The 57,671-nt window shown below is 44.7% G+C and carries 43 protein-coding genes and 1 pseudogene (1 of these 44 running past the window's edge); 20 read left to right on the top strand and 24 right to left on the bottom strand.

Translation table 11 applies throughout. The annotated features are described in order from the left end of the window. The 7 genes and pseudogenes from DWW23_RS04300 to DWW23_RS04270 form a co-directional block, all read right to left on the bottom strand. On the bottom strand, positions 1-18 hold the beginning of the coding sequence (locus tag DWW23_RS04300) for a RagB/SusD family nutrient uptake outer membrane protein (protein WP_122352057.1). Its footprint begins 1,614 nt before the window's first position; 18 of the gene's 1,632 nt are visible here — the first part of the coding sequence; its start codon is at positions 16-18; its stop codon lies off the left edge, out of view. A 12-nt stretch (positions 19-30) separates the two neighbouring features. After that, entirely contained in the window at positions 31-3,048 is a 3,018-nt protein-coding gene (locus DWW23_RS04295; RefSeq protein ID WP_122352056.1) for a TonB-dependent receptor, read from the bottom strand. A 57-nt stretch (positions 3,049-3,105) separates the two neighbouring features. Beyond that, positions 3,106-5,316, bottom strand: a complete 2,211-nt coding sequence (locus tag DWW23_RS04290; RefSeq protein WP_122352055.1) for a glycoside hydrolase family 97 protein — start codon at positions 5,314-5,316, stop codon at positions 3,106-3,108. A gap of 24 nt (positions 5,317-5,340) precedes the next feature. After that, complete coding sequence (locus tag DWW23_RS04285) at positions 5,341-7,185, bottom strand: glycoside hydrolase family 13 protein (RefSeq protein ID WP_122352054.1); 1,845 nt, start codon at positions 7,183-7,185, stop codon at positions 5,341-5,343. A gap of 531 nt (positions 7,186-7,716) precedes the next feature. Next, on the bottom strand, positions 7,717-8,364 hold the full coding sequence (locus DWW23_RS04280) for a flavodoxin (protein ID WP_122352053.1): 648 nt from the start codon (positions 8,362-8,364) through the stop codon (positions 7,717-7,719). A gap of 19 nt (positions 8,365-8,383) precedes the next feature. Then, on the bottom strand, positions 8,384-8,869 hold the full coding sequence (locus tag DWW23_RS04275; protein WP_122352052.1) for a cupin domain-containing protein: 486 nt from the start codon (positions 8,867-8,869) through the stop codon (positions 8,384-8,386). 9 nt (positions 8,870-8,878) lie between these two features. After that, positions 8,879-10,545: pseudogene (locus DWW23_RS04270) on the bottom strand (alpha/beta fold hydrolase). Positions 10,546-10,732: 187 nt separating this feature from the next. Here DWW23_RS04270 and DWW23_RS04265 point away from each other — a divergent pair. The 6 genes from DWW23_RS04265 to DWW23_RS04240 all read left to right on the top strand — a co-directional run bounded on the left by DWW23_RS04265 (position 10,733) and on the right by DWW23_RS04240 (position 18,213). Beyond that, a complete protein-coding gene (locus DWW23_RS04265) occupies positions 10,733-11,644 on the top strand; it encodes an AraC family transcriptional regulator (RefSeq protein WP_122352051.1) in 912 nt (303 codons plus the stop codon). Continuing rightward, complete coding sequence (locus tag DWW23_RS04260; RefSeq protein WP_122352050.1) at positions 11,641-13,233, top strand: DUF6377 domain-containing protein; 1,593 nt, start codon at positions 11,641-11,643, stop codon at positions 13,231-13,233. The genes DWW23_RS04265 and DWW23_RS04260 overlap by 4 nt, the downstream gene beginning before the upstream one ends. Before the next feature lie 61 nt (positions 13,234-13,294). Continuing rightward, positions 13,295-15,439, top strand: a complete 2,145-nt coding sequence (dnaG, locus tag DWW23_RS04255; protein WP_122352049.1) for a DNA primase — start codon at positions 13,295-13,297, stop codon at positions 15,437-15,439. A 14-nt stretch (positions 15,440-15,453) separates the two neighbouring features. After that, positions 15,454-16,380, top strand: coding sequence for an ABC transporter ATP-binding protein (locus DWW23_RS04250; protein ID WP_122352048.1), 927 nt, complete (start codon positions 15,454-15,456; stop codon positions 16,378-16,380). Then, positions 16,377-17,687, top strand: coding sequence for an ABC transporter permease (locus DWW23_RS04245; RefSeq protein ID WP_122352047.1), 1,311 nt, complete (start codon positions 16,377-16,379; stop codon positions 17,685-17,687). Before DWW23_RS04250 ends, DWW23_RS04245 begins: the two co-directional genes overlap by 4 nt. A gap of 1 nt (position 17,688) precedes the next feature. Further along, positions 17,689-18,213, top strand: coding sequence for a histidine phosphatase family protein (locus DWW23_RS04240; RefSeq protein WP_122352046.1), 525 nt, complete (start codon positions 17,689-17,691; stop codon positions 18,211-18,213). 18 nt (positions 18,214-18,231) lie between these two features. Here the strand turns inward: DWW23_RS04240 and DWW23_RS04235 are convergent, their stop codons facing one another. The 6 genes from DWW23_RS04235 to DWW23_RS04210 all read right to left on the bottom strand — a co-directional run bounded on the left by DWW23_RS04235 (position 18,232) and on the right by DWW23_RS04210 (position 24,214). After that, positions 18,232-18,645: a PaaI family thioesterase gene (locus tag DWW23_RS04235; protein ID WP_075558412.1), complete on the bottom strand. Its 414-nt coding sequence runs from the start codon at positions 18,643-18,645 to the stop codon at positions 18,232-18,234. Between the two features lie 28 nt (positions 18,646-18,673). Further along, positions 18,674-19,240: a xanthine phosphoribosyltransferase gene (gene xpt / locus DWW23_RS04230; protein ID WP_122352045.1), complete on the bottom strand. Its 567-nt coding sequence runs from the start codon at positions 19,238-19,240 to the stop codon at positions 18,674-18,676. 6 nt (positions 19,241-19,246) lie between these two features. Next, positions 19,247-20,626, bottom strand: a complete 1,380-nt coding sequence (locus DWW23_RS04225; protein WP_122352044.1) for a nucleobase:cation symporter-2 family protein — start codon at positions 20,624-20,626, stop codon at positions 19,247-19,249. A gap of 27 nt (positions 20,627-20,653) precedes the next feature. Further along, the gene (locus DWW23_RS04220; RefSeq protein WP_187576647.1) at positions 20,654-22,483 is read right to left on the bottom strand and encodes an endonuclease/exonuclease/phosphatase family protein; all 1,830 of its coding nucleotides are present in this window, start codon (positions 22,481-22,483) and stop codon (positions 20,654-20,656) included. A gap of 54 nt (positions 22,484-22,537) precedes the next feature. Beyond that, positions 22,538-23,566, bottom strand: coding sequence for a low specificity L-threonine aldolase (locus tag DWW23_RS04215; RefSeq protein WP_122352042.1), 1,029 nt, complete (start codon positions 23,564-23,566; stop codon positions 22,538-22,540). A gap of 138 nt (positions 23,567-23,704) precedes the next feature. After that, positions 23,705-24,214, bottom strand: a complete 510-nt coding sequence (locus tag DWW23_RS04210) for an RNA polymerase sigma factor (RefSeq protein WP_028728578.1) — start codon at positions 24,212-24,214, stop codon at positions 23,705-23,707. A gap of 266 nt (positions 24,215-24,480) precedes the next feature. Here DWW23_RS04210 and DWW23_RS04205 point away from each other — a divergent pair, with 266 nt between their 5' ends. Further along, positions 24,481-25,863, top strand: coding sequence for a nodulation protein NfeD (locus DWW23_RS04205; RefSeq protein ID WP_122352347.1), 1,383 nt, complete (start codon positions 24,481-24,483; stop codon positions 25,861-25,863). Here DWW23_RS04205 and DWW23_RS04200 read toward each other — a convergent pair. After that, positions 25,858-26,514 (bottom strand): helix-turn-helix domain-containing protein, encoded by a 657-nt coding sequence (locus DWW23_RS04200; protein ID WP_122352041.1) that lies wholly within the window; start codon positions 26,512-26,514, stop codon positions 25,858-25,860. The genes DWW23_RS04205 and DWW23_RS04200 overlap by 6 nt on opposite strands. A gap of 70 nt (positions 26,515-26,584) precedes the next feature. Between DWW23_RS04200 and DWW23_RS04195 the strand changes: the two genes are divergently transcribed. Both DWW23_RS04195 and kdsB read left to right on the top strand, forming a co-directional pair. Further along, positions 26,585-28,846 carry a cation:proton antiporter gene (locus DWW23_RS04195; protein WP_122352040.1) on the top strand — a complete coding sequence of 754 codons (2,262 nt, stop codon included), beginning with the start codon at positions 26,585-26,587 and terminating at the stop codon, positions 28,844-28,846. A 26-nt stretch (positions 28,847-28,872) separates the two neighbouring features. Next, positions 28,873-29,622, top strand: coding sequence for a 3-deoxy-manno-octulosonate cytidylyltransferase (kdsB, locus tag DWW23_RS04190; RefSeq protein WP_122352039.1), 750 nt, complete (start codon positions 28,873-28,875; stop codon positions 29,620-29,622). Here the strand turns inward: kdsB and DWW23_RS04185 are convergent. The 3 genes from DWW23_RS04185 to DWW23_RS04175 all read right to left on the bottom strand — a co-directional run bounded on the left by DWW23_RS04185 (position 29,612) and on the right by DWW23_RS04175 (position 34,234). After that, positions 29,612-30,445: a DUF6057 family protein gene (locus DWW23_RS04185; RefSeq protein WP_122352038.1), complete on the bottom strand. Its 834-nt coding sequence runs from the start codon at positions 30,443-30,445 to the stop codon at positions 29,612-29,614. The genes kdsB and DWW23_RS04185 overlap by 11 nt on opposite strands. 274 nt (positions 30,446-30,719) lie before the next feature. Next, complete coding sequence (gene yidC, locus DWW23_RS04180) at positions 30,720-32,618, bottom strand: membrane protein insertase YidC (protein WP_122352037.1); 1,899 nt, start codon at positions 32,616-32,618, stop codon at positions 30,720-30,722. Between the two features lie 11 nt (positions 32,619-32,629). Then, positions 32,630-34,234 carry a CTP synthase gene (locus DWW23_RS04175; RefSeq protein WP_122352036.1) on the bottom strand — a complete coding sequence of 535 codons (1,605 nt, stop codon included), beginning with the start codon at positions 34,232-34,234 and terminating at the stop codon, positions 32,630-32,632. 537 nt (positions 34,235-34,771) lie between these two features. On the opposite strand from DWW23_RS04175, the gene DWW23_RS04170 reads away from it, so the two are divergent. The 11 genes from DWW23_RS04170 (at position 34,772) to DWW23_RS04120 (ending at position 46,057) form a co-directional block, all read left to right on the top strand. Further along, positions 34,772-36,331: a DUF3078 domain-containing protein gene (locus tag DWW23_RS04170; protein WP_122352035.1), complete on the top strand. Its 1,560-nt coding sequence runs from the start codon at positions 34,772-34,774 to the stop codon at positions 36,329-36,331. Positions 36,332-36,432: 101 nt separating this feature from the next. Further along, positions 36,433-36,852: a SoxR reducing system RseC family protein gene (locus DWW23_RS04165; protein ID WP_122352034.1), complete on the top strand. Its 420-nt coding sequence runs from the start codon at positions 36,433-36,435 to the stop codon at positions 36,850-36,852. Positions 36,853-36,861: 9 nt separating this feature from the next. Continuing rightward, positions 36,862-37,854 carry a Fe-S cluster domain-containing protein gene (locus tag DWW23_RS04160; protein WP_122352033.1) on the top strand — a complete coding sequence of 331 codons (993 nt, stop codon included), beginning with the start codon at positions 36,862-36,864 and terminating at the stop codon, positions 37,852-37,854. Positions 37,855-37,866: 12 nt separating this feature from the next. Next, on the top strand, positions 37,867-39,198 hold the full coding sequence (gene rsxC, locus DWW23_RS04155) for an electron transport complex subunit RsxC (protein WP_122352032.1): 1,332 nt from the start codon (positions 37,867-37,869) through the stop codon (positions 39,196-39,198). Between the two features lie 12 nt (positions 39,199-39,210). Beyond that, the gene (locus tag DWW23_RS04150; RefSeq protein ID WP_122352031.1) at positions 39,211-40,170 is read left to right on the top strand and encodes an RnfABCDGE type electron transport complex subunit D; all 960 of its coding nucleotides are present in this window, start codon (positions 39,211-39,213) and stop codon (positions 40,168-40,170) included. 2 nt (positions 40,171-40,172) lie between these two features. Then, on the top strand, positions 40,173-40,805 hold the full coding sequence (locus DWW23_RS04145; protein ID WP_122352030.1) for an RnfABCDGE type electron transport complex subunit G: 633 nt from the start codon (positions 40,173-40,175) through the stop codon (positions 40,803-40,805). Next, positions 40,798-41,382 (top strand): RnfABCDGE type electron transport complex subunit E, encoded by a 585-nt coding sequence (locus DWW23_RS04140; RefSeq protein ID WP_122352029.1) that lies wholly within the window; start codon positions 40,798-40,800, stop codon positions 41,380-41,382. The genes DWW23_RS04145 and DWW23_RS04140 overlap by 8 nt, the downstream gene beginning before the upstream one ends. Positions 41,383-41,399: 17 nt before the next feature. Then, positions 41,400-41,972: an electron transport complex subunit RsxA gene (gene rsxA / locus DWW23_RS04135; protein WP_007657600.1), complete on the top strand. Its 573-nt coding sequence runs from the start codon at positions 41,400-41,402 to the stop codon at positions 41,970-41,972. A 22-nt stretch (positions 41,973-41,994) separates the two neighbouring features. After that, a complete protein-coding gene (gene galE / locus DWW23_RS04130) occupies positions 41,995-43,035 on the top strand; it encodes a UDP-glucose 4-epimerase GalE (protein WP_122352028.1) in 1,041 nt (346 codons plus the stop codon). Between the two features lie 414 nt (positions 43,036-43,449). Beyond that, positions 43,450-43,674, top strand: a complete 225-nt coding sequence (locus DWW23_RS26670; RefSeq protein WP_229801170.1) for an Hpt domain-containing protein — start codon at positions 43,450-43,452, stop codon at positions 43,672-43,674. A 25-nt stretch (positions 43,675-43,699) separates the two neighbouring features. Beyond that, positions 43,700-46,057: a hybrid sensor histidine kinase/response regulator gene (locus DWW23_RS04120; protein ID WP_122352026.1), complete on the top strand. Its 2,358-nt coding sequence runs from the start codon at positions 43,700-43,702 to the stop codon at positions 46,055-46,057. A 7-nt stretch (positions 46,058-46,064) separates the two neighbouring features. On the opposite strand, the gene DWW23_RS04115 is transcribed toward DWW23_RS04120, so the two are convergent. The 7 genes from DWW23_RS04115 to DWW23_RS04085 all read right to left on the bottom strand — a co-directional run bounded on the left by DWW23_RS04115 (position 46,065) and on the right by DWW23_RS04085 (position 57,214). Beyond that, complete coding sequence (locus DWW23_RS04115) at positions 46,065-46,694, bottom strand: HAD family phosphatase (RefSeq protein WP_122352025.1); 630 nt, start codon at positions 46,692-46,694, stop codon at positions 46,065-46,067. A gap of 54 nt (positions 46,695-46,748) precedes the next feature. Then, a complete protein-coding gene (locus tag DWW23_RS04110) occupies positions 46,749-47,399 on the bottom strand; it encodes an NAD(P)-dependent oxidoreductase (RefSeq protein WP_122352024.1) in 651 nt (216 codons plus the stop codon). A 68-nt stretch (positions 47,400-47,467) separates the two neighbouring features. Further along, positions 47,468-48,286, bottom strand: coding sequence for a peptidylprolyl isomerase (locus tag DWW23_RS04105; protein WP_122352023.1), 819 nt, complete (start codon positions 48,284-48,286; stop codon positions 47,468-47,470). A 35-nt stretch (positions 48,287-48,321) separates the two neighbouring features. Further along, entirely contained in the window at positions 48,322-50,157 is a 1,836-nt protein-coding gene (locus DWW23_RS04100) for a U32 family peptidase (RefSeq protein ID WP_122352022.1), read from the bottom strand. A gap of 285 nt (positions 50,158-50,442) precedes the next feature. Then, positions 50,443-51,375: a homoserine O-succinyltransferase gene (gene metA, locus DWW23_RS04095; RefSeq protein ID WP_122352021.1), complete on the bottom strand. Its 933-nt coding sequence runs from the start codon at positions 51,373-51,375 to the stop codon at positions 50,443-50,445. Between the two features lie 149 nt (positions 51,376-51,524). Further along, complete coding sequence (locus tag DWW23_RS04090) at positions 51,525-56,051, bottom strand: multidrug efflux RND transporter permease subunit (protein WP_122352020.1); 4,527 nt, start codon at positions 56,049-56,051, stop codon at positions 51,525-51,527. Further along, positions 56,048-57,214 carry an efflux RND transporter periplasmic adaptor subunit gene (locus DWW23_RS04085; RefSeq protein ID WP_122352019.1) on the bottom strand — a complete coding sequence of 389 codons (1,167 nt, stop codon included), beginning with the start codon at positions 57,212-57,214 and terminating at the stop codon, positions 56,048-56,050. Before DWW23_RS04085 ends, DWW23_RS04090 begins: the two co-directional genes overlap by 4 nt. Positions 57,215-57,671: the final 457 nt, after the last annotated feature.

The raw sequence follows: 57,671 nt of genomic DNA, 5'->3' as shown, positions 1-57,671 counted from the left end.
ATATTTTTTCAGTTTCATGATCTATACAATTTAGAAATTAATGTTAACTCCGAATAAAACAGTAATCGGACGCGGATACACATTGTTATCCATACCGTCATTTACTTCCGGGTCCAGTCCGTCATATTTAGTGATGACGATCGGGTTCTGAACCGTAGCATAAAAACGGGCATTACAGCCTGTGGCAAGGAACTTATTTACATTATACCCTAATGTGATATTGTCGATCTTCAGATACGAAGCATTCTGGATATAGTAATCAGATAAACGCTGGCGAGTCTGGAAACCGGTCTTCAACGCCGATGTAGGCTTATTGCTCAATGCATTATTACCAAACACTTCATTTACACCGAGAGCAGCATTGGCAGCTGTCGCATTAAAGTTATAATTCCCCAGGCTGATACGTCCGTTAAATCCAAGATCCCAGTTTTTATAACTGAATTTGGAATTGAAACCCATCATTACATCGGCTACCGGATTTTTGTAACGATACAAATCATTGTCGTTCACTACACCGTCGCCGTTACGGTCTACATATTCCCCTTCTATCGGGTTACCGTCTTTGTCATACACCTGCTGAAATACATAGAAGGAACCGGGAGCATATCCCACACTGTGAATTTTCAGACGCAGACCACCGTCACCACCGGTCGATTCAAAACGTTTACCCGGAGAATCCGAATTGTCGTTGTAAGTCAGTTCAGTGATCTTTGTTTTGTTATAAGCGATATTGAATCCCAGATCCCAGTTGAAATCTTTTCCTACCACCGGGCGAGTGTTGATAGAAAACTCAAAACCTTTATTCTCCAACGAACCGATATTCGAAACGACATATTCGGCGAAGTCGGTACCGGCAGGAACATTTACTTCCGCATTGATCAGGTCTTTGGTCTTACGGATATACCCATCTACAGAACCGCTGATCCGGTTGTTCAGAAAACTATAATCGACACCCACATTATACGTTGTCGTTGTTTCCCATTTCAGGTTCGGATTAGCCGCTGTCGGAGCTATCACATTCACCCAGGTCACATTCCCGGCTGCATCATAGATAGGATACATGGCACCGCCTTTCCCTTCCCGATAAAAAGAAAGATACGGATAATCCCCCTGGTTGATATCCTGTTGTCCGGTAACACCCCAACCCAGACGTAACTTCAGTTCATCCAGACTGTTGAAATCTTTCAGGAAAGATTCTTCATTCAGCTTCCAGCCTAACGCCAATGAAGGGAAAAGTCCCCAACGCTTATTTTTTGCAAAACGGGAAGAAGCGTCGTCGCGTAAGGTAAAAGTCAACAGATACTTGTCCATCAACGAGTAATTCATACGACCGTAGAAAGAGGCCAATACATATTTCGTATCTGTTTCCTTATATTCATTGCTTACCGTTGTATTCTGGCCGAATGTTTCCGGACGGCGTGACAGATAATAAGTCACTTTATCCGTTTTCGTACGATAACTCTGGTAAGAATATCCAGCCATTACATCGAAATGGCTGGATATGGATTCAAAGTCCTTTGAATATTGGCCATACAGATCAAATATCTTATTGTTGTGCGAATTATTATAGATATTACGGCTTCCGGTCGCATCATCGTCCGGCTGATAAGAACCGGGAGCATTCGGGTCTACATACTTCTTACCTTCCACGGAAGTATAGTCGATCCCCATATTCATGTTGACACGAAGTTCGGGCAGGAAATGAAACTTATAATCGAACTGGGCATTTCCGATAAACGATTTGGCAGTCGAACGGTCGTCTACCATTTCCAGCATAGACACAGGATTCACACCGGCAGAAGTCGAACGGGTTCCGTCAGGCGTATAATCGCCCGTCCAGGTAAAGAAACCACCATATTTACTATTGTTATAAACAGGTTTGGTAGGATCGAAAGCTACTGCGCTACCCAAAGCCCCCGTATCGGCAAAACGGTTCTTGATATAAACGCCTTTTGCGTTCAGATTCACATTCAGATGATCGTTAAACAAAGAAGGAGTCAAAGAAAGGCTTCCGGTATACCGCTGGAAGTTAGAAGTTTTCAGAATACCGTTTTGATCGGTATAACCGAAAGATACACGGTACGGCATAAACTCTTTAACCGAACCATACGCACTGAGATTATGGTCAGTAGAAACAGCCGTACGTAAAACTTCATCCTGCCAGTCCGTACTTACACCCGGATGCAGGTCCAATGCTGTCAGCATACCCTCCGTAACATTCGGTGAATTAGTTATATAGTCCCGGTATTCATCTCCGCTCATGACATCGACCTTATTACGTTTCGTACTGATCGACACATTTCCCGAATAATTGATCTTTACGCTACCGCTTTTCCCTTTTTTGGTTGTAATGATAATCACGCCATTCGATGCACGTGAACCGTAAATAGCGGCAGCCGAAGCATCTTTCAATACGGTGAACGATTCGATATCCGCCGGATTGACCGTACTCAACGGATTGCTTAAGCCGTCAGGAGCACTGTTATTCATAATCACCCCGTCGATAACCACCAACGGATCGTTCTTGGCAGACAAGGAAGAACCGCCACGAATACGGATCGACGAAGAGGAGCCCGGTTGCCCTGTTGAAGAAGCGACCGACACACCGGCCACTTTCCCCATCAACATATCCTGCGGACTGACCTGTACACCTCTGTTTTTCTCGTCCGGCTTGATTGCCGTCACCGCCCCGGTCGCATCATTCTTCTTTACCGTACCGTAACCGATAACGACTACGTTTTCCAGCATCTGGGAATCTTCCGCCAAAAGAATGTTCATATTGGATGCGGCAGGCAGTTCCTGCATTTTATATCCGATAAATGAAACAGAGATAATATCTCCTTTGGAAGCGGCCAACATAAACTTACCGTCTACATCCGTGACTGTACCGTTCGTTGTCCCTTTTATAATGACATTTGCCCCGATAACCGGTTCTCCTGTAGGATCTTTCACAACTCCATTCACCGTCATTTGCTGTGCAAACACAGAGATGGACATACACAAGCCTGCGATGAGCATCAACAAAGCTTTAAACCTTAAATGTTTCATGTGCTTAAATTTAAGTTCTTTACAAGTTTACTTAATAACCTTAACAATCCTTTTACCTTATAGATTTTTTAACCCTTTTATATCTTTCTGGTCTTTTACCTCAAAGATACTGATGGCATAGCCACCACCGCTGGCAGCCTTCAAATTCAATTTACTCTTGTTTGTCAACAGCCCTTTCTTAATCGTATAGGACTGTGGATTATTTTTCCAGTCGGCATCTTTCGCATCTGCATATACAGTTGCGATGTATTTCTTACCCGGCTCGAGGAAGTCGAAAGAAAGGCGGGAGTCATGTCCGTTCTCGTCTGCCGTACAACCGACAAACCAATCACCTGTCCCCTTTGCCTTGCGTGCAATCGTGATATAATCACCCGGCTCAGCTTCCAGATAAAGAGATTTGTCCCAATCGAGGGCAACATCTTTGATGAACTGGAAAGCATCGGCATATTGTTCGTAATGTTCGGGAATATCGGCAGCCATCTGAAGCGGGCTGTACATCGTTACGTAAAGAGCCAATTGGCGTGCCAACGTAGAACGGACCTGTGAGGTGTTCGACGGATTCATCGCACTGCAATGCGTTTCGAAAATACCCGGTGTATAATCCATCGGTCCACCGATCAGACGGGTAAATGGGAGGATCGTGGTATGGTCGACATTATTACCTCCGAACGATTCATACTCGGTTCCGCGAGCCGATTCGTTTCCGATCAGGTTCGGGTACGTACGGCACAGGCCGGTCGGACGGGTGGCTTCATGGGCGTTTACCATAATCTTATAATCGGCTGCTTTCTTTACAGCATACAGATAATGGTTACACATCCACTGTCCGTAATGATGTTCGCCGCGAGGGATGATATCACCGACATAACCGCTTTTCACACTGTTGTATCCGTTGTCTACCATGAACTGATACGCTTTGTCCATATGACGTTCATAGTTACGTACGGAAGCCGAAGTTTCATGGTGCATCATCATCTTGATGCCTTTACTTGCCGCATAACGATGGATTTCCTGTACATCGAAATCAGGATAAGGAGTTACGAAGTCGAATACATAATCTTTGCTCTTTCCGAACCAGTCTTCCCAACCTTCATTCCATCCTTCCACCAGGACGGCGTCGAAACCATTGGCCGCGGCAAAGTCGATATAACGCTTCACATTAGCTGTATTGGCAGAGTGGCGGCCGTTCGGTTTCACCTTTGTGTAATCCGTTTCGCCCAACTTGACACTGCTTAATTCATCCGTATAAGCCCATGTTCCTTTATTGGTGATCATATCCCACCAGATACCGATATATTTAACCGGTTTGATCCAGGAAACATCTTCCAGTTTACAAGGTTCGTTCAAGTTCAGAGTGATACGTGAAGCCAGAATATCACGCGCATCGTCACTTACGATAACCGTTCTCCACGGAGACTGACAAGGTGTTTGTAAATATCCTTTATCCCCTTTGGCATCCGGAGTAAGCCAGGATTCGAAGATCATATTCTTATCATCCAGATTAAGGTGCATACAAGAATAGTCAACCAAGGCTGCCTCATGCAGGTTGATATACAGACCATCCTCCGATTTCATCATCAACGGTGTCTGAACGCCAGTCTGGGAGAAAGGTGTTTGTGAAGAGTTAGGCGTAACGGCTTCCTTCATCAACCCGCGGATTTCGCTCAGACGGGAAGTAACCGTACTGTATTCTTGTGTGTCATAATCACCCGGGAGCCAGAACGCCTTATGGTCGCCTGCCATGGCAAACTGTGACTTTTCCTCTTTGATCACGAAATAATTCAGCTCTTTCTGCTGCGGAAATTCATAACGGAACCCTAACCCATCGTTGAACAGGCGGAAACGGATAATGATAGAACGGTCGTTTGCCGGTTGATCCAACGTAACGGCCAGCTCGTTATACTGATTACGAATTTCTTTTTCTTCTCCCCATACCGGTTGCCAGGTTTCATCGAAAGCAGCCGTACGGGTATCCGTTATTTTAAATCCGTCATACAGGTTCGTCTTTTTATCCAACGCTGCAACATCTTTGCGTTGTTTGAACTCGAAGTCGACAGCGGCATCCGCATCTTCCTTCTTCAACTCCAGCCCTAGTTTACTGGGTTTGATCACTTCTTTCTGTTTATAACTCAGGTCATAAACCGGTGCGCCCTTTTCATCCAGCTTGAAAGTCATTTTCAGATTTCCATCCGGTGAGAGTAATTGCTGGGCATACGACACCGCACAGCAGCCAAACAGTGCGGCCAAAAACAAAATACTACGTTTCATGGTGTTATATGATTTATATTAACATTAAAATTCAAGGATCATAACATCTCTTGCAGAAAGAGACAGGGAGGAATCCAACCGGATATTCTTACCACTCAGCAGTTCATTTGCCGAAGAGGCAGGAAGCACTTCCCGGTAGGGAGCAAGGTCAAGCATTTTCTTTTCATCCGTACCGTTCAGGAGAACGACAACAGAACGGTTACCCAATCGTCTTTCGTAGACATAAACGCCGTTGCGCGGAATGAAATGTTTATAGGAACCTTTGGCGACCACTTCATTTCCGGCACGCCACCGAAGGAGTTTCTGCATATAGGCGAATGCTTCCGTCTGCAACGAATCACGTCCTGCCGGAGTGAATGCATTTACTTTATCTCCTTTCCAGCCTCCGGGAAAGTCGTTACGCAAAGCACCGTCGCCGTTTGCCTTATCGCCGGCCATCACTATTTCCGTTCCGTAATAGATCTGTGGTATTCCACGGACAGTCAACAGGAAAGCCAACGCCTGCTTGTAACGGTTCAGACCGGAAGACGGTGTCGTTTTATAGAAACGCGAGGTATCGTGATTATCCAGGAATACCAAAAGGTTCATCGGATTAGCATACACAATATCCTGTGACAGATAATCGTAAATCTTCGCCAGCCCCCTGTCCCACTCGTTCGTTTCCTCATCGAAAACATACGACATCAGACCGTTCAACGGAAAATCCATCACGGTAGGCAAATAAGAATTACGGGGATAAGCCACCTTGCTGTCTTCCTGCCAGAAAGAAACACCGACATTGCTACCGAGCCAGGTTTCACCGACAATATTGAAATCAGGATATTCCGCTTTGACTGCCCGGCACCAGCGCGCCATCATCTCAAAGTCGGCATACGGATGTGTGTCCTGACGGATACCGTCTATTCCGGCATATTCGATCCACCAGATACTATTCTGTATCAGGTAGGTAGCGACATGACGATTCCGTTGGTTCAGGTCGGGCATGGATTCGGTGAACCAGCCGTCCACACTTTTCGTCTTATCGTAATCCGAACGGTGTATATCCATTTGCGGCATGGTCTGGTAAGAGGTCTGTGTAAAATTATCCTGGAAGTTGAACCAGTTGTCAGATGGTTTATCTTTAAAGAAGAAATGTTCGCTGCCACAATGGTTGAAGATCATATCCATTACGATCTTCAGGCCCTTATTATGAGCAGCTTCTACCATCCGACAGAATTCCTGGTTGCTACCCAAACGCGGGTCGACGGCATAATAATCGGTGATTGCATAGCCATGGTAAGAACCTTCTCGCATATTGTTTTCAAGAATGGGATTCAACCAGATAGCTGTCACGCCCAGATCGGTAAAGTAATCCAGGTGATTTTCTATTCCTTGAATATCACCTCCATGACGGGCAAAAGGATCGGAACGGTCTACCTTATTCTCCAACATCCCCGAAACGCGGTCGTTGTTGGGATTGCCATTCGCAAAGCGGTCGGGCATGATCAGATATAATACATCGGAAGCATCAAAACCTTGCGCTCCGGCAGGACTGTCTTTGCGGTCTTTGATCTGATAAGGAATAACGGCCTGCTCACCGTTCTTCTTCAGAATGATATCGAATTGTTGCGGAGCCGTCTCTGTCAAATCCAGATATAATAACAAGTAATTGGGATTTTCCAGCCGGACAATTTCCTTGATACGGATATCCGATGCCGACAGAGAGACATTATCTGTAGAAATATCGTTACCGTATAATAAAATCTGTAATTCGGTATTCTGCATACCGAACCACCAGAATGCCGGTTCTGTTTTCTGCACATTCAAAGCCGATACCCAGGGCAGATTGAAGGTCAGACATAGTACAATCGTAATAATAATTTGTTTCATGGAATGATTTGTTTGTTAACGGAAGCAAATGTAGCAGGTTGGTCAACCGGAAACTTCCACTAGAAAAAAAATCAAAACTCATAAAAGCATCTTATATCTGATTTACAACAATATAACCCCAACCAAACAGGGTAAAAATCAAAACTAATTAGAAAGAATTATAGCCTGGCACTATAGTGATACACGGGATAGCATTATAGTATTACTGGGTATTACACTATAGTGCGAGATACCATAGCACTATATAGGGAGCAAGTTCACTCCCCATAAAGTAATCACTCGTACCTTATAGGAAAAAGGCAAACACCCTATAAAGAAAAAACGTAAGTATTTCTCTGAAAAAACATAAGTATTTTTGCAAATGGATAGGCATCGGTTGGTAAGCGGGTAGGCACTCATAAAAAATAGTACCTTACCCATTTGAAGCTATTGTAGCAGTCATCCGTATAAATCTGTATTACAACCACATATATTCTATTTTGCTTTGTGACGCCATTTTATGAAAACTTTCAGTATGGAATACTCCGATTATTATTCGATTATTCCAATCCGACGAAGCCATGTTTCTGTACCGTTAGCATCGCCCGGCATATCAATGCCTGCGTCGTCGGCCGGACCGGGAGTTGTAATATCGTCCGGATTGAGATCTTCAGGAAGCGCAGCAGGAACATGTACAGAATTAGGAGTTACCTTATAAATCTTCTGCATCGACTCGTTCAAATAGGTCGTAGCTCCATAAGTGAAGAAAGGAATAATAGTTTTTCCACTCAAATCATAGGCTTCAAGAAATGTACAGACCACCATAGCGGGCTGATGCCACCAGATCGGTGAACCCACGAAAATTGTGTCGTATTGTGCAATAATGGATGCATCGGGTAAATTCGCCACTCCGGGACGCAAGTCATTGTAGGCTTCATGCTGAATACGGTCGCTGTCGTCGTAAGGGTTGTCGGCATAAGGATCGGCAGCCTCGATACGATATACATCGGCACCGGTAATATCCACAATACGCTCAGAAACACGCTGTGTCGTACCCGTTGCAGAAAAATAAGCGACCAATGTCTTACTATCCCCTGAAAGTTGCTCAGGCTCCTCTGGATTATAGGGATTATCGGGAGAACAAGCTGCTATCGTCGTCAGCGAAAGAAATAAAAGCGATATTAAACCAAACCTTATCATATTCAATATTTTTAGATAGTTATTTATTGTTATACTCTTCGTCTGTTACAGGTTCATACCATTGGGTTACTCCCAAATGCACTTTTGTATTAACAGCAATATGAGTGAAACTGCTGTCGGGAGCCGCTCCATGCCAATGCACTACATCGGCAGGAATGGCAACCACATCACCAGGATGCAATACTTGTATAGGTTTCCCTTTCTCCTGATAGTAGCCTTTACCAGCAGTGGCGATCAAGATCTGACCACCCGGATGCGAATGCCAACTGTTGCGGGCTTTCGGATCGAATATCACATCTGACACCACAACATCGAATGTTTCACTGTCGGTCATCAACCTTTGAAGATAAGCCGTACCGTTAAAGTTAGCACCTTCGATAGCACTTCCTTTAGGAAAGATAGAAGTAGATACGGCAGGCTGGGCTGTTTCAACCTTATTCACCGGCTTCCGGATACAGGCTCCGAGTACCACAGCCAATAATAATAAGCAAGTTATCTTTTTCATATCAAAATATTATTTCAGATATTGTTTGAAGAAAGCATCCAGTTTGGGAAGCGTGATCTGCAGATACTCCGGCTGGTCGTATAAATCCACATGCGTTGCTCCGGGTACGACAAACAACTCTTTTGGTTCGGCTGCTTTCGCATAGGCACCTTCTGAAAAATAGGCAGATACGGCGTTCTCACCCACAATAAAAAGTACCGGGCGCGGAGAGATGGTTTCTATCTGTGCAAAAGGAAAGAAGTTCATCATCGGAGCAAGACTCGTGTAGGAGTAATAGCCCGTGGAATTAGGATGCTGGCCACGTTCCGGATTATCGTAATAATCGAGGAAGTCGATCGCAAACTTCGGTGTCGAGGCATCTACTTTTTCAGGCAGTGCACGGATATCTTTGCGCGCAGTACCACTGTATTCCGCAGTACGTTGCACGCCGATGGCATCGAGAATTGCCATACGTTGCTCATACGTTTGCGAATCTCCAACACCCTGACGCCTGGCACGCCCCATGTCGTACATGCTGATTGTGGCAAGTGCCTTGATACGGTGGTCGATCTGTGTGGCACTGACAGAGTAACAGCCCCCCCACAGATACCGATGACACCTATTTTATCGGCATTGACAGCCGAGTGATTCGACAGGAAGTCGACCGCAGCACTGAAATCTTCCACACGCACTTCGGGTGATTCTATACGACGTGGATAGCCACCACTCTCGCCATAGTAGGAAGCATCGAAAGCCAACGTTACATAACCGAGCTCCGCCAGCCTGCGGGCATGAAGTCCCGAAGTCTGCTCTTTTACGCCGCCAAAGGGATGACCGATGATGATTGCAGCATACTTCTTTGTTTCATCGTAATCTTTGGGCAGATAAAGATCACCTGCAATATCTATCAGAAAACGATTGTGGAAAGCCACTTTCTGCACTTTCACTCCATCATCCAATATCTGAGACGGGGCATCGGAGTATACAGCCAACCCTTTACTGTGCAGTAGGTCGTTCAGTACCAGTCGTCCGGCATCGGCTTCGCTGCGACCGATATTTCTCTGAACTACGGCAAACAGATTGCGCAGTTCGTCGGAAGTGACACCTATGTTCATTGCAATATTCATGTGGCTACGCAGCATCGGTTCCACCCCTTTACCAAGTGAGGCGATTACAGCAACAGTAGCCAATTCACGTTCCTGGTAGGTCAATACGTCCCGTTCGAAGAGGTCAGCAAAAAGATGTTCTTTGAGGAACACTTCGATTTCGGGAGCCAGTACGGCATAACCGGCTTTCGGCGCATCGGCAGGTACACCTGATATCTCGGCCAATATATCCCGTCCTCGTTCGTACTTGCTGCGGGTATCGGTTATCGGCGATGCTTCCCGCCCCCAATTATCCTCGATACCTTCTTTTTTGCGTTCGGCAAGTACCTCGACAAGAGTTTGCAGTCCGCGCAATGCCCGAGGAAATCCACAATAAGCATAGGTATGTACCATTACCTCTTTGAGTTCATTGACGGTCATTCCGTCGTCCAGTCCCGTAACGAGGACTGGTTTCAAATGATGAAGGTCTCCCTTACCCACAAGGGTCGCGACCTCTACAATGTGTTGTCGTTTGTTGTCCATCTCTTGTTCCACTTTTGGAGTTTGTGCAACCGCATTTCCGCACCAAAACAAGATACAGAACAGGGTCATCACTAATTTTGATTCTATTTTCATTCTTCTGAATATTTATTTATCTGTTTTATCTGATGCAAAATTAGTCTGATATTTCTGCTTTGACCGGTCATAAATTACGGTTCTGTGTATAATTATTACAGATCAGGACTGACAACCCGAAGATATTTCTTATTTTTGTATAGAAACAATGATACATGCTGTTATGGAGAAGATTATAAAACTGAATACGATCAAAGATTACAATGATTTTTTGGGTATAGATACTCCCCATCCATTGGTCAGCGTGATCGATGCGTCGAAAATCAAACCGTTGCATCATACCCGTAAAAATATTGGATTCTATGTCATTTATCTAAAAGACATTAAATGTGCCGACCAGATTAAATACGGTCGAAAATTATACGATTTTCAGGAGGAGACACTGGTGTTTGCCGCACCGGGACAGATTATCGGTAACGACGATACAGGTGAAGTATTTCAGCCCAAAGGGTGGTGGCTGACATTTCAACCCGAGTTGTTACACGGCACACCCCTGGGACGTCATATGCAGGACTATACATTTTTTTCCTATGCTGTCAATGAGGCACTACACCTTTCGAAACAGGAGCGACAAACCGTTATCGACTGTATGATAAAGATCGATGAAGAAATCAAAGGAGCGACGGACAAGCACAGTAATCTGATTATTGCCTCGGCTATCGAGTTATTACTCAATTATTGTACCCGGTTTTATGATCGTCAGTTCATTACCCGCAAAAAAGAGAATAAAGATACGCTCAGCACCTTCGAAGCGTTACTGAACGATTATTTTACGTCGGATAAACCCCAATTATTTGGAACACCGACCGTAGCTTATTGCGCAGAAAAACTACACTTATCGGCGAATTACTTCGGAGATCTGATAAAAAAAGTAACCGGTTCTTCTGCACAGGAATATATCTTGTCGAAAATAATGGATACAGCAAAAGAGTTACTCGCCGACCCGGCCAAATCAATCAGTGATGTCGCTTATGCTCTAGGGTATCAATATCCACAATATTTTAGTAGGGCATTTAAGCGTATCGTCGGATATTCACCAAATGAATACAGAACATTGAGAAAAACACTCCTATGACTAAAACGATATCAGCCATTCTCCTGTTTCTGTTCTGCATTCAGTTGTCTTATGCTTCTGAAAAAGACAAGACGAATCTATCCCTGCTAAAAGAACTGGATCGCACGATTGCGCAGAAACCTTTCTTCCAGCAGCAACGGGAACAGGAAGCCGATAGCATTAAAAGTCTGTTGAAAGCGACCTCTTCGCTGGAAAGCAAATATGAACTATACGGAACTTTATTCGGTATCTATCTGCATTTCCAGGCAGATTCAGCCTTGCGTTACCTAGAGAGAAGAGAGGCTTTGACCGACTCACTCCGTAACCCATCCTATAAGAATGACCTGCGGATAGCCCGGGCAGAGGTTCTCGGTATCATGGGGCTTTATAACGAAGTTCCCGAACAGCTGGAACAAATACAGAGAGAGAGTCTTAGTGAAGGCTCATTACTTTATTATTATTATACCAGCCGTACTTTCTATGGATGGATAGCCGATTACACCCGCACGAACGACCGTCATAAATACATCGCCCAGACAAACGCTTACCGCGATTCGATCCTGGCTGTTACGCCAAACGGCATCGACCATAATATCGTACTGGCAGACCAGTTGATCGTAAACGGTAATCCGGATGAAGCCATTCGCCTGATGAACGACGAACTGACAAAAGCTCAGGGCACAGAATCCGCTATATACATATTATATAACCTATCCCAGGCATACGCTCAAAAAGGCGATACGGAAAAGCAGATCTATTACCTGTCCCAAACAGCAATCAGCGATCTGAAAGCAGCCAAACGTGAATATATATCCCTGCAAAAACTGGCGTTACTCATGTTTGAAAAGGGAGATATCGAACGGGCATACAAATACCTGAGCTGTTCGATGGAAGATGCCGTAGCCTGCAATGCCCGTCTCCGTTCAGTCGAAGTGACCGAGTTTTTCCCGATCGTGGATAAAGTTTATAAACTAAAGATACAGAAAGAGAAACAGATTACCCGTACCCTGCTTATCAGCATCAGCCTGATGGCGGTCCTTTTACTGATCACCATCGTTTACCTCTACCGTCAGATGAAAAAGCTGTCGTTTATGCGTAAGAAAGTCAGTGCCGCCAACGAACAGTTACAGGAGATCAACCAGGAATTGAGCCAGGCCAGCAAAATAAAAGAAGAATACATCGCACTCTACCTGAACCAATGCGTTATCTATCTGGATAAACTGGATACATATCGCCGTTCACTCGCCAAACTGGCAATGGCCTCCAAGCTGGATGATTTGTTCAAGACGATCAAGTCCGAACAATTCATACGCGACGAGCGGAAAAACTTCTACAACGAGTTCGATAAATCATTCCTCCGGCTCTTCCCCCGTTTCATCGAATCTTTTAACGGCTTAATGACGGAAGAAGGAAAATTATATCCTAAATCCGGTGAGATATTATCGACCGAACTCCGCATCTTCGCCCTCATCCGGCTCGGAATAAACGACAGTAGCAATATCGCCCATTTCCTGGGATATTCGCTGGCTACGGTTTATTCCTACCGAAGTAAGGTCAGAAGCAAGGCACTGAATAAAGAAGAGTTTGAACAACAGGTAGCAGTCCTGTAAACATATTTCAAATAAAATCACTACATTTGCCTTCCGTTATTATAAGGAAGGAAATAATTAAATGATCGATCAACCTACCATAGACCGGATACTTGACGCTGCAAACATTGTGGATGTTGTTTCTGAATTCGTTACCTTGCGCAAGCGAGGGATCAACTATGTAGGATTATGTCCGTTTCATACTGACAAAACACCCTCTTTCTACGTCTCTCCGGCTAAAAATATATGTAAATGTTTTGCCTGCGGCGAAGGAGGCACGGCTGTTCATTTTATTATGAAGCATGAACAGCTGAACTATTTCGATGCCTTACGTTATCTTGCCAAGAAATACAACATCGAGATACAGGAACGGGAACTGACCGATAAGGAAAAGCAAAGACGCAGTGACCGGGAAAGTATGTTGATCGTCAACAGTTGGGCACAACAGTATTTCAGCACCCAGCTGTACGAACACGTAGAAGGGAAAACCGTCGGATTGCGTTATTTTGCCGAACGTGGATTCCGGGAAGACACCATCCGTAAATTTCAATTAGGTTACAGTCTTGACCAGCGGGATGCTTTATATAAGGCAGCAACCAAGAACGGTTATAAAAAAGAATTTCTCGAAAAGACAGGACTCGTCATCGTCTATGACAACGGAGGAGTCAATGACCGTTTCCGTGGCCGTGTGATCTTTCCTGTACATACCCTAAGCGGAAAAGTCGTAGCTTTCGGTGGACGCGTACTCAAAAAAGATGAGAAGACAGCCAAATACGTCAACTCACCGGAAAGTGAGATTTATCACAAGAGTAATGAGTTGTACGGTATCTATTTCGCCAAACAGGCCATCGTAAAGGAAGACCGCTGTTTCCTGGTGGAAGGCTATACCGATGTGATCTCCATGCACCAGGCGGGAATCGAGAATGTCGTCGCTTCTTCCGGTACGGCTCTTACACAAGGACAGATACGGCTTATACACCGTTTCACCAGTAACATAACCGTATTATATGACGGTGATGCCGCCGGTATCAAAGCCGCTCTGCGCGGTATCGACCTGTTGCTGGAAGACGGCATGAATGTCAAGGTGGTCCTGCTCCCCAACGGTGAAGACCCCGACTCGTTCGCCCGTAAACACAATGCCAGTCAGTTTGCTGAATTTATCAAGCAGAGCGAAACAGACTTTATCCGCTTCAAAACCCGTTTATTATTGGATGATGCAGGAAACGACCCAATCAAACGATCGTCGCTGATCACGGATATTATCCGTACGGTAGCCATCATTCCCGATAATATTGCCCGTTCCATCTATATCCGCGAATGCAGTGCAATGATGGAGATAGACGAACAGGTGTTGTTGAACGAAGTCAATAAAATCCGTTTAAGCAAAGAAGAAAGACAAAATACACAGGGTACTCCTCCGGTATCCAATACGATGAGTATAATACCGGAATATCCTGATATTCCCGGTTACCAGCCAATCGTTGAGGATAGCTTTTTGCCACCGCCGGACGATGCGATGCCATTACCGGACGATAATATGCCTCCTCCTCCACCGCCAATGGAAGAATATCCGATGGAAGAGACAGGGCCTATGGAGGTTCCACCGCCCGATTTTCCACCGGTACAACCTACACAACCGGCTCATCCCGTCCAACCGAAACGCTCTCCGTATGAGGTATATGAGCTTACGCTGTTGAAATATATCGTGCGGTACGGTGAACAGGTCTTGTTCGATTATGTGGATGAGGAGACAAACGAACAGGTCATAATGCGAGTTGCAGAATATATCCGTTACGACCTGGAGCGTGACGATCTGACTTTTTATACCCCAATCTTTAAAAGCATGCTCGACGAAGCCTCAGAGAAATGCAAGACCGAGGGATTTAAAGCCAGCCGTTATTTTCTGGCCCATCCAGACCCGAATGTCAGCAGGCTTGCCGCCAACCTGATCAGCGAAAAGTATCAACTAAGCAAATATCACAGTAAATACCGCGAGTTGGAACAGGAGCAGGATAAACTGGACCAGCTGGTCATCCGTGAACTATATGCCATGAAAGATGCCTATATCCTCCGGCAGATAAAGGAGACACAACTGGGTATTAAAGAGGCACATGCCCAGGGAAATGAAGATAAGGTGTTCGAGTTGATGAAACAACTCACCCACCTGAACGAAATAAAAAATGTATTGAGTAAAGAATTGGGAGAACGTATCGTATTAAAAATGTAACAATCTTAAAGCCTATGAACTTTCTGGAAACAGAAGATGTGGTCAAACAATATGCCAATCATCTTGCCCTGAATAAAGTCAGCATACAAGTTCCCGAAGGGAAAATATTCGGGTTACTCGGACCGAACGGTGCCGGAAAAACCACGCTGATCCGTATTATCAACCGTATCACGGCTCCTGACAGCGGGATTGTCCGTTTCAACGGCCGCGAATCGAAGCCGGAAGATATTTATCAGATCGGTTACCTGCCCGAAGAACGGGGATTATACAAAAAGATGAAGGTCGGCGAACAGGCCATTTATCTCGCCCAACTGAAAGGATTGTCCTATCAGGAAGCCCGGACCCGCCTGACCCGCTGGTTTGAAAAGTTCGACATCATGCCCTGGTGGAATAAGAAACTGGAGGAGTTATCAAAAGGGATGCAACAGAAAGTACAGTTCATCATAACCGTGATACACGAACCGGCATTGCTCATCTTCGATGAACCGTTCAGCGGCTTCGACCCGGTGAATGCAGAACGGCTGAAACAGGAAATCCTGGAACTGAAAGAAAAAGGGCATACGATCATCTTCTCTACCCATAATATGGCTTCCGTCGAAGAAATATGTGACAATATAGCCCTGATCAACAAATCGCAAGTCGTACTGTCGGGTAATGTTGCGGAGGTCAGAAACCGTTTTCGCAACAATACGTTTACACTGCGTATCGCATCTGCCAGCGAACTTTCAAACGATCATTCTGATATTTTCACACTGCTTTCTGAAAAAGACCAAAGTGGGATACGCGAATTACAAATCCATAAAGCAGACGGAGTCAGCAATTCCGCCTTATTATCCGCTTTATCCGAAGAGGTCGAGATTCTATCGTTTACCGAAGAACTTCCATCCATGAATGATATATTTATTAATACCGTTTCGGGCACAAACTCTACACAGGCATGAATAAAATAGGACTTATTATCAAAAGAGAATATCTGCGCCGGGTAAGCAAAAAGTCGTTTATCCTGCTAACGTTCCTTACACCATTTCTGTTTGCCGCACTGGTATTCGTGCCGTTATGGTTATCGACCATCAAGGGAGACGAAGTACGTAACGTTGCCATCATCGATACGACCGGAAAGTATGCCCCGTTGTTCGAGAATAACGAAAGCTATCATTTCATCCATAGCAATAAGACGCTGGATGAATACCGGCAAAACGAGGACAAAGAAATATTTGCCTTCCTGAGTATCACGGACGATCTGCTGGACAATCCCAAAGCAGCGACCTTGTATTCTGAAAAACAAGTACCGGTAGAACTGAGCCGGATGGTCAACCAGACACTCAGTAAACAGCTGGAAAGCGAGAAACTGGCTTCCTTCAATATCCCTAACCTGAGAGAGATCATCCGGGAAAGTAAGATCAACTTTAATGTACAAACGATCAAATGGAGTGAAGACGGCAAGGAAAGTGCCTCATCGGCTACCGTGGCTTCCGTGATCGGGATGGTATTTACCTTTATCATTTATATGTTTATCATGATGTATGGAGCGATGGTGATGCAAGGTGTTATGGAAGAAAAGACCAACCGTATCATTGAAGTGATGATCTCATCGGTTCGCCCGTTCGATCTGATGATGGGGAAAATCATCGGTATCGGCTTTGTCGGGCTGACACAGGTATTCCTGTGGGGAGTTATCACAACGATCCTCGTGGCTGTCGGAGGATTCATGTTCTCCGGTGGTGTGGATGTGACAGCCTTACAGGCAACCCCGTCCATGGGCATGATGGATGCAGGCGCACTGGCCTCCTCTTCGGGCAATGAGATTATGGGAATTATCAATTCGATCAATATTGCGGAAATAGGAATCTCTTTCATCATCTATTTTATTGGCGGTTATATGTTATATGCCTCCATATTTGCTGCTATCGGTTCGGCTGTCGACAGCCAGGAGGATACCCAGCAGTTTATGGCTCCGGTTACGATCTTTATGATCTTTGCTTTGTACGCCGGTATATATAGTATGGAGAACCCGGACGGACCGTTGGCATTCTGGTGTTCGATGATTCCGTTCACCTCTCCGATCGTCATGATGGTACGCATCCCGTTTGAAATACCGTTATGGGAAAAGCTATTGTCTGTAGCGTTATTATATGCTTCCGCTATCGGAATTGTCTGGATATCCGCCAAGATATACCGGGTCGGTATCCTGATGTACGGAAAGAAACCGAGCATCAAAGAGATGATCAAATGGATCAAATATAAATAATATGGAACAGAATATATCGCTTATACTAAGCCGTCACGGGGAGACGGAAGAAAATAAACTACGCATCATGCAGGGACAGATGCCCGGACATCTCTCCGAACTGGGCAAACAACAGGCGGAACAACTTGCCGACCTGTTGGAAAAGGAAGAGATCGATATCATTGTTAGCAGCGACCTGGCACGGAGTTACGATACCGCCATGGTCGTTGCCCGCCGAAAAGGACTGGAGCCGGTTCAAACGCCGCTACTCCGGGAAATGGACTGGGGTGTTTACACCGGAAAGGTTGCCAATGAACTGGATTTCAAAAAACTCCCGGAAAGCGTAGAGAGCCTGGAGGCTTTATATAAAAGAGCCGGAGAGTTTCTGCAATTCCTGCAAACGAACTTCCCCGGAAAACGTATCCTGGCGATCGGACACGGGGGTTTCAACCGTGCCATTATCGTACGGATAGAAAAAAGGCAGCAAGAGGATATCCTGAAGCTGCCGATCATGAAAAACACAGCTTGTCTGCGCTTTTCAATCTGAATGATTCTTTGTTATTGTTTATACCTGGGGCTGCACGACACTGAACGTACCAGATGCTTTACTGACCAGTTTATCGTCGCAATAAATCTCACACTCGCTGAAATGAACGTGACGTCCGGGTTTGATCACCGTTCCTTTAGCGATCAGTTCCTTGCCCCAGGCGGCTCTTAAAAAAGAGACTTTCAATTCTGCCGTCAGGACATCTTTGTCCAGCGGTGTCATCGTATAAGCGGCAAAACCGGCGATCGTATCCGCCAAAGCAGCCAGCACACCTCCGTGAATAACCCCGCTGTACTGGCGTTGTTCATCATGTAAAGGCATGCGTGCCTCGACTATTCCATCCTCTACCGTCGTGAATTGAACGCCCAGATGATTTACATATGGGTTCGTTTTTACCCTGTCAAGCAATCTTTCTTTTACTTCTGTATTCATTATTTTTACTCAATTAGTTGGTTTCCTTCTAGCGGATCGTGATCTTACAATCATCCAGATTATCTATGATTGCCAGGCTTTCCACATGGATACCCGATTCACGCAAAGCTTTTCCACCGTCCTGAAAGGCTTTCTCAATGATAAAGCCCATGCCGGAGATAGTAGCACCTGCCTGTTTTGCCAGATCCAGCATTCCCATAGCCGCATTACCGAAAGCCAGGAAGTCATCGATAAAAAGAATATGGTCGTCGGCTGTCAAAAAGTTATTACTTATACAAACCGTATAATCACGATCTTTCGTAAAAGAATGGACTACCGTACTCAGCATATTCTCCATTGTCTTCGGTTGTTTCTTCTTCACAAATACCACCGGCAATTGCAAGATATATCCGACCATGATAGCCGGAGCAATACCACTGGCCTCGATCGTCACGATCTTATTGATATGTTCTCCTTCGAAACGTCTGATAAATTCTTCAGCAACCTTATACAGAAGCATCGGGTCCATCTGGTGATTAATAAAACTATCCACTTTCAGGATGCCTCCCGGATAACATCTGCCATCTTGCAAAATACGCTGTTTAAGTAATTCCATGTGTTTTTATTCTGTTTTATCTACTTTGTCTTCTTTTACGCGAATCAGGACATTGGCTATGATCGCCGTCAAACCACCGGTAGTGATACCGGATGAAAATATTCCCTTTATAGCTTCCGGAGCTGTTTTCAAAATATCTGGCATCAGTTCTACCCCTAATCCCAGAGAAAGACTGACGGCCAATACCAGTGTCGCTTTCCGGTTGATCTCCTGTGAAGCGATAATACGGATACCGGCAGCAGCTACCGTCCCGAACATCAGTAATGTCGCCCCTCCGAGAACCGGATCGGGCATCAAAGAGAACACCACTCCCACGATCGGGAATAATCCCAGTAAAATCAACATGCCGGCAATATAATAGCCGACATAACGGCTGGCAACGCCCGTCAACTGGATAATCCCGTTATTTTGTGCAAAGATAGAGTTTGGAAACGAATTAAAGACACCGGCAACAAAAGAATTTACACCGTCTGCCAGCACACCACCCGAAACACGCTTCAGATACCCCTCTCCTTCAATCGATTTACCGGAAATCATGGAGTTGGCTGTCACGTCTCCTGTCGCTTCGATAGCCGTGATCAGATAAACCAGGCCAATAGCAATGAAAGAAGAGATATTAAAGTCGAGTCCGTATTTAAAAGGTACCGGGATATTGAATCCCATCAGGTTCTGGGAAGAAGCCGCACTCATATCGACCATGCCTAAGGCAAAAGACAGTCCGTAACCGATGCACAGCCCAAGTACGATCGAACTCATACGCAGGTATTTGTTTTTACAACGATTGAAGAACAGTACACTCAGCAATACCGTTGCCGCCACACCGATATTCCTCAAACTACCGAACGTTCCGTTATCCATCGCAGCAAACCCACCTCCGCAGGAGACTACACCGACCTTGATCAGACTCAATCCGATCAACAGCACGACAATCCCGGAAACCAGCGGAGTAATGATCGAACGCATATATTTGAATGTCCGGCTAATGATCATTTCGATCGGAGCAGCAGCCATACAAACACCGAAAATAAGCGGCAGGCCACCGGCTAGTCCGGCTGAAATGATCGGTCCGATAAACGAGAAACTCGTTCCCTGTATACAGAGCAGTCCGGCTCCTACCGGACCGATCCGTTTACATTGTACAAATGTGGATATACCGGAAGCGAAAAGAGCCATCGACACCAGGAAGCCGGTTGTTTCAAGATCGAGCTTCAAAGCACCCGCAATAATCAGCGGCGGAGTAATGATCGCGACAAAGATAGCCAGCAAATGCTGCAAAGCTGCAAACAAAGCCTCTTTCAAAGGCGGACGGTCATCTATACCGTAAATCAGATCTGTTTCTTTTACCGGAATAATAGTCTCTTCTAACTCTTCAGTATTTATATCCATATTTGTTATTTGATGATAAATATTTAATTACAGTTTCAGATCTTGAAGGGTCTCTCCTTTGGCATTCAATACACGCAAAGTCATATCCTTTCCTTTTTTCTGAAGTACCATGACCGTCGCACCGTCCATCCGGTAACCGCCACCTACGATAACCGGGAAATTGTTACCATTGGCAACCCCTTTCGGATAATAAGCATGACGGTGAGTATGTGCATTGATACATACATTGAACGGAGCTTTCGCCAATAAGCCACCCCATAATTCCAGACAAGGATTATAACGGTCTACATCTTTTCCATAAATAGGCACATGATGGATCAACACGCGTTTCGTTGCTTGTTTAAACGACTTGGAAGCCAGTTCTTCTTTCAGGAAGCCTACTTGTGCCTCACGCAGGGCGGAGAAATCATTCAGGCCATAATAAACCCAATGATCATCGGGTTTATCTTCACCGCAATCTAACATGACGATACGAGTATCGCCCCAGTTAAACGCACCGTATGTCTTATCGCCGACATAATCGAACAGTTTACGCAAACCGATCGAATAAGCATTCCTGATCTCATGGTTACCACGCAGATAAAATACAGGAACATCCGCTGCCCCGACCGTTTCATTCAGTTCAGAAAGAAAATGAGTTGCTTCATCATGATTGGCGGGATCGTCGATACAATCGCCGTTAAAGATAACGAAATCATAATCTACACCTTTTACCTGATTATATAGTGCCTGCAATGTTTCCGAATGCTTATGAAGGTCATTAAAGATAATGGCTGTAAAATCGGATGTAGAAGATTCCGGCAACGTGAATGTATGGAAATCGGAAACAGCCGTTTCCCCGAATATTTTCTTATAAGCCTGGTAAAGCATGATTTCCTGAGAGCAAACGCGATAATAATAAGTCTTGCCCGGTTCCAGATCATTCAGCCTGATCTTATTCTGCAAATCGTTGCAAATCACCTGACCATCCACGATGGTACGCGCTTTCTTCAACTGATTCTTATCCGTGCCATATTCAACCCAACTATAAGCAGGAACGGTAGTCTGCCACATAACCGTAACTCCGTTCCCTACCGGATTCTGCAAATAAGGTTCCGTACGGAAGATCTTGTCAGCGGTTTGTTTGAAAACGATATCCGTTACGATCGGACGATGATCGGAAGCTGCCGGTTCATCGACTACCCAGGCGGAAAGACGTGTAAAGGCAGTAGTATCCTTTGCATAAGCCGCAATATAATCGATTGTTTCAGTCGGTTCATCTGCCGGGAAAGTCGGTTGCTTGGTATTTGTCAGGATTACAAAATCATTCTGTATACCTTTAATGACTTCCGAATCCGGATGAGCATTAAAGTCACCGGCAATAAAGAGAGGCTTATTCGCCTTTGCAGCTTCTCGGCTTATAATCTCCAACGAGGCCAGGCGGTCTTCCACTGTCAGGGAAAGGTGGGTACAACAATAAATATACTTTTCAAACTCAACGATCAGCAGGGCACGTTCTTCTTCTCTTCCCGGGAGTGCCAGATACCGATAACCGAGCGGTTTCTCTTTGCTCAACATGCCGATACCGTATTTTCCTCCGTCATAATCGATAGCAGGAGCATATACCGGATACATCAATGTTTTGTCAGCCAGCACACGCAATACATCGGTCTGACCGCTCCTGCCCGTCACACTGTCCACTTCCTGTACGGCAACAACATTCGGACGCACTTTATTGATCACGTCGGCCGTACGTTGAAAGTTGGAAACATCATCCATTCCTCTCCCGTTACGGATATTATAACTCATTATACGCAAGGTATTTTCTTCCCTCGCTCCCTTCTCCTGTGAATAAAGGTTGCATAACGGCAATAACATAAAAAGTACCGCCATTAACCCACTCCCATGTTTCATATGTTTATAGTTTAGTGATTAACATTCTCCCATTACTTCTTTCAAATCCTGTTCGAATTCAGCTATATCTTCGCCGGTCGTATCCCAGGAAGTAACCAGGCGGGCCTCATTGTTTTCTTCATTCCACATATAGAAGAAATAACGCTCCTGGAGTTTTTTCAACGGTTCGGATGGGATCGTGAAGAATATCTGATTCGTTTCTACTTTCTGCGTAAATTGTATCTGCGGATATTGTTTGAGCGCAGCAGCCAGTTTCGCTGCACTGATATTCGCCTTCATTGCATTTTCAAGCCACAGGTTATTTTCCAGATAAGGGATAAACTGAGCTGAAAGGTAACGTAGTTTGGAAGCCAGTTGAGCCGACTGTTTTCTGTAATACTGCAGGTTTTCCGTAATTTCCGGACGGAAAGAAACGACAGCCTCCCCCATCACCATACCGTTTTTGGTACCGCCGAAACTTAAAATGTCGACACCGGCGTCTACCGTCACTTGCTTCATGGAACAATTCAGATAGGCACAGGCATTCGCCAGACGTGCACCGTCCATATGCAAATACATATTATGAGCATGCAGTAAGTCTGCAATCGCTTTCACCTCTTCAATCGTATAGACTGTACCCAGTTCTGAAACCTGAGAAATATAAACGGCCTTCGGTTGCGAATGATGGCAAACGCCAAAGTTATGTAAACGTGGCTTGATCAGCTCCGGAGTAAGTTTACCGTCGGTGGTCGGGATCGTTACAACCGCACAACCGGTCATACGTGCCGGAGCACCGCATTCATCGACATTAATATGTGCCGTTTCCGCACATAAAATACTATTGAAAGGACGTGTTACGGCCTGCAACGCTACCGAATTAGCGCCGGTCCCGTTAAAAACAAAGAATGGAGATGCCTCTCCACCGAATATACTCTTGATCTTTGCCACTGCGGCAGCTGTCCAGGGATCGTCGCCATATCCGATCGCATGATCCTCATTTGCTTTTATCACAGCCTCCATCACCAAGGGATGGACACCAGAATTGTTATCGCTTGCAAAACTTCTCATTGTGTTTTAGAATTTTGCAGTAAAAGTACGTATTTATTCATTAATATGTCATTTTTATCATCCATATATTAAAAAAAGAAGGAGCTTCCAAACGGAAACTCCTTCTTTTTATTAACTTGTTTATTAGAATATTAACCACTATCCCAGGCGGAAATCCTTCAAAACTTTTTGCAACTCCTGGCGGGCAAAGAAGATACGACTCTTTACGGTTCCCAGCGGTACATTCAGTTTATCTGCTATCTCATTATATTTATAACCACTTAAAAACATGGAAAAAGGAACTTTCAATTCATCATTCAATCCATTAATGGCCTTTGTGATTTCCTGAATCTGATATGCTCCGTCCGGAGAATCAAACCCTGAATCATTAACGACGTCCAAATTATACAAATCAACACCTTGATCAACAACTGTCTGCGTACGAACTATCTTATGATAGTTGTTTATGAAGATATTACGCATGACGGTCAAGACCCATCCTTTAAAATTAATATTATCAACAAACTTTTCCTGATTGTCCAAAACCTTCAGCGTTGTGTCCTGCATCAAATCTTGGGCGTCATCCCGATTTGCGGTGAGCATCAATGCAAAATTCATCATGTTTTCTTGCATGCTCAATAATTTTTTCTGAAATTGCAACGCATTCATATTACTTACTATTTATAAAAGGTTAATACCGGTTAAGTATAGCCCCTCACTATTGAGAGACAATACAAATATAGGAAATATTATTGATATCGAATGTTGCTTTGAGAAATATTAATATTAAAAATCGTAACTTAATATATTTATAACAAACACAGCTGAAAATGAACAGCTTTTGCAAGTTTGCAACTTGTACAAATACAAAATTTACAAGTTATATGTTACAATTTTCAAGAAAGTACAAAAAGTATAGATAATTAGACAAAATGATGAAAAATTCAGGACTCTTGTTTCTGCTGCTATTTCTTTTGGTAACAACCTTTAAATCAAAGGGAGAAGAGCAAAAGATCGTCTACCAGATAGATATAAAGAAAGAGATAGATAACACCACCCGTATCTATCTCCATAACGGATTGGAAGAAGCCAAATCATTGGGAGCGGATGCCATCCTTCTCCACATGAACACCTATGGAGGACTGCTCGAAGCAGCGGATTCAATGCGTACGGCAATTTTATACAATCCGATACCCGTCTACGTTTTTATCGACAACAATGCCGCTTCGGCAGGAGCACTTATATCCATTGCGTGTGAAAAAATATTTATGAGAAAAGGCGCCAATATCGGGGCAGCAACCGTCGTCAATCAGACTGGGGCCGCTTTACCCGACAAATACCAGTCATATATGCGCTCCATGATCCGATCGACTGCCGAAGCACACGGAAAAGATACGATCATACAAGGAAAGGATACGACTTTCAGATGGAAAAGAGATCCGCTGATCGCCGAAGCGATGGTAGATGAGCGCGTTGTCGTTCCCCATCTGATCGACTCGGGAAAAGTTCTTACTTTCACAGCCGACGAGGCTCTGGAATGGAGATATTGCGACGGCATTGCAGAAACACCCGGTGAAGTGATTACAAAGTATCTGGGATATAACGATTACGAATTGAAAACATATAAGCCATCCTGGTATGACGACCTGAAAGGTTTCCTGATGAATCCTATGCTGCAATCGTTACTGATCATTATTATTATCGGGGGAATTTACTTCGAGATGCAGACACCCGGCCTCGGCTTTCCATCAGCAGCAGCCGTTGCCGCAGCTATACTTTACTTCGCTCCCTTATATATCGACGGTCTGGCACAAAACTGGGAAATCCTGGTATTTATAATCGGCTTGTTATTGATTGCGGCGGAGATATTTATCATACCCGGATTCGGGATAGCCGGTATCAGCGGGATCATTTTCCTGGTAGCCGGATTAACCCTTAGTTTACTGAATAATACGGATTTCAATTTCGAAGAAGTCTCCACCAAGGAAATCGGCGAGGCAGTCCTTACCGTTCTGATCGGACTGGGACTGGGTTTCGTTCTGATGATCTGGCTGTCCAACAAAATAGGGACAAAAGGCATGTTGCGGAAAGTGGCACTCCATAAAGATCTGGAAGATGCCCATTCCTCGCCTTCCCTCGCCCCACTGATCGGAAAAGAAGGAACAGCCTTCACCGTTCTGCGCCCTTCGGGCAAAGTGATGATCAACAACGAACTCTATGACGGCGTATCCGATTCAGGTTTTATCGAAAAAGGGACGAAAGTGAAAGTCGTCCGTTTCGAGAATGCACAAGTCTATGTGGAGACATTCATCCTATAATACCAGTTTATCATTACCGGGCACACGCTCATAAAGGATACGTTTATCGACGACCACATATCGCAAGGCATCGATCGCCAGCAGGTCGCTTAAAATATTCCTGGCCGTGTAATAATTTACATGGCCGATACGACAAAGCAGCCCGGCATTGATAGATGGATGTTCGTCCAGATAGGCGAACAGGCGTTCCACCGGTTTGCTGATCTTCACCAGTGTCCCGTCTTTCCTACGCTTTTTCTCCCACGAAAGCATCAGGATCTCATTGGCCAGAATATTTTCATCGGCAACACGTATATAGGCCTTATATTTATCTTCCTTATCAGGTGCCAGGTGGGGCTTATCCGCACTGGGCGCAATATAAACTTCCAATACGGTTTTTCCGTTTATCTCCCAGCGGGTGGCTTCAAACGGAACTTCCGGCTGAGTATACATTTTCGATGCAGCCTCGATCATGTAATACTCTTCTTCACTACGGACACCGGAGATATTCCCGTTGTCTTTCACTCCTATCAGCAACCGACCGCCATCGGTATTGGCAAAAGCAGACAAGGTACGGGCAATCTTTTTACTATCGCTTACCTCGAACTTGAAATCGAGCTGTTGATGCTCGCCCTGTTCAATCAATGCTTCTATCGGATGTTTCTTCTTCATTTTGGCTCATTATTTGACCGGCAAAATTAAAATAAATGTCTAACTTTGCCAACCGAAAAAGAGTGAAAGCATGTCACAGATCCCTTCATTAATTTCAGACCTGGCAGTAATACTGATTTCTGCGGGGCTTGTTACTTTGCTTTTCAAGAGATTAAAGCAACCGGTCGTACTGGGCTATATTGTTGCCGGAATTCTGGCAGGCCCGGCTATAAAAGAAATTCCCACAGTTTCAGACGTAGAAAGTATCCGTATCTGGGCGGACATAGGCGTTGTCTTCCTGCTTTTCGCCCTGGGGCTCGATTTCAGTTTCAAGAAACTGATGAAAGTCGGTGGAACAGCGGTGATCGGGGCAGTCACGGTCGTTATCGGGATGATGACGTTCGGTTATATCACCGGATTATCGCTCGGCTGGGGACATATGAACAGTCTTTTTCTGGGCGGAATGCTCTCGATGTCGTCCACCACGATCATATTCAAAGCTTTTGACGATATGGGACTACGCAACCAGCGGTTTGCCGGAGTCGTATTCGGTATACTGGTCGTAGAAGACCTGTTTGCCGTCCTGCTGATGGTCTTGCTCTCTACACTTGCCGTAAGTAAACATGTCGAAGGCATGGAATTACTGGACAGCGTGATCAAGCTAGGTGTCTTTCTCCTTTTCTGCTTTGTCGTCGGTATTTACCTCATCCCTTCTTTCCTGAAGAAAGCGCGGACATTCCTCAACGACGAAACGCTGCTGATCGTCAGTCTCGGTCTATGCCTGGGGATGGTTATGATCGCGACCAAAGCCGGTTTTTCTTCTGCACTGGGTGCTTTCGTTATGGGTTCGATCCTGGCTGAAACGATCGATGCCGAACATATCGAACACATCGTAAAACCGGTAAAAGACCTGTTCGGTGCCATTTTCTTCGTTTCTGTCGGCATGTTGATCGATCCGGTATTGCTTTGGGAATATAAGATCCCGATCCTGATACTGACCCTCGTTGTCATGATCGGACAAATACTTTTCGCCAGTTTCGGAGTCTTACTGTCGGGACAGACAGTCAAAGTCGCCATCCAATCGGGTTTCTCTCTGGCACAGATCGGCGAATTTGCTTTTATCATCGCTTCCCTGGGGTTAACACTCAAGGTGACTGATAATTTCCTCTACCCGATCGTTGTCGCTGTTTCCGTCATAACGACCTTTTTCACCCCTTATATGATACGTATGGCAGAACCTGCCTATAAAATAGCCGAACGGCTCATTCCTGCCAGCTGGATGAATTTTCTCGAACGTTATTCTTCCGGTTCTAACACGATCCGGCAGAAAAGTACCTGGGATAAGTTGCTAAAAGCGTTGGTACGTATTGTAGGTACTTATACCGCCGTCACCCTGGTACTGATCTTTATCTGGCTGCAGTTCGTGGCTCCCTTCATCATCAAGCAACTTCCCGGCATACAAGGACAAAGCATTTCACTGGTCCTGATCCTTCTTCTGATCTCTCCGATGCTGCGCGCCATCATGATGAAGAAAAATCATTCGGTGGAATATGAGCAATTATGGCATGACAACAAATATAACCGTGGTCCGCTCGTCTCCCTGATCGTGCTGCGTATTATATTATGTATAGGACTCGTTATGCTTCCGATCGCACGATTGCTGAATACAGCCCTCGGAATAGGGATTGCAATCGCCGCCACAGTCATTGCCCTGGTCATTTTCTCCAAACGGTTGAAAAAACAATCGATCCTGATGGAACGCCATTTCTTCACAAACCTGACTGCGCGGGAGATGGAAAACGAACGGAATGCCCCCATCAACCAACGATTTGCCAGCCATTTGCTGGAGCGTGATCTTCACCTGGCCGACTTTGAAGTAAAACAGAATTCGCCCAGTATGGGCAAAACACTTAAAGAGCTTAACTTCCGGCAGAAATGTAATGTAAATATCGTCACGATCATCCGTGGAGGCAAACGTATCAACATACCGGGAGGAAACGAACGGCTTTATCCGTTCGACAAGCTGGTCGTTGTCGGTGCCGACGACGATCTGACCCATTTCCGGAAATATATAGAAGAACGCTATAAAGAATCGATGAACAACCTGCAGGAAACAAAAGAGGTGAACATGGAGCAATTCTTTATCAGCGAAGGTTCAGGACTGATCGGCCGGACCATTCTGGAATCGGGTATCCGCGACAATTCCGGCTGCCTGGTCATCGGGATCGAACGCGACTCCCACTCGATCAAGAACCCGCCTCCCACTACGGTTTTCGAACAGGGAGATATTGTATGGATCGTCGGCGAGCATGAAAAAGTGTTACGTCTCAGCGAAGGAAAAACAGTAAGATAATCAACTAACGAATAAAACAACCGGATATGAAATTTATAGGAATAATACCGGCAAGATATGCCTCCACCCGCTTTCCGGGAAAACCGTTGGCCGACATGGCAGGTAAACCCATGATACAACGCGTGTATGAACAGGTAAAAGATGTACTGGATGCCGTATGTGTCGCCACCGACGATACCCGGATCGAAACAGCCGTAAAAGCTTTCGGCGGAAATGTCGTCATGACTTCCGACCAGCACCGGAGCGGTACAGACCGCGTTTACGAAGCCTACGCCAAAGTAGGAGATGGTTATGATGTCGTTGTCAATATCCAGGGAGACGAACCTTTCATCCATCCGGAACAGATCGAAACATTAAAAGGATGCTTTACCGATACCGGTACACAGATCGCCACGCTGGTAAAACCTTTCCGACCGGACGATGATTTCGAAACAACACTGTTCAATGCGAACTCACCGAAAGTCGTTCTCAACAAGAACAGCGAAGCCATGTACTTCAGCCGTTCCATCATTCCTTATATGCGTGGAAAAAATTATCAGGAATGGTTACCCAACCATACTTATTATAAACACATCGGTTTATATGCCTACCGGGCCGATACACTGAAAGAAATCACCAACCTGCCGCAATCACCGCTGGAACTTGCCGAGAGCCTGGAACAACTCAGATGGCTCGAAAACGGCTACAAGATAAAAGTCGGCATTACCCAGCAGGAAACGATAGGCATCGACACCCCGGAAGACATGGAGAAGGCACTCGCTTTTCTCAACCGATAGCATAACCGGATATAGCAACCAACAGCAATACCAGTAAAAGTCCGGTAGTAATGGAGACAGACAATATACTGATTTTCATATGCCGGACTTTTTCAAACTGTGTAGCTACCAATACACATGCCAGCACGATAGCCGGGAAAAATGCCGGAAGCCATGCATGCGGATACTGATATGCATCTTCCTCCGAAAGCGAATACAACTCTTTCAGAAATTCAGGCAGTAAAATACCTGTTATCAGCAGTAAAGCCCAGTATACCCAATGTTTTTCTCCTATTTCCGCTTCATACAGCAAGACCAGAATGACAAAAATAAACAACCGGCTACCCACCAGCGAATAGACTACGAACAATAAAGCAAATCCCGCTACCCAGGAAAGCCATTTCGTCTTTATCAACGTATAGCCACAGAATATATAGAGTGTCAGAATCAGGGACAGTATAGAATTCAAATGGTAATAATGACTACAATAAGTTCCCCATTCCAATATCACCGGAAACAAGGCATACAAAGGAGCCATTCCCCCTACATGAAATTTCTTTAATATGAAAAGAGAAGCCCACCATTCCGCCAACAATACCAATGCTATCAGAACAGCCCCTCCACCGACGGGAACATGCAAGGAGGTAAGAGTCCTTGCTAAAGAACAAGCAAGCCATGCCGGTTTACCCCAATATCCGGACAACACTTCCGGTAAACTCGTAATACTTACCATCTGTTCTTTCAGAAACAAACGATCAGGATCAAAAAACTGGAAAAAGAGAATACATAACAATGCAAAGAGTCCAGCTACGCTCTCTTGCAAAAGCCTTTCTTTCTTATTCATCAGTAAACCGTTTTAGACCAATACCAAACCCTTCAAACCGGAACTTGCTAATCCGACAAAATAAGTCGTCAACATAATCATAATCCACATAGGTTGACATATTCCAATAATGCAAATATATGAATATTTCAATACAACGTACACCAGATTACTTCAAATTCAAGCGATTGATTAAAATATACAACTTATTTAAATAATCGGTCATAAAAAAAGGCATGCCCGCGTCTTTCGACCGGCATGCCTTTCTTTTTATCTTTCCCTAAAGGGAACCTTATTATCTTTTCTTTTTCTGATCCTGCTGTTTCTTCAACTGATCCTGCTGCATACGTTGTGCTTCTTCCAAACGTTTCATGAAACCTGATTTCTTCTGCGGTTTCTTTTTGTTTGCTTCCAGCTTGGCGAGCAACTTATCCTCATTGATCGTATAGCGGAATACTAACGTCTGAATGATCGTGATCAATGTAGAGATGAAGTAGTAATAAGTCAAACCTGACGCATACTGGTTGAAGAACACCAGGAACATCAGCGGCATCATATACATCATGGCCTTCATACCCGGCATCTGCTGTTGTCCGGTATTGGTCATTTCCATATTATACTTGGTATAGATAACGTTGGTAATCGTCATCAACAAACAGAATAAGCTGATATGGTTACCGAAGTACGGAGTAATAATAGGAATGTATTTATTCCAGCTGAAAATCGCATCATAAGTCGACAAGTCATGTGCCCAAAGGAAACTCTGGTGACGCAACTCGATAGCCGACGGGAAGAACATGAACAGCGCAATCAATACCGGCATCTGTAACAACATCGGTATACAACCCGCCATCGGACTGGCCCCGGCACGGCTATACAACTCCATCGTAGCACGCTGACGCTCCACTGCCTTATCCTGCCCCGGATATTTTGCATTCAACTCTTCCACCTGCGGGCGAAGTACACGCATTTTCGCAGATGACATATAAGACTTATAGGTCAATGGGAACAGAATCAACTTAACGATGATCGTCATCAATAAGATGATCAGGCCATAACTCTTGATATATTTGCCCAGGAAGTCGAACATCGGGATAACGAAATACTGGTTCACCCAGCGGAATACACTAGCCCCGAGCGGAACCAGGCGTTCCAAATCCAGCTGCTGGTCGGAAGCGATCCCCTTGTCGTACGATTTCAACAACGGATAACTGTTCGGCCCGAAGAAATAACGGAAAGTCGTCGCTTCATTACCTCTCAGGTCGAAAGGCACTGCCGTTGTTGTCTTGAACTCTTTAACGATACCGTCGGCTTCAACCATCTTAGAATCGAAAGTAGCGCTTTCAAAACCTTCGTCAGCGATCATCACCGTCGAGAAGAACTTATCTTTATAAGCGATCCATTTCAGACGACCCGACACTTTCTTATCTTCGCTTTTGCTTTCGCTCAACTGTTCTACGCCGTCAGCCAGGAATTTATAATACAAGGCTGTATATCTGTTCTCATATTTGATACCTTGTTCCTGCTGGCGGATCTTTTGTCTCCAAACCATATCCAGAGCAGTCGTACTCGGAGCCAGAACACCGTTCAGACCTGTACCTTTGATATCGAACTGTACCATGTAGTCGTCCGGCTTGATCGTATAGATAAAGTCCAGCGAACTACCTTCGCCGGCATTTACCCGCATAACCAACTGGTTCGGGTCCTGTGTTTTTACCGGAGTAAAAAACAGTTCGGCCGTATTCAACACACGGTTCGTTGCTGTCACCAGGGTAAAATCGAGAGATGCCTCTTTCCCTTCAAACAGGACAACCGGTTTATTATCATACGTGGTATAATCTTTCAGGCGGGCATACGAAATACGTCCCCCTTTATTACTGATATGCAATTCGATCAGGTCATTCTCCAGAACAGTTACATCGTCTGCTCCTGTCATAGCTGCGGCAAATACCCCGAAACTGCTTTCCAACCGGGCTGTTCTTGCAGAGTCCGGCAGATTATCAAAAGAATTATCGGCAGTGCTTTTACTTTCTTCGCGCTGCATTTCAGCCTGTCTGGCCAGTTCGATCTTCGCGATCGAATCCTGATACTGGCGCTGAGCTTCCAACTGCTCAGGCGTCGGTTTGTTTAACCAGCTGAATGCAAATAAAACAATACCAATAAGCAGAAAACCAATTAATGTGTTTTTATCCATCTATAACGTTGTTATTTATTATCAATAGCGGCTTTCACAAAGCTCACGAAAAGTGGGTTCGGATTAACTACCGTACTGTTATATTCCGGATGGAACTGAACTCCTACAAACCATTTCAAAGCAGGAATCTCGACCACTTCCACCAGACCGGTCTCAGGATTTTCTCCCGTACATTTCATTCCGGCTTCTTCAAACTGCTCGCGATACTGATTGTTGAATTCAAAACGGTGACGATGGCGTTCCTGAATATGTTCTTTTCCATAAGCTTCATAGGCTTTTGAACCTTTTTCCAAAATACAATCATAAGCTCCCAGACGCATAGAACCTCCCATATTGGTAACATTCTTCTGTTCTTCCATCAGGTCGATCACCTTGTAAGGCGTATTTGGTTCCATTTCAGTCGAATTAGCTTCTGTCAGTCCCAAAACATCGCGGGCATATTCGATCACCATGCACTGCATACCCAAACAGATACCCATGCAAGGCACATCGTTTTCACGGGCATATTTCAGAGCGGCAAACTTACCTTCGATACCCCGCTGTCCGAATCCCGGAGCAATCAGGATACCATCCATGTCTTTCAGCTGCTCAGCGGCATTGGCTTCCGTCAGTTTCTCTGAATGGAATAAATGCAGGTCCAGTTTGCGATCGTTATAGATAGCGGCCTGCAACAATGATTCGTCGATCGACTTATAAGCATCCTGCAATTCCACGTATTTACCGACCAATCCGATCTTTACTGTTTCAGTAGCATCCGTCTTTTTCTTCAGGAACTCTTTCCAGGGTTTCATTTCCGGAGTCGGTCCTACTTCCAGTCCCATCTTTTTCAAGATAGTAACATCCATATTCTGACGCTGCAATACCAGCGGAACTTCGTAAATAGTCGGAACATCGACCGACTGTACAACGGCATCCGCATCAACATTACAGAATAAAGCGACCTTGCGTGTAATATCGTTGCTCAACAGATGTTCGGTTCTCAAAACCAATACATCCGGCTGGATACCCAGCTCCTGCAATTGCTTAACCGAATGCTGTGTCGGCTTTGTTTTAAATTCTTTGGCAGCCGCAATGTAAGGTACATAAGTAAGATGTACGCACATACAGTTCTTACCCAGCTCCCATTTTAACTGACGCACACTTTCGATGAACGGCAACGATTCGATATCACCTACGGTTCCACCGATCTCTGTGATCACAAAGTCAAACTTGTACTTCGAACCCAACAGTTTCACATTCCGTTTGATCTCATCGGTAATATGAGGAACTACCTGCACTGTTTTACCCAGGTAATCGCCTTTACGTTCTTTATTTATTACACTCTGATAAATACGGCCTGTAGTAATATTGTTCGACCGTGTGGTCGGAACATTCAGGAAACGTTCGTAGTGTCCCAGGTCCAGGTCCGCTTCATGTCCGTCTACGGTTACATAACATTCACCGTGCTCATAAGGGTTCAATGTTCCCGGATCGATATTAATGTAGGGGTCAAACTTTTGGATAGTAACCTTGTAGCCTCTCGCCTGAAGGAGTTTACCCAATGATGCAGCAATAATTCCCTTACCTAAAGAAGAGACTACGCCGCCCGTAACGAAGATGTACTTTGTATCTGCCACGATAGTAATATTTTAATTGTCTTTTAATTGCTCACTCGCATTTCAAAACTGCAAAGTTAGTTATTTTCATTCAGACGACAAGGGTATGGAAGTTTTTTCAACCTTAATTTAATACAAACAACCGCATAGGCATCCGGTACATATGGCATGCCCGGAAACTATTTTTCACATCCCGTAAAACTAACAGCAGGATTACAGCTAACTATTTATAAGTAGTAGGACATATCTATGATAACCTGTACACCTTATTATATATATGTAGTACAGGTTACACCCGATAAGTAGTACACCTTATGCTTAGTTGTATATATAAGAGACAATAGTTTCCGGTAATACGCCGGTTAACCGGTCGGCATGAAAAACTTAGTGGAATGGCATCTGCTGTATAAAGTTCTGACTTATATAACATTTTGTTTAACTACCCGTTGTAAAAACAGATAAGTTAAGATTGTTATATCATGTAAAAGATTAGCACATCTCATACTTTTTATCTAATTTCGCATCGTAGATACTAAAGATTGTAAATTAAAAGGTATTATGGTTATCAAGAGATACTTCATTCTGTTTTCTATACTTTCATTACTGGCAAACCTGGCAAATGCACAGGAGGAGATAGTTATTAGTGGAACTAATAACCAAGATACTGAACAAAACAATGTCACTGACACGATACCAGTAGTTGATATAGAAGATTCGGACCTGGATAACATTATAAGCTTGAGAGCACAATTCGAAAAACAGAACCAGTTATATTCCACACCGGCCACTCCCAATGAGAACCTACTTCGTTTTCTAAAGAAAGATGAAGTAGAACTGTCTGATGAAGCAATGTATTGGGCACACTTAGTACGTGATGCTTCCACCATATTCGACAGCAGTGTAACATTCCAGGATACGATCATAGTAAATCCGCTATTCCTTCCTATCATATTTAAGGGAAAACTTCTACCGGATGATCTTTCTTACTACGACAAAGATGCTTGGAAAACCAGAGTCGAAATTCCGCTTCCTTTTACTCCGGATAGTTTATTCAAAGAAGAGAGGCTAAGGAGAGAGATCCAAAATAAAGCATATAAATATGTAGAAACAAATTTCCCAAGCTACTTCCGGTATTCAATGAGAGATTTACCTCAGGATAAAGTGATAGCCGAAGTTATTGCAAAACCGACTTACCAACCAGATATGATCAAAGTAGAAAGTGAAGCAGACTTCAGCGATGTGGATGCTCCGGTAAAATTCATTCCGGAAAGACGTTATTGGACCTCTAATTTTGAAAGTTCCATACAATTTGCACAAGCCTATTTTTCACCAAACTGGCATGACGGTAATCAGCATACAAATATCAATCTAAATACACGTAATTATTTCAAATATGATTACAATAAAGATAAGATCAAATTAACTAATGAATTAGAGTTGAAAATATCAGCTAACAACGCGCCGAAAGACACTGTGAGAAGTGTCAGTATTACAGATAACGATATTCGTATACACAGTAACTTTGGTTATCAGGCTTATCGTAAATGGTACTATTCTTTTGACTTAAGTGCCAATAGTAAAATATTTGATAGTTACAACGCAAATGATACGATAACAAGACTTTCCGGCTTTCTAGCACCTTTAAGTGTTACAATTGGTATCGGTATGAAATACGACCTCGACAAACAATTGAGTGGAAATAAATATAGGAAAATACATTTCGATATAAACATTGCGCCATTATCTATGACTTACCGTTATTCGCGGTACAAAGAAAGATTTGATTTTGGACGTCATGGTTTCGACGGAAGCAAGGTTGACGACGAAGGTAGAATCCGAAATCATCAAACTTACTTCGGTTCCAATGTCAAAGCAAACCTGAAGTGGCAATTCAACAGAAATACCATTTGGACATCGCGTTTTGAATACGACACAAGTTACCAACGTATTTTCTGGATATTCGAAAACCGATTAGAAATGGCAATCAGTCGTTTCTTCTCAACACAGATCACTATAAACATGAGATATGACGATGCCGGTAACAAAAATATCGATCTGAAAGACACTTATCTTCAATTAAATGAAGCACTCACATTCGGCTTCAGTTACAGATGGTAAGAAATATTAAAGATTAAAGCCAAAAATAAAGTTTGATTGTTGACTTTATTTCCAAATAATCCTTACTTTTGCCCTGGTTTTGCAATGTCGAGATTACAAACATGAGCGAAAGTATCAATCACAACGGTAGAATCGAAAAGATCGAAGGCGATACGATCTTTGTCAGGATCATTCAACAATCGGCCTGTTCCGGTTGCCACGCAAAAGGTATGTGCAGCGCATCCGACCAGAAAGAGAAGGTCATTGAAGTGAACGATCCCAACTCCGACAGATTCCACATAAACGAGGAGGTTACACTATGCGGTCAGAGTTCGCTCGGACTACAGGCTGTGTTACTGGCCTTTGTTCTTCCGTTGATCATTGTAGTCGCGGCCATTGTAGCAGGAAATTATTTGCAATGGGACGAAACAACCAGCGGGTTAACCGGTCTATTACTATTAGTTCCCTACTACTGCATACTATACTTTTTACGCGAAAAACTAAAAAGAAAATTCATATTTACCTTGAAAAAACTTAATTGATCAAATATCATGATTTTAATTGCCGTTATTTCATTAGGAGCCATTGGAGCCATCGGTGCAGTATTTCTCTACGCCGCCTCCAAGAAGTTTGAAGTATACGAAGATCCCCGCATCGCAGAGGTTCAGGAAGCATTGCCCGGAGCCAATTGCGGAGGTTGCGGATACCCCGGATGCGGTGGTTTTGCTGCAGCCTGCGTAAAAGCCGATTCACTGGAAGGACTGCTTTGTCCTGTAGGCGGAGCCGAAACGATGGGTAAAGTTGCTTCAATCCTCGGTATGGAAGCTGCCAGCGCAGAGCCGATGGTAGCAGTAGTGCGTTGCAACGGAACTTGCCAGGCCCGTCCGCGTACAAACCGTTACGATGGTGTACAGAGCTGTGCCATCGCTTCCTCTTTATATGGAGGAGAAACGAACTGTACATTCGGTTGTCTCGGTTATGGCGATTGCGTAAACGCCTGTACTTTCGATGCCATCCACATCAATCCGGAAACAGGACTGCCCGAGGTAGACGATGACAAATGTACATCATGCGGTGCCTGCGTGAAAGCCTGTCCGAAAAACATTATCGAACTACGTAAGAAGGGACCGAAATCACGCCGTATCTTCGTTAGCTGTGTGAATAAAGACAAGGGAGCAGCAGCTCGCAAGGCTTGTTCCAATGCTTGTATCGGTTGCGGTAAATGTGTGAAGGAATGTCCGTTCGAAGCCATCACGCTTGAGAACAATGTGGCTTATATCGACTACCGCAAATGCCGCTTGTGCCGCAAATGTGTAGCCGTATGTCCGACCGGAGCGATCCATGAACTGAATTTCCCGCCCCGTAAAGAAGCTGCCCCTGCCGTGGACGCCGACAAAGTAAAGCCTGTTGCCCCGAAAGCAACACCGGCTCCGAAAACTGCCGAAACAACTCCGAAAGCAGAAGCTGCAACTAAAGCTGAACCGACTGCAAAAGCAGCCACAGCGCCTGAAACAAAAACAACAGAAGAAACAATTCAAAAATAAAAATCTAATAGTATGCTAAGGACATTTCGAATCGGAGGTATACATCCACCCGAAAATAAATTGTCTGCCGGGAAGAAAATCACCGGACTGGCTATACCCAAGCAGGTCATTATACCGCTAAGCCAGCATATCGGGGCTCCGGCCCAGGCTGTGGTCAAGAAGGGCGATCCGGTTAAAGTCGGTACACTTCTCGCCAAAGCCGGAGGTTTTGTATCGGCGAATATCCATTCGTCGGTATCCGGTAAAGTAAACAAGATAGATAACGCCCTCGACGCAAGCGGATACAAACGCCCCGCTATCTATATTGATGTGGAAGGCGACGAATGGGAAGAATCCATCGACCGCAGCGAAACACTCGTAAAAGAATGCCCGCTTCCTTCCAAGGAAATCGTAGACAAGATCGCGGCTGCCGGTATCGTAGGTCTGGGCGGTGCAACTTTCCCTACCCAGGTAAAACTGATGCCTCCTCCCGGAAGCAAAGCAGAGATCATTATTATCAATGCCGTAGAATGTGAGCCGTATCTGACTTCCGACCATTCGCTGATGATGGAAAAGACAGAACAGATTCTGGTCGGCGTTACTTTGCTGATGAAAGCCGTCAACGTAACAAAAGCGGTGATCGGCATTGAAAACAACAAACCGGATGCCATTGCCCTTATGCAGAAACTGGCAGCAGGATATAAAGGCATTGAAATCATGCCGCTGAAGGTACAATATCCTCAAGGGGGTGAAAAACAGCTGATCGACGCTGTGATCCGTCGCCAGGTAAAGAGCGGTGCACTGCCAATCTCTGCCGGAGCTGTTGTACAGAACGTAGGTACGGCTTATGCAGTATATGAAGCGGTGATGAAAAACAAACCGTTGTTCGAACGTGTCGTTACCGTAACGGGTAAAGCAGTTGCCAATCCGTCTAACTTCCTGGTTCGCATGGGTACGCCGATCAGTGCATTGATCGAAGCTGCAGGCGGTATTCCTGAAGATACCGGTAAAATAATCGGCGGAGGTCCGATGATGGGTAAAGCCCTGATCAGTCCGGAAGTGCCGGTTACCAAAGGTAGCTCCGGCGTATTGCTGATGACAAAAAAAGAATCTGAACGTAAACCGATGCGCGATTGTATCCGTTGTGCCAAATGCGTCAGTGTTTGTCCGATGGGCCTCAACCCTACCCTGCTGATGAATGCTACAGAGTTTACAGAATGGGATCTGGCAGAAAAGAATCATATCACCGACTGCATCGAATGCGGTTCTTGTAGTTATACTTGCCCGGCCAACCGTCCGTTGCTGGATTATATCCGTTCAGGTAAAGGAAAAGTAATGGGAATCATGCGGGCACGAAAGTCATAAAAACAGAGCAATATGGAAAATAATTTAATAGTATCTCCGTCGCCCCATATCCACGGTGGTGACAGCATAAGCAAGAATATGTATGGTGTACTGATTGCCCTTGTTCCGGCTTTCCTGGTATCCCTCTACTTTTTCGGACTGGGTGCACTGATCGTTACTGCAACATCGGTCGCTGCTTGTGTCCTCTTTGAATATCTGATCCAAAAGTTCCTGATGAAAAAGGAACCGACCGTATGCGACGGTTCAGCCATCCTGACCGGTGTCCTGCTGGCATTCAACCTGCCGTCGAACCTGCCTGTATGGATCATCCTGATCGGTGCGCTGGCAGCTATCGGTATCGGTAAAATGTCGTTCGGCGGACTGGGTAACAACATTTTCAACCCGGCGCTTGTCGGACGTGTATTCCTGTTGATCTCTTTCCCGGCACAGATGACAACCTGGCCGGAAGTAGGACAGCTGACAGCTTATACCGACGCGACAACGGGTGCAACCGTTCTTTCACTGATGAACGAAGGGGCACTCGACAAATTGCCGACATTGGTCGATATGTTATGCGGTAAGATGGGCGGTAGTCTCGGTGAAGTAAGTGCGCTGGCATTGCTCCTGGGACTGGGTTATATGTTATGGAAGAAAATTATTACCTGGCAGATTCCGGTATCCATCCTGGTGACGGTATTTGTATTTACAGGTATCATGCATCTGGTCAACCCGGTTCAATATGCGAGTCCGTTCGTTCACCTGTTGTCCGGAGGTCTGATGTTGGGAGCTATTTTTATGGCGACTGACTATGTGACTTCTCCGATGAGCAAGAACGGAATGCTGGTGTACGGTGTCGGTATCGGTATCCTGACCACAGTGATCCGTCTGTTTGGCTCTTATCCGGAAGGTATGTCGTTTGCTATTCTTATTATGAATGCATTTACCCCGCTGATCAACAGTTATATCAAACCTAAACATTTTGGAGGGAAATAAGCATGGCAAAATTAAAATCAACATTACCCAATATGCTCTTGTCGCTTACCATCATCTGTTTGGTGGCAGGAGCAATATTAGCCGGAGTAAATATGTACACCACCGGCCCGATTGCCGCCTCCAAAGCGGCTGCACTGGAAGCAGCTATCAAAGCTGTTACACCCGAATTCGATAACAAACCGTCGGAAGATGCCTATATGGCCGTTACTGCTGAAGGCGATTCTCTGAAGATTTATCCGGCCACCAAAGGCGGTGAATTCGTAGGTGCTGCCGTTGAAAGCAATACAAAGAAAGGATTCAGCGGTGAGATCAGAGTGATCGTCGGATTCGACAAAGCAGGCAAACTGCTAAACTATTCCGTATTACAGCATGCTGAAACTCCGGGTCTCGGAGCTAAGATGCAAGAATGGTTCAGTACGGATAAGAACAAACAAAGTGTGCTGGGACGTAACCTGGCAGACGGAGGCTTGAAAGTAACCAAAGACGGTGGCGATGTAGATGCGATCACAGCAGCAACCATCACCAGCCGCGCATTCCTGGACGCAGTGAACCGCGCTTACAGCGCATTCGCCGGTACCGATGGAGTAACAGGTGCAACAACCAACACTAAAGAGGGAGGAAACGACAATGAATAATATGAAAGTATTGATGAACGGTGTCATCAAAGAGAACCCGACATTTGTATTGTTGCTGGGTATGTGTCCCACTCTGGGTACGACCTCCTCAGCACTGAACGGTATGAGTATGGGACTTGCTACCATGTTCGTTCTGATCTGTTCAAACATGGTTATTTCAGCCTTAAAGAACCTGATCCCTGATATGGTGCGTATCCCGGCTTTCATCGTTGTGATCGCCACATTCGTGACGGTGGTACAGATGTGTATGGAAGCATTCGTTCCGGCTCTGTATGCCAGTCTCGGTCTGTTCATCCCCTTGATCGTTGTAAACTGTATCGTGTTGGGACGTGCGGAAGCGTTTGCTGCTAAAAACGGTGTGATTCCTTCTGCTCTCGACGGATTAGGTATGGGATTGGGCTTTACTCTGGCACTGACCCTGCTAGGAGCCGTTCGCGAATTATTGGGAACAGGTAAATTATTCAGTATAACTCTGATGCCCGAACAATACGGTTCGCTGATCTTCGTACTGGCTCCGGGTGCTTTCATCGCATTGGGTTACCTGATTGCTATTGTTAATAAATTGCGTAAAGCCTGATATAAAAAACGAAAGATATGGAATATATACTAATATTTATCGCAGCCGTATTCGTCAACAACGTTGTGTTGGCACAGTTCCTGGGTATATGCCCGTTCCTCGGTGTATCGAAGAAAGTGGAAACTGCGGCAGGTATGGGGGCAGCCGTAACATTTGTGCTTACCATTGCAACTATCGTAACTTTCCTGGTACAGAAATATATATTGGATAAGTTCGGATTAGGCTTTATGCAGACGATCAGTTTTATCCTGATTATCGCCGCATTGGTTCAGATGGTAGAGATCATCCTGAAAAAAGTATCTCCGGCTCTTTACCAGGCACTTGGGGTATTCCTTCCGTTGATTACCACCAATTGCTGTATCCTGGGTGTCGCCATCCTCGTAATACAAAAAGAGTATAATTTATTGGAATCTGTTGTATATGCAATATCAACAGCTATTGGATTTGCGCTAGCTTTAGTTATCTTTGCAGGGATTAGAGAACAGTTGGCTTTGACGCGTGTTCCCGAAGGTATGAAAGGTACCCCTATTGCGCTGATAACTGCCGGTTTACTGGCTATGGCGTTTATGGGATTCTCCGGAATCGTATAATTTAATCTAAATAGAGACTAGCATGAAAAAGAAAATCTTAGTAGCAGGTGGAACCGGATATATTGGCTCTCACACTACAGTTGAGTTGCAGAATGCAGGTTATGATGTGGTAATCATCGACGACCTGTCGAACTCCAATATCGAGGTATTGGATGGTATCGAAAAGATCACTGGTATCCGTCCTGAATTCATCAAGCTGGATTTAAAAGATAAAGAAGGAACCCGCGAAGCACTGAAGGCTCATCCGGGTATCAACGGTATCATCCTGTTCGCTGCCAGCAAAGCTGTCGGTGAATCGGTTCAAAAGCCGCTGATGTACTACCGTAACAACGTGGTTACATTGGTCAATCTGCTGGAGTTGATGCCTGAATTTAATATCGAGGGAATTGTATTCTCTTCTTCCTGTACCGTTTACGGACAGCCCGATCCTGAAAACCTGCCTGTAACAGAAGATGCACCGATCAAACCGGCCACTTCTCCTTACGGTAATACAAAACAGATCAACGAAGAGATCATTCGCGATACAATTCACGCAAACGCTCCGTTCAAGAGTATCATCCTGCGTTACTTCAACCCGATCGGTGCTCATCCGAGTGCAGAAATCGGCGAATTGCCCAACGGTGTTCCCCAGAACCTGATCCCGTATCTGACACAGACAGCTATCGGTATCCGTAAGGAACTGAGTGTATTCGGTGACGATTACGATACACCTGACGGTTCTTGTATCCGCGATTATATCAATGTTGTCGACCTGGCCAAAGCACACGTAATCGCTATGGATCGTATGCTGGGTGGTAAAACTGAAGCTAACGTTGAATATTTCAACCTGGGAACAGGAAACGGTGTAACCGTACTGGAGCTGATCAATACATTTGAAAAAGCTACCGGTGTAAAAGTACCTCATAAGATCGTTGGTCGTCGCGAAGGCGATATCGAAAAGGTTTGGGCAAATCCGGAACGTGCAAACAAAGTATTGGGCTGGACTGCAAAAGAAACATTGGCCGACACATTGGCTTCTGCCTGGAAATGGCAGGAAAGACTGCGTGAACGCGGTATCCAATAAAAGATAAATCTTTTTAATAAACACCGGAAGAATCTTCATTGACTTCTTCCGGTATTTTTTTGTTCTCAAAACAGCCATTATCTAATCAAACTGCCAGATCGACATCCAACAGTGAAACAGCCACATCAGAAAGGCCGGGTTTGCCTAATAGCAAAAAACGAACAGTTCTATTGATTTATAAAGCTTTTTCTGTCTTTTGTATATTATTTTATTTACTTTTGTACAATATTTTTCAGTCACAGAGGATTGGTTCGTGACATAAAACCGGCAACAAAGAACATGACAAGCGAATACAAAGAAAAGTTACAAGCACACGGAGTTAACCTAAACAGTGCATTAAACCGATTCATGAATAATGAACAGTTATATGAAAGGATACTTTCTAAATTTCCAATGGATGAAAACTTTATTCTAATGGAGAAAAGTCTTGCAGAGAATAACATCAGCCAGGCTTTCCAGCATGCTCATACGTTAAAAGGATTAGCCGGTACACTTGACCTGACCACTCTTTCAAACATATTGATCCCGATGACGGAACAACTCAGAAACGGAGAAACGGAAAGTATACAGGATTTGTTCAACCATTTGAAGATAGAATATAAACACATCTGTGAATTGATCGCCGAACATAGCGCCTGATATAAATGCAGATAAACGAAGTCACATGGAAAAGTATCTTAAATCAAAAGAATTGTTAGCTAACTACCAGTATCTTATGGACGTCGTTTGGGTTATTTATCCCGAAAACGAAAGTATCGAAGTCATCAAGGACGGTATAAATCCAGAACTGGAAAATACAAAACACGACTACAAAATTCTTTGTAATATCCGTAAAAGAGATATCTATCCACCGGATCATAATTTATGGGATGAAACGATCTCACTCGAAACTTTTCATAAAATGATAGAGGAAGGATATTTACACAGGAAATTCGATATGCGTTTCTGCAATAAACATTTCGGTTTTGAATGGCATGAAGCCTTTATCGACATAGTAATCAACGAGGATGGTATGCCGGGCAGGATCATTCTATCCAGCCACAATGTCAACGATTTCAGAAAATCACAAATCATAGAAAAAGCCGTACAATCGGAATATGACTATGTGATTTATATCGAAGCTTCAAAAAATAGCTATGTCATGTACACTTCCGGTTCGGAAAGCGACAGCCCCCCTCCTGTCGCCAGCAGCGATTATGAGGCTGTGGTTGCGGAATACAACCGGCAATATATGTCGCCGGAATTGTGTGAAGAAATGACCATGAACATGAAGATTGCACATGTCAGTCCCATATTGAAGCAACACGGAGAGTATATTCTATACAACTCTATGATAGAAAATGGCATGAATCGGGATAAGAAAATACGATTCAGCTATTTCGACAAGGAAAAGAACATCTGGCTATTGACCCGAACCGATATAACAGAAATCAAAGAAGAAAGAAGACAGAAACAACTGTTGCGGGATGCTTTACAAAGCGCAACAGCAGCCAACCGGGCTAAATCTGATTTTCTGTCGCGAATGAGTCATGATGTACGTACCCCTATCAATGCGATCATCGGCATGACGGCAATAGCCGGATTACATATGAACGATCAGGCACGTATCGCTGATTGTCTGAAAAAGATAACTATTTCATCCAAACTTCTGCTGAATCTGATCAACGAAGTTCTGGATATGTCGAAACTGGAAAGTGGGCGTATCATGCTGACGGATGAAGTTTTCAACCTCGACGAACTGTTGGAAAGCTTGTTCATAATGGTACAATCCGCCTTTGAAGCAAAGAAACAGCAATTACATATACGCGTCATCCGTGTAAAACACGAATGCCTGATCGGTGATGTACAGCGCATACAGCAAGCCTTATTGAATATGCTGACAAATGCGATCAAATATACTCCGGATAGAGGGCAGATCGAAGTCACAATCGAAGAAAAACCGTCTGTTTATAATGGTTACAGTCAGTTTGAAATAGCCGTTTCAGACAACGGCATCGGGATGAAGCCTGAATTTATAAGCAAGGTCTTCGAGCCTTTCGAACGGTCGGACGATACCGCTGTACGTAACATCCAGGGTACAGGCCTCGGCATGGCCATCAGCCGGAACATTGCCCAGATGATGAACGGTGATATCCTGGTAAAAAGCGAATACGGGAAAGGCTCCACATTTACTATGATCTTCCACGTCAAACAGGGTAACCTGGACGAATACGACAGCAGTATATTGGTAGACTTACCGGTACTGGTCGTAGATGACGACGATATCTCGTGTGAAATAGCTTGTGAAAATCTGGAGGAACTCGGGATGAAACCGGAATGGGTACTATCCGGCCGGGAAGCGGTGGAAAAGGTTACCGATGGGAACAACTATTTCGCCATTATCATAGACCTGATGATGCCAGGTATGAACGGCATCGAGACAACTCAAAAAATACGGGAACAAGTAGGCCCGAATATCCCTATCATTATCATTTCTGCTTACGACTATTCCGGATATGAGAGTGAAGCCCTGAAAGCGGGAGCCAATGGTTTCATCAGTAAGCCTGTTATGAAATCGAAGTTATTCCTTCTGATGAAAAGATTCGCGACAGACAGGAAAGAAGAAGAACAGGCCGTCGGTCCGGCTGTTATTACTTCTTTTGCAGACAAACGGATACTGGTGGTGGAAGACAACGACCTGAATCGTGAGATCGCCTACGAACTTCTGAAGGAGACCGGTGCAGAAATAGAAACAGCCTGCGACGGGAAAGAAGCGGTAGACAAAGTTTCCGCCTCCCCCGAAGGCTATTACAATCTTATAATCATGGATATCCAGATGCCCGTAATGAATGGTCTGGAAGCAACAAAGAACATCCGCCGACTCGACAGGCAAGACATCAAAAAACTACCGATCGTAGCCATGTCGGCCAATGCTTTTGCCGAAGATGTACAGTTAAGCCTCAAAGCTGGTATGAACGAACATATTGCAAAGCCGATAGAGATAATCAGTCTTTACAAGATTATCGCAAAATGGTTTAGCTAAAAATTTATCATTTGGATAAATATCGATTGATCGGCTCGCGCCAATCTTCCCCGTTTTCCGGCTGGTACGTTTCGAAACCAAGTTGGCGGGCGATCTCGATATTACTCTTTCCATCATCCACAAAAAGTGTTTCCGAGGGATTCAAACCGCTGTCACGGATCATATATTCGAAAATCTTCGGGTCGGGTTTGGTAACCCCCACCTCATAAGAGGTGTACATCTTATCGAAATAAGCGCCGATAGGACGACCGGCAGGCGTGAATTCGCTGGTCCTTGCCCAACCTTCCTGAATGATCGGATTGGTATTGCTCAAAAGATATACATTATATTCTTCGCGAAGTTTCAACAGGTAGTCCAGCTTATATTGAGGAGTATCGACGATAAAACCCAGCCAGGCATGTCTTATAGCATCGTATGAAAGATCTTTCCCGGCGTATTCACGCAACTTCTGACAAAATTCATCGGAACTGATTGTTCCGTTCTCGACTTCCAGAAAGAATCCTTTCTGTTCATAAGGATCGAGCAATTGCCTTGCATCATCCACTCCAATCTCCTCAAAGCGACGCACGGCACAATCATGGTCCAGTTCTATCAAAACACCTCCCAAATCAAATACAATGTTTTTAATCTTTGTCATAACACTCTTCTTTTATATGATGTTCTCTTTACACGAACAAAGATAGGAATAATCTTAATATCCCAGGGTAAAACGTTCCTGATGATGCTTTTCCTGTTCCAGTTCGTCGATCATGGCAACGGCAAAATCCTCTACGGAAATATTACTGTCCCCCTTTTCATCGGCTACCAGCTTGTCTTTTCCCAGACGGAATTTACCTGTACGCTGCCCGGGAAACATATTGGCTGCCGGACTCAGGAACACCCAGTCGAACGACTTTTCGGGTAACAGCATATCGGTATATACCTTCGCCAGACTCCGGATGCCAGGTAATAGTTTTTCAGGAACATCGGGTTCGTCCATCAGCAGACGCCCCGGAGCCACCTGCAGGCTTCCGGCCCCGCCAACCATCAGAAAACGATGCACACCGGCGTTACGCACGGCACAAATAATAGAGCCGTAGCCTTCTAATGTTTCATCATATATATTCGGATTCGACCATCCCGGATTGAAAGCACTGATCACCGCATCCGATTTTGCCAACTCACGCGACAAAAAATCAGTATCTGTCACATCACCTCCTACCACCTTCAGGTTCGGATGGGTTAATATCAACTTGGATGGATTTCTGACAATGGCCTTTACCTGATGTCCTCTACCTAACGCTTCTTTCAAAATTGCAGAACCTGCATAACCGGTTGCGCCTATAATAACAATTTTCTTCATGACTATATCTATTTGATTACTTGTTTATAGAACAACATCAGGTAGGTATCTTGTTTAGGGAAGCCTCTCTATTTCTGAAATACTTTAGTCGATTTGATCATGACATCATGTACAGGACGGTCATTTTTATCGGTCTTTACCAACGACATCTTCTCTACAATATCAAACCCGTCGACTACTTCGCCAAAGATGGTAACAGAATTGTCCAGATGGGGAACACCACCTACAGTCTTATACACTTCGCGATGCGCTGCCGGAATAACATACGGGCCAAGTTCCGCCAGGGTATCTTCTACCATAATCAGGGCACGGTTCGTCAATTCACTTTCCATCGAATCGGCTGCCAGCGCAGGATCTTCTTTCTTTAACTGATCAAGATATTTATAGTATAACCAGTTACGACGTATCTGGTTGATCCGGGCTTCTTTTTCGTCCAGTTCGGTATCGGAAAGAACTTTTCCCTGTACAAAACAAAACTGGGTTCCGGCTGATGCCCGTTCAGGGTTTACGTCGTCGCTTTCTTTGGCATCGATCAAGGCACCTCGTTTATTGAAATGGTTAGGGAGTATCTCGGCAGGAACAGTATAGCCTCCGTCCCCATCACCATATAAGACACCCGGTTCATGGGCTTTACTGGTAGGATCGCCTCCTTGTACAACGAAGTCTTTGATAATGCAATGGAACAACATTCCCTCATATTCACCGGACTGGCAAAGTTTTATAAAGTTATCCCGGTGCAATGGCGTATCATCATAAAGAAGGACAGTAACGTCGCCCATCGTTGTTTTCACTGTTACATAAACCGGTTTAGAGGGGTCAAGCGGTTTATCCGCACAGGAAGCGAAGGTAAACAAGACGAGTAAAAAGGTTAATAGGTGCTGTTTCATAATAAGTTTATTGTGTATTATAGTTCAAATATTCTCTATTCTTCCGCTTCATATACCAACATCTGGCACCGCTTGCAATCAAACTGCAGACGGAGCCGGGTGTCTTTATATAAAAGGTAATACGGCTCTTTATACGGTGATTTCTGTTTCTGGTATGTCGGACACCATCCCATACTATAGCGCAGGCAATGTTTTGTGAACATCAACGGAACATCCTTCTCCGGCTTCAATTCGAAGGCATCGGCCACCGTCTCCACCTCATGCATCTTATAGAAAGCTTTTGCCCGGCTGTTCGATACATTCCCCAAATAAGTCAATTGACGTTCAGGGAACGGTATCTCTTTCGCCGGTTCCACCTTACGCGCCAATTCCCGTTGATAACGAATGGTCCGGTCAGCCTGTAACTTCCCGACAGCCTTGCGACGCATATCCGCCAGCAAAGACGAAGGGACAAACCAATTCCCGCCCATCTGTACAATGACCTCCGAGGCTTCAAACGGTGTATTTCCTAATTTTGACAGTTGGGTACGAATATTGTCTGTTTGCTCACGTCGTGCCAGTTCTTTGGCAAACGGTTCCGTCAACATTACCCGCGCACCGGTTTCATCCTCCATTGCCAAGGTAAAGCCGAAAGCATTATCGAGAAACTCTATCTTTACGGAGAGTTTTCGTTCGGCCGAAGGTTTCGCCAACAGCTTCTCAAACATCTGATCGAAATTACGATAGAGAGGTGTTTTAGGCTTTATGTCCGGCATATCCAATGGGAAAACGCGATTCGCCTCCACCCTGTTCACACGGAATCCTTCCAACTCACCCCGATTATTGAAGAACACCAGGCCATCACCATTATTCAATTGTTTTAAACCTGCCACTGTAAACGAGGTACCCTTCAATTCCTTCACGGTCCCTACCGGTTCCCCTAACGACTTCGGCGTATCGAAAGCAGTAATATCTTTCGACCGTTCATGCAGGAAGAAAGGAGTAAATCCTCTGTTGAAGCTCTTCTCTGCCACCGGTTCAAACGTATAGGTACTTGTTCCTGCCGAAGCCCTGCAATATTCCGGACGATGTGCCAGGATTGCATCCAGCTTTTTCCGGTAATAAGCTGTTATATTCTTTACATAGGTGACGTCCTTCAACCGTCCTTCTATCTTCAACGACGAAACACCTGCATCGAGCAACGCTTCCAGTTGATCGGAGCGGTTCATGTCCTTAAGCGACAACAAATGCTTGTTATGTACGATCTCCGTCCCGTTTGCATCCACCATCGAATAGGGCAGGCGACAGTATTGTGCACATTCGCCCCGATTGGCACTTCGCCCGCTCAGGGCTGCACTCAAATAACATTGACCGCTATAACTGACACATAAAGCGCCGTGCACAAACACCTCCAGGGGCACAGTCGTCTGCTCCGAGATACATCTGATCTCGTTCAAAGACAGTTCACGTGCCAAAACCACCTGTGTGAATCCGGCAGATTCCAGGAACTTTACCTTTTCTGGTGTCCGGTTATCGGTCTGTGTGCTGGCATGCAAAGGGATAGGCGGCAGATTCAGGCGGGTAATTCCCATATCCTGCACGATCAAAGCATCCGTACCGGCCTGGTAAAGTTGCCAGATCAACTGCTCCGCTTCCGGCAATTCGTCTTCACGCAGGATCGTGTTTAACGCCACATAGATACGGGCATTATATAGATGGGCATAATCGCAAAGGGCACGGATATCCTCCAACGAATTTCCGGCTGCTGCACGCGCACCGAATTTTGGCGCACCGATATAGACGGCATCGGCACCATGATTGATCGCTTCGATACCACAAGTTAAATCCTTTGCCGGAGCCAGGAGTTCAATACGACGAGGTTTGATTGGCATATTTTATTTCAGATATTATCAATAATGAGCTATCCCTTTATCAAAGTGACTTAGCCATTACAGGTTTATTTGCCGTCAGTTTTAACTGACGGTTTACATGTTGCTTCTCTTTATTGGCTTCAGCCACATTTCTCTTCAATAGAGAGACTGCTTAAATGGGACTAAAGTCCAAAGAGAGAGAGCATTTACTAATCCGTTGGTTAAAACCAACGGCAAATGAACCTGTAACTAAGCATGTTTTATGTATGACTGATCGCTTGCTCGGATAGTTCAATTATTTCTAAATTACAAACTTCCCAGATTCTTAATATCTTCGATATTGAACGGGGTTTCCTGATAAACGTAATAGTTCAGCCAGTTGGTAAACAGCAGGTTTGCATGACCTCGCCAACGGACAACCGGACCTTGTGCCGGATCGTTATTACGGTAATAGTTATGAGGAACCGAAATAGGAAGTCCTTTATTCAAGTCACGGATATATTCATCGCTCAATGTATAAGGCGAATATTCCGAATGTCCAGTGATATAAAACTCACGCCCTCCGCGCGACATTGCCATGTAAACACCCGACTCTTCACTTTCTGAGAGCAACGTCAGTCCCGGTACCTTCCGGATATCTTCACGGCGTATCTCCGTATGGCGGCTGTGAGGCACATAAAATTCATCATCGAACCCACGGAAAATAGGCAAAGAAGGCTCCCGCAACGTATGACGGAAAACCCCGAACATCTTCGCTGGCAAATCATATTTAGGAACACCATAGAAATGATACAATCCTGCTTGTGCCGCCCAACATATATATAATGTAGAGGTCACATGCGTACGTGCCCAGTCGAAAATCGTAGTCACTTCCTCCCAGTAACTCACCTCTTCAAACGGCATCTGCTCTACCGGTGCACCGGTAACAATCATTCCGTCGTAATAATCTTTCTCTATTTCGTCGAAGTCTTTATAAAACTCCTGCATATGTTCGATCGGTGTATTCTTCGGAGTATGTCCTTTTATCTTCATAAAGTCCAACTCTACCTGTAAAGGGGTATTACTTAACAAACGGATCAGATCGGTCTCCGTCGTAATTTTCAAGGGCATCAGATTCAGCACCACCACACGAAGCGGACGAATATCCTGTTCCGAAGCCCTAAGGGAATCCATCACAAAGATGTGTTCCTTTTTAAGGAGTTCAATAGCGGGTAAATTCTTTTGTAAATTTAATGGCATAGCAATTCCTCTCTTTATTGTTTTTAGGAATACAAAGATAGGAATAAGTTAGCAGTTAACGTTTTTCCCAATAAAAAAAGTACCTATAGGCTGTCTTTAGCAGATTTCCTATAGGTACTTAATATTTTGTATCTTCTTGCAAAAAAGGACTATTTCTCTGAAGTTAAGGTATATCCGCCACCTAATGCCTTATACAGATAAACCACTGCCAGTAATTCATTCTGTACCGCATTATTCAAACTGATCTGCGCATCCAGATAACCACGCTGGGCATCCAGTACATCTATATAATTAGTTACTCCATTTATATATTGCAGTTCAGCCAATTTAAGATATTTAGCAGATGCAGCTTCCAGCCTTTCCTGCGAGAAACGGATCTCTTTCGCTTTACGGATCGTGATAATAGCATCATTCACTTCCTTAAAAGCACTGATCACACTCTTTTGATAAGTATAAACCTCTTGTTCGTAACGAGCTTTCGATGCTTTCAGCTTCGCTTTATTCTTTCCCATCGCAAAAAGCGGTTGAAGCAAATCGCCTGCCAAAAACCAGGCCGGACTCTTCAACAGATCGCCCAATTCTTCACTTTCAATACCAAAGTTACCTGTCAGGCTGATCTTCGGAAACAGGTCTGTATAGGCCACTCCTACTTTGGCATTTGCTTCACGGAGTTTCAACTCTGCCTGTCGCATATCGGGACGACGTTCGAGCAAAGCAGAAGGTAGTCCTATCGGTAAAGCATCGGGCAAACGCTGTTCACCAAGCGGCAATCCCCGGGGAATATATCCCGGATATTCTCCCAAAAGAAGGGAGATATCGTTTTCTTTTATCCTGACCTGACGTTCCAACGACGGGACAAGTGTTTCCGTACGGGCCAACTCAACCAATGCCTGGTTGTAGGATGTTTCAGATGTCAAGCCTCCTTCAAAACGAAGTTTAGCCAAACGGACACCTTCACGACGGGCTTCTAAGGTCTGCCGTACGATATTTAACTGCCGGTCGAGAGCACACAATTCATAATAAGCAGCTGCAACTTCAGCTACTAAAGTCAATTGAAGAGCACGACGTGCCTCTACCGATTGCAGATAAGCTGCTACACCCGCCTCATTTGCCCAACGCAAATTTCCCCATAGATCGAGTTCCCACGAAAGCGTCAGTTTGGCTCCATATTCAGGATCGGGTTTCGGATTATCGCCACCATAATTCAAACGCTCCTTCTGTCCATAAATACGTGCCCCGATCTCCGGGAACTGCTCGGCAAAAGTGATACGTTTAGCAGCCATCATCTCTTTAATCTTGGCAGCTGCGATCTTCATATCTTTGTTGTTTTCCAGAGCAGTTGTTATCAACCGCTGCAAAGTTGTATCAGCATACAGGCTTTCCCAGGGAATGTTCTCTACGGAAAGAGTATCCGATTCTCCTTCAAACTGAGTCGGCAAATTCAAATCCGGACGGGCATACTTCTCTCCCAACTTACAGGAAGAAAGCGAAACCAAAGCAACGGCGACCACTGCAATAAAAAGGAATAACTTTCTCTTTCGAAGGATTTTTTCCTTCGGAATGATCTGGCTGACGCGTTCCAATTTTAAGACTTTCTTCATTTTATAGATAAATACAAAGAAGAATGGTACCAACACAATTCCTACAGTGATAACAACCAACATACCAAAGAACACTCCGGTCCCAAGACTATGGCGGGAAGCCGAACCCGGCCCGCTAGCCAATACCATCGGAAGCATACCCAATACAAAAGCCAGGGAAGTCATCAGAATGGGACGGAAACGCATCCGGGCGGCATGAATAGCGGCTTGTATAACATCGACACCTGCATCTACCTGTACTTTAGCAAACTCTACGATCAGGATCGCATTCTTTGCAGCCAGACCGATCAGGGTAACAAGTCCGATTTGGAAATAGATATCGTTATGTAATCCGGTAGCCCAAATACCCAAATAAGCTCCCAAAGCTGCAACCGGCAACGACAGCAGTACGGCGATCGGCACAATCCAACTTTCATACTGTGCAGCCAGAAACAGGAAAACGAACAGGAAAACGAGTGCAAGCACCATGCCGGTCTGACCTCCGGCTTTCTTTTCCTGATAAGACAATCCACTCCATTCCACACCGATGTTATCCGGTAGATGTTCACGAGCGATCCGTTGCATAGCCGCCATCGCTTCACCAGAACTGTATCCGGGAGCAGCCACCGCACTGATCGCAGCTGTAGAGAACATATTGAACTTCTTGATCGTACCTGGTCCGGTTGTATAACTTGTCGTACCCAAAGCGGTCAACGGAACCATCGAACCGTTCTGAGCACGGACAAAGAATAATCCCAGATTCTCCTGTGTGGCACGATACGGTGCTTCCGCCTGGATATATACCTTATATATACGGTTGAACATATTGAAGTCATTCACATAAACCGAACCCAAATAAGCCTTCATCGTCGAGAAGATGTCGGTCAGAGGAATACCCAGAAATTTTGCCCGGTCACGATCTACATCAAAATATAATTGAGGGATCTGGGGTTGCAAAGCAGAAGAGACACCGGTCAGCTCCGGAGCTTTCGATGCGTACAGCATAAAAGTGTCGGTAGCACTTACCAGATTTTCCCAGCTGGCTTCTCCACGAGCTTCCAGCTGCATTTCCAGACCTCCGCTTTCTCCCAGTCCGGGAATAACAGGCGGACGGTTCAGATAGGCCAATATTTCCGGATAGTACTCGAATTCTTTACGGGCAACTTCCATTACATCTTCAACTCCCATGCCGGAAGACTTACGTTCTTCCCAGGGTTTCAGAATAACGGTAAGGGTTGAACGGCTTTGTGATGTTCCCACACGAGTACTGCTACCGGTCACATTTTGCACATAGGCCACAGCCGGTTGTTTCTGCAAAAACTCGATAGCACGGTCGGTTACTTTACGGGTACGTTCCAGGGTTGCTCCTTCAGGCATCACTAATTCCACGGTGAAAAAGCCCTGGTCTTCCTCCGGAATAAAGCTGGTCGGTATAAAGCGATTCAGTACAAAGATGAAAACAAGTACCATACCGAAACCTGCCAGAATCCGTTTTGGATTTCCGATGGCCTTCGATAACAAATGGATATATTTATTATTTCCTTTATGTAACCAGATATTGATTTTACGGAAGACAAAGTTCTTCTTTCCGGTTGTCGGACGCAAGATCAAGGCACACATAGCAGGACTCAATGTCAATGCGACTACTGTTGAAAGCAATACTGAAACGACAATAGTTATCGAGAACTGGCGATATAACGCACCGGTAATCCCGCTCAGGAAACTTACAGGAACGAATACTGCAGCCAATACCATCGAAGTCGCGATCAATGCTCCCGACAATTCATGCATAGCCTTATGGGTAGCTTCACGAGGCGTCAGTTTTTCCTCATGCATAACACGCTCCACATTTTCCACAACAACAATCGCATCATCCACCACAATACCAATTGCCAGAATCAATCCCAACAAGGTCAGCATATTCAGTGAGAATCCCATAATTAACATGAATCCGAATGTACCGATCAGAGAAATAGGCACGGCAATAGTCGGGATCAAAGCGGCACGCCAATTCTGCAAAGACAGGAACACAACCAACACAACCAGGAATAAAGCTTCAAACAAGGTCTTGTACACTTCATGGATGGACTGTGAAATATATTCTGTCATATCGAACGGGAATTTATATTCCAGCCCTTCAGGGAAGTTCTGGCTGATCTCTTTCATCGCTTCCTTCACGTTGGTTGCCACTTCCAAAGCGTTAGCTCCCGGTAGCATATAAATACCGAGGATTGCAGCATTCTCACCGTTTATCCCACTTTCAGTAGAATAGGAAGAGGCTTCCAATGAAATACGGGCAACATCCCGCAAACGGACGATAGAACCGTCCTGATTTGCACGGACGACAATATCTTCAAATTCCTTCACTGTCGATAGGCGGCCACGAGCTGTAATAGGTATGGTGACATCCACATCTATGACCGGTTGTTTACCTAACTCACCGGCGGCAGATTCACTGTTTTGCTCTTTCAATGCATTCTGGATATCCTTTACCGTCAATCCCATATTGGCAAGACGATCGGGATATACCCATATCTGCATACCATAATAACGGCTACCGATATTCGAAACACGTCCTACTCCAGGGATACGACGAAGGACATCAAGCACATTGATCGTTGCAAAGTTACTCAGGTAGATTTCATCGAAACGCGGATCATCCGAACTCAAACTTAATGTCATCAACTGACTGGCGGATTGTTTCTCTACCGTAATACCGTTCTGCACGACATCGGAGGGAAGACGCGACTCTGCCAGCTTCACACGATTCTGTATTTCGACAGCAGCCAGGTCAGCATCCGCCGACACATCGAAAGTAACCGTAATAGTCAAACCTCCGGAGTTACTGCTGCTACTCTGCATATAGATCATACCCGGAGTACCATTCAACTCCTGCTCGATCGGTGTAGCAACAGCTTGCGACACCGTCAAGGCACTGGCTCCCGGATAAGAGGCACTAATCTTCACAACCGGTGGCGTGATCTGCGGATACTGATCCACCGGCAACAACATCAATCCAATAATCCCGACAATAACAATTAACAAAGAAAGTACAGTCGAGAATACGGGACGATCTATAAAGAATCCCGGTTTCATTCTCCTGCCTCCTCTCTATATGCTGCGACAGCTTTATCATCACCTGCCTGGACCGGACGAACCAACATTCCGGGAACTAACTTATGATAGCCTTCAACAACGACCGATTCATTTTCACCTAGACCACGTTCAATAACAATACTGTTCCCTATTTCCGGTCCTGTCTGAACAAAACGTTTTTCCGCAACGTTATCACGACGGATAATATAAATAAAGACACCGCCCTGTTCAATAGAAATGGCTTTCCGGGGAACAACGATTGCGCGCTCACGCACATCTAATAATAGTTTTACACGTGTAAACTGTCCGGGAAGCAATTTTTGGTTCGGATTAGCCAATTCTGCACGGACACCGAAAGTACCTGTTTGAGGGTCTACAATCGGATCTGCAAAATCCACAATTCCTTTTACCGGATATTCAGAATTATCAGCAAGGGTTACAGTAACGGTCGGTTGCCAGGAGCGAGTCGTGTCCTGCTCACCGAACTTGATATTACGACGTTCAGCACGCAGATAATCCAGTGCTGTCATTTTAAAATCCACCAATACCGTATCGCTTTTCACAACAGCAGCCAACTTTGAATTGACACCGGGGCCGACCAAGGCACCGACATCGACAAAACGCTCACTGATATACCCGGCAATTGGGGAAGTTACAGTTGTATAACCGAGTTCCAGTTGTGCCTGATCAAGGTCAGCCTTACTCATAGCGATATTGGCTTCCGAATCGTCCAGGGAAGCCAATGCATTATCGAGATCCAACTGGCTCGCTGCATGTTGTTCATACAAGGGCTGCAAACGTTCCACATCTCTTTTGGCTTTTGCCGCCTGAGCTTCATTCTTTTTTAACTGTGCTCTTGCTTTCTCTACGCGAGCCTTATAAAGTGCAGAATTGATAATAAACAGAGGTTCATTTTGTTTAACCTGTTTACCTTCTACAAAAAGCATCTTTTCCAGATAACCTTCTACACGGGCATGTATCTCTACATAACTTGCTGCCCGAATACGACCTACGTATTCACCAAATATTTGCACATCTTCTTTCTGAGGCTTGTCTACAATGACAAGGGGACGCAACGGTTCTTCTTTTTTACGACAACCTGTTGCCAGCATTAAAAGGGCGACTAATACGATACTTCCTTTTACTAATCTTTCTCCTACCATTACTAATATCTATAAATGACATTTAAATATTCTATTGTTCTATCTCTCTACTGTAAGAATGAAATAATCGTACCATTGTTCAATACAATCTGTTAAAAAACGCTATACTACTAAATATTAATCATATAAACCAACTACAAGATAGAACGACTTCTTTATTAAAAGATACTTTTGTAGAATTATTCCACAAACAAGTGTTACTGAGTCCACAAAATTAATATAAATCAAAAACAAATAATGTATTTATGGATAGTTTTCCTCTTTGGAGAGAGGGTAGAGAGGATAAAGCTAGTCATTAGGAAGAGCTATATAAAACAAAAAAGAAGTCAGCTCCATTATGCCAATAAAGATTTGAGCCAACCATGTATAAGCATCAGTCATAAATAAGACATACTTAGTTACAGGTTTATTTGCCGTCAGTTTTAACTGACGGTTTAGTAAATGATCTATATCTTTG

Source organism: Parabacteroides sp. AF14-59, assembly GCF_003479515.1.
GTDB classification, from domain to species: Bacteria; Bacteroidota; Bacteroidia; order Bacteroidales; family Tannerellaceae; genus Parabacteroides; species Parabacteroides faecis.
This window is presented reverse-complemented; position numbering and strand designations above follow the sequence as displayed.

Bases quoted from the DNA above. Each gene is read 5' to 3' on its own strand.
- DWW23_RS04160 (WP_122352033.1), top strand. From the start codon at position 36,862: ATGATTTTAATTGCCGTTATTTCATTAGGAGCCATTGGAGCCATCGGT.
- DWW23_RS04290 (WP_122352055.1), bottom strand. From the start codon at position 5,316: ATGAAACGTAGTATTTTGTTTTTGGCCGCACTGTTTGGCTGCTGTGCG.
- DWW23_RS04165 (WP_122352034.1), top strand. From the start codon at position 36,433: ATGAGCGAAAGTATCAATCACAACGGTAGAATCGAAAAGATCGAAGGC.
- DWW23_RS26670 (WP_229801170.1), top strand. From the start codon at position 43,450: ATGGAGAAAAGTCTTGCAGAGAATAACATCAGCCAGGCTTTCCAGCAT.
- rsxC (WP_122352032.1), top strand. From the start codon at position 37,867: ATGCTAAGGACATTTCGAATCGGAGGTATACATCCACCCGAAAATAAA.
- DWW23_RS04250 (WP_122352048.1), top strand. From the start codon at position 15,454: ATGAACTTTCTGGAAACAGAAGATGTGGTCAAACAATATGCCAATCAT.
- yidC (WP_122352037.1), bottom strand. From the start codon at position 32,618: ATGGATAAAAACACATTAATTGGTTTTCTGCTTATTGGTATTGTTTTA.
- DWW23_RS04120 (WP_122352026.1), top strand. From the start codon at position 43,700: ATGGAAAAGTATCTTAAATCAAAAGAATTGTTAGCTAACTACCAGTAT.
- xpt (WP_122352045.1), bottom strand. From the start codon at position 19,240: ATGGAATTACTTAAACAGCGTATTTTGCAAGATGGCAGATGTTATCCG.
- DWW23_RS04085 (WP_122352019.1), bottom strand. From the start codon at position 57,214: ATGGTAGGAGAAAGATTAGTAAAAGGAAGTATCGTATTAGTCGCCCTT.
- dnaG (WP_122352049.1), top strand. From the start codon at position 13,295: ATGATCGATCAACCTACCATAGACCGGATACTTGACGCTGCAAACATT.
- galE (WP_122352028.1), top strand. From the start codon at position 41,995: ATGAAAAAGAAAATCTTAGTAGCAGGTGGAACCGGATATATTGGCTCT.
- DWW23_RS04280 (WP_122352053.1), bottom strand. From the start codon at position 8,364: ATGATAAGGTTTGGTTTAATATCGCTTTTATTTCTTTCGCTGACGACG.
- rsxA (WP_007657600.1), top strand. From the start codon at position 41,400: ATGGAATATATACTAATATTTATCGCAGCCGTATTCGTCAACAACGTT.
- metA (WP_122352021.1), bottom strand. From the start codon at position 51,375: ATGCCATTAAATTTACAAAAGAATTTACCCGCTATTGAACTCCTTAAA.
- DWW23_RS04195 (WP_122352040.1), top strand. From the start codon at position 26,585: ATGTCACAGATCCCTTCATTAATTTCAGACCTGGCAGTAATACTGATT.
- DWW23_RS04185 (WP_122352038.1), bottom strand. From the start codon at position 30,445: ATGAATAAGAAAGAAAGGCTTTTGCAAGAGAGCGTAGCTGGACTCTTT.
- DWW23_RS04115 (WP_122352025.1), bottom strand. From the start codon at position 46,694: ATGACAAAGATTAAAAACATTGTATTTGATTTGGGAGGTGTTTTGATA.
- DWW23_RS04220 (WP_187576647.1), bottom strand. From the start codon at position 22,483: ATGTTATTGCCGTTATGCAACCTTTATTCACAGGAGAAGGGAGCGAGG.
- DWW23_RS04275 (WP_122352052.1), bottom strand. From the start codon at position 8,869: ATGAAAAAGATAACTTGCTTATTATTATTGGCTGTGGTACTCGGAGCC.
- DWW23_RS04235 (WP_075558412.1), bottom strand. From the start codon at position 18,645: ATGAATACAGAAGTAAAAGAAAGATTGCTTGACAGGGTAAAAACGAAC.
- DWW23_RS04140 (WP_122352029.1), top strand. From the start codon at position 40,798: ATGAATAATATGAAAGTATTGATGAACGGTGTCATCAAAGAGAACCCG.
- DWW23_RS04240 (WP_122352046.1), top strand. From the start codon at position 17,689: ATGGAACAGAATATATCGCTTATACTAAGCCGTCACGGGGAGACGGAA.
- DWW23_RS04210 (WP_028728578.1), bottom strand. From the start codon at position 24,214: ATGAATGCGTTGCAATTTCAGAAAAAATTATTGAGCATGCAAGAAAAC.
- DWW23_RS04295 (WP_122352056.1), bottom strand. From the start codon at position 3,048: ATGAAACATTTAAGGTTTAAAGCTTTGTTGATGCTCATCGCAGGCTTG.
- DWW23_RS04265 (WP_122352051.1), top strand. From the start codon at position 10,733: ATGGAGAAGATTATAAAACTGAATACGATCAAAGATTACAATGATTTT.
- DWW23_RS04145 (WP_122352030.1), top strand. From the start codon at position 40,173: ATGGCAAAATTAAAATCAACATTACCCAATATGCTCTTGTCGCTTACC.
- DWW23_RS04225 (WP_122352044.1), bottom strand. From the start codon at position 20,626: ATGGATATAAATACTGAAGAGTTAGAAGAGACTATTATTCCGGTAAAA.
- DWW23_RS04150 (WP_122352031.1), top strand. From the start codon at position 39,211: ATGGAAAATAATTTAATAGTATCTCCGTCGCCCCATATCCACGGTGGT.
- DWW23_RS04105 (WP_122352023.1), bottom strand. From the start codon at position 48,286: ATGAAACAGCACCTATTAACCTTTTTACTCGTCTTGTTTACCTTCGCT.
- DWW23_RS04205 (WP_122352347.1), top strand. From the start codon at position 24,481: ATGAAAAATTCAGGACTCTTGTTTCTGCTGCTATTTCTTTTGGTAACA.
- DWW23_RS04170 (WP_122352035.1), top strand. From the start codon at position 34,772: ATGGTTATCAAGAGATACTTCATTCTGTTTTCTATACTTTCATTACTG.
- DWW23_RS04100 (WP_122352022.1), bottom strand. From the start codon at position 50,157: ATGCCAATCAAACCTCGTCGTATTGAACTCCTGGCTCCGGCAAAGGAT.
- DWW23_RS04090 (WP_122352020.1), bottom strand. From the start codon at position 56,051: ATGAAACCGGGATTCTTTATAGATCGTCCCGTATTCTCGACTGTACTT.
- DWW23_RS04215 (WP_122352042.1), bottom strand. From the start codon at position 23,566: ATGAGAAGTTTTGCAAGCGATAACAATTCTGGTGTCCATCCCTTGGTG.
- DWW23_RS04110 (WP_122352024.1), bottom strand. From the start codon at position 47,399: ATGAAGAAAATTGTTATTATAGGCGCAACCGGTTATGCAGGTTCTGCA.
- DWW23_RS04200 (WP_122352041.1), bottom strand. From the start codon at position 26,514: ATGAAGAAGAAACATCCGATAGAAGCATTGATTGAACAGGGCGAGCAT.
- DWW23_RS04245 (WP_122352047.1), top strand. From the start codon at position 16,377: ATGAATAAAATAGGACTTATTATCAAAAGAGAATATCTGCGCCGGGTA.
- DWW23_RS04285 (WP_122352054.1), bottom strand. From the start codon at position 7,185: ATGAAACAAATTATTATTACGATTGTACTATGTCTGACCTTCAATCTG.
- DWW23_RS04260 (WP_122352050.1), top strand. From the start codon at position 11,641: ATGACTAAAACGATATCAGCCATTCTCCTGTTTCTGTTCTGCATTCAG.
- kdsB (WP_122352039.1), top strand. From the start codon at position 28,873: ATGAAATTTATAGGAATAATACCGGCAAGATATGCCTCCACCCGCTTT.